Below are 54911 nucleotides of genomic sequence, written 5' to 3' on the forward strand. Positions count from 1 at the left end.
GTTCCGCGGCGGGGTGCGCCACCTGCGCTTTCTTCCCCTGCTGGCGACCGCACGCGAGGCCCAGAGCTACTTCGAGATCGGCACATCCAAAGGCAACTCGGTCGCCGGCATTGACTGCGCCGCGGTCTGCGTGGACCCCTCCTTCCGGGTCGAGCAGAATGTCATCGGACGCAAGCCCTACCTGCTCGCCTTCCAAATGACGAGCGACGATTTCTTCGCGCAGTACCGTCTGTCGGATTTGCTTCCAAAGCCTGGCCGACTCGACCTCGCCTTCCTTGACGGCATGCACCACTTCGAGTTCCTGCTTCGTGACTTCATGAACGTCGAAAAATACTGCGATGAGCGCACCATCGTCTGCCTGCATGACTGCCTGCCGATCCACCCGCACGCCGCCCGCCGTCTCGACCGGCGCAAGGCGGTTCGCCAGGAGACAACGCGGCCGGTCGATCCCGAAGCCCGCGGCTGGACAGGCGACGTCTGGAAGGTGCTTCGCATCCTTCAGCAGTACCGCCCCGATTTGCGCATCACGGTCTTCGACTGCCCGCCGAGCAGCCTCGTGGTCATCACCCAGTGCGACGCCTCCAACCGCGTGCTGGAAGGTGCCTTTGACGAGGCCGTTGCGCGTTGGGACAAGGCGGATGAGCGACCCGGCTGGTTTGACGACCTGCATGACAGCGTGAGGCTGGTTTCCAGCCGGGCTAACATGGAGCCGAAAGCGATACGGGCCTTGCTCGGCCTCTGACCAGTGCTTTCCACGGGCTGCGCTACTGCACGGCGCGACCGCGTCCAATGCCGGAATCTTCCGCCGACTGGCTCACGGTGCGAGGCTGAACGGAGGGGCACCACAGCCAGGATGAACGTGCCTTGAGGATTGCCGCGTTTACCATGGTCTACAACGAGCCGGTGATGCTGCCGCTTTGGGCGCGTCACTACGGCCGGGAGTTCGGGGCGGAGAACCTGTTCTGCCTCGACCACGGTTCGGACGACGGCAGCACGGCGGGCGTGGTCGCCAACACCATCCGCCTGCCCCGCGGTGAATTCCATGAGGCGAAGCGCGCGGCCGCCATCAGCGCCTTCCACACCAGCCTGCTGAGCTACTATGACGCCGTCGTCTTTTCCGACAGCGACGAGTTCCTGGTCGCCGATCCCGCGCGCCACGCCGGCCTCGCCCCCTTCATCGCCGCGCGCTGCCAGCGCACCGTCACCGCCTTCGGCTTCAACGTCCTGCCGGTGATCGCGCGCGACCCGCCGATGGATTGGCACCGCCCCGTGCTGGCGCAGCGCCGCTTTGCATGTTTCGATCGCAAGTACTGCAAGACACTGATCTCGCGCGTGCCGCTCAACTGGACGCCGGGCTTCCACAATTGCGACGTGCCGCCGAACCGCGACCGCGACCTCTACATGTTCCACCTCAAATTCGCCGACGACGCCACCTTTCGGACCGCGCAGGAGAAGCGGATGTCCGTGCGATGGGCGGCGGAGTCCGTCGCCAAAAACCACGGCGGCCATTGGCGGCGCGACGCCGCTGTGGTCAGCCGCCGTGCCTTCCTCCGGGCCGATCCCGCACACGCCCCGCCGCTGGACGACCCGCGCCTCGTCGAGCGCGAATTCGCCCCGACGCCGGAGAAGCGCCCCCCCGGAGGGCTCTACACGATCCCGGAGCGCTTCCGGAACGCCCTCCCGGGCATCCGGCCCGGCGCCGACGAGCCGGGGCCGGCGCCTCAGGCCGGGGTCAGCCCCGCCGCGTAGTCCCGCACCGGCATGTGCTCGGCCATCGCGTCCAGCCGTGCCTCATAGGCCTCGCCGGTCAGCACGTCGGTCGCCCGCGACAGGATCGAGCGGAAATGCTGCTCCGGCCAGGTGTTGGAGCCGTGGAAGACGTAGCAGTAGAGCGAGGGGTCATCGACCAGCTTGATCCGGTGACTCTCCCGGATGGTCCTGACCAGCGCGGAATCCTCCGCCCGCGACGCCACCGGGTAGGGCGGAAGCACCTCCCGACGGGCGAGCATCGAGCCTTCCCACACCCGCCGGCCTGCCAGCGCCAGCGTGGCCCGATTCGGCCACCAGAGCGTCCAGCGATGAAGGAACACCGCATCCGCCCGCGCGCGCGCCAGTTCCTCGAGCATCGCCTCGATCCGTCGCGGGTGGTACAGGTCGTCGTCGTCCCACTGGCAGATGAGTTCCCCCCGCGCCTCGGCGATGGAGAGGTTCCGCAGCGTGCCGAGGTCCGCCGGCGCAGCTTCGATGAAGCGCAGCAGCGGGGAGGCGAGGCCGGCGATGTAGCGCTTCAGCTCCGCGGCCTCGCGGTCGCAGACCACGACCAGCTCGCGGTCGGCGTGGGTCTGCCGCAGGAAGCAATCCACGGCGAGGCGCGTCGGGAACAGGTTCCCCTTGGTCACCATCACGCAGGAGACGGTCGGCATGCTGGCTGGTTGCTCCCTTCCTGCCGCTCAGGCCCGCGGCGGGCGGCCGGTGTTCCGTGCAACGGGGCCACGCGCGCCTTGCGCCACGCGCGGCCGCATCGCAAAACCCGCCCGGACCATCGAGCGCCCGCAGCGGAGGCCGAGTGCATGCAGATAAACCACCCCAACCTGCTTGGCTATCACGGGGAGGGCTTCTCCCGGGTCCAGGGCTGGTGCTCGGACAAGCTGTTCGCCGTGATCGACATGCTCGCCTCCTGCCGCATCAACAAGGCGGGCGGGGTCGCGGAGATCGGCATCCATCACGGCAAGCTGTTCCTGCTGCTGAACCAGTTGACCGGCGCCGAGGACTCGTCCTTCGCCATCGATCTCTTCGAACACCAGACCCTGAACATCGACAAGTCCGGTCGGGGCAACCTGGCGATCTTCCAGGAGAACCTGAGGAAATACGACGCACATCAGGGCCGCAACGTCCGGATCATCGCCGGCGATTCCACCGACCCCGCCCTGGACCTGGTCGCGACGATCGGCCGCGGGACGCTGCGCTTCTTCTCCGTCGATGGCGGGCACACCGTGCAGCACCTGCTGAACGACCTGGCCATCGCGCAGCAGACCATAACGAATGAAGGCGTCGTCATCGTGGACGACATGTTCCACTTCGAATGGCCGGGCGTCACCGAAGGCGTCGTCCGCTACATGCAGTCCTTCCCGACGCTCGTTCCCGTCGCGATGGGGCACAACAAGCTCTACATGTGCAAGATGTCGTACCACGGCTTCTACCTGTCGCTATTCGAGCGGTGCCCGCTCGCGGTCCGGCGGGTCAGCTTCTGCGGATGGAGCGTGATCGCCCTCTCGCATGACCGGCCCGCGGGCTGATGGCCGTGCTCGCCGTGGCTGGCAAAGGGACCATGCGCCGGAACCCGGAGGCGGCCGCTTGACCACATTCTCGATCCACGTCGGCGCCCACAAGACCGCGACGACATACCTGCAAAGCCGTCTGCAGCAAGGCTCCGCCCATCTTCGGACGCAGAACATCCTGTTCGAGCCGATGCCGAAATTCCGAGCCAGGTTCACGCGTCACCTGTGGCGCGCCTTCCGGAAGGTGCCGGAGGCGCCGACGCCGCAGGACCTGCAGGCGGCGTTCGGCTTCTACCTGCGCCAGGCGGAAGGCCACTTCGTCGCATCCGACGAGAACCTGGTCGGCACCTGCAATCTCAGCGGCCGCGTCTATGCGGACAGCAAGGCCCGCTTCGAATTCCTGAAAGCCTGCCTGCCGGGATCGCCGGATGTGGTGGTGCTGACCGTGCGGGAATACGCTGGCTGGCTTGCCTCCTACTACTCGGAGTCCATCCGGTGGCAGCCCTTCGTGAGCTTCGACACCTACAAGCGCCGCCTGAAGCTGGACGACGGATTATGGGTGCGTGTCGTCGAGGCGCTGGTTGAGACGTTCGGCGCCGGGACCGTGAAGGTCATGCGCTACGAGACGCTGCAGGACCGCCTTCCCGCATTGCTGTCCACCCTGTGCGGCGCCCCGATCGACGAGACGAAGCTTCCCGAATCCGACGACCGGCGCGAAGGCCTCTCCGCGGCAGCAATCGAGGCGGTGGGCAAGATCGCCGACCTGTCCGATGCGCACATCGCAAGCTCGGCAATCGATGCGGCGATGAAGCGGTTTCCGCGCTCGCCGGAGTTCCCCGCCTTCGCGCCCTGGTCTGCGGAGGAAATCCACAGGCTGAAGGCGCTCTACGCCGACCACATGTCGGACATCGGGCGTCGTCATCCCGGCATCTTCATCTGACCCGGCACCCCGGCGAGACGGAGCCGCCAGGGAGCGTGTTGCGCGGCACCAGAACCGCGCTAGCTTGAAGCCATGGGAACAATCCCGGAACCCTTCGCCGCCTGGTTCGCCGCCCGCGGCTGGGCGCCGCGGGCGCACCAGCTCGCGCTGCTCCGGGCGGCGCAACGCGGCGAGAGCGCGCTGCTCATCGCGCCCACCGGCGGCGGCAAGACGCTCGCCGGCTTCCTGCCGAGCCTCGCCGACCTGCACGCCAACCCGCGGGACGGCCTGCACACGCTCTACATCTCGCCGCTCAAGGCGCTGGCGGTGGATATCGCGCGCAACCTCACCACCCCCGTCGCCGAGATGGGCCTGCCCATCCGCATCGAGACCCGCACCGGCGACACGCCGGCCAACCGCCGCGCCCGCCAGCGCACCACACCCCCGCACCTGCTGCTGACCACGCCGGAATCCCTCGCCCTGCTGCTGACCCTGCCGGATGCGCCGGCGCTGTTCGGCGGGCTGCATGCGATCGTTGTGGATGAGATCCACGCGCTCGCCGGCACCAAGCGCGGCGACCAGCTGGCGCTCGGTCTGGCGCGGCTGGCGGGGCTGGCGCCGGCGGCGCGGCGCGTCGGCCTCTCGGCCACCGTCGCCCACCCCGATCCGCTGCGCGCCTTCCTCTCCCCCACCGCGCGGCCCGGGGATGTGCGCCTGGTGCTCGGCGCCGGGGGGGCGGAGCCGACGCTCGACATGCTGCTGCCGGAAGGCCGCCTGCCCTGGGGCGGGCATATGGGCCTGGCCTCGATGCCGGAGGTCTATCGCCGCATCCGCGAGGCCGCGGTCACCATCGTCTTCGTCAACACCCGCGCCCAGGCGGAGCTCTGCTTCCAGGCGCTGTGGAAGATCAACGACGACAACCTGCCGATCGGCCTGCATCACGGCAGCCTCACCGTCGAGCAGCGGCGCAAGGTGGAAGCGGCGATGGCCGAGGGCCGCCTGCGCGCAGTGGTCGCCACCGCCTCGCTCGACCTCGGCATAGACTGGGGCGCGGTGGACCAGGTGGTGCAGGTCGGCGCGCCGAAGGGTGTCTCCCGCCTGCTGCAGCGCATCGGGCGGGCCAACCACCGGCTGGACGAGCCCTCGCGCGCCGTGCTGGTGCCGGCCAACCGCTTCGAGGTGATCGAGTGCACCGCCGCGCGCCAGGCGATCGCGGCGCGGGAGCTGGATGGCGATCCGCCGCGGCCGGGCGGGCTCGACGTGCTGTGCCAGCACATCCTCGCCTGCGCCGTCGCCGGGCCGTTCCTGCCGGAGGAGCTCTATGCCGAGGTGATCCGCGCCGCGCCCTATGCCGCGCTGTCGCGGCAGGATTTCGACGACGCGCTGCGCTTCGTCGAGGATGGCGGCTATGCGCTGCGCAGCTATGACCGCTTCCGCCGCCTGTTCCGCGACGCCGAGGGGCGAATGCATGTGAAATCCGCCGCGGTGGCGCGGCAGTTGCGGATGAACCTCGGCACCATCGTGGAGACGCCGCTGCTGAAGGTGCGGCTGCGCGGCGGCCCCGTGCTGGGGGAGGTGGAGGAGTGGTTCATCTCCACCCTGGTGCCCGGCGACTGCTTCATCTTCGCCGGCCAGCTGCTGCGCTTCGAAGGGCTGGACGCGCTGGCCGCCATCGTCTCGCGCGGCGGCGAGGGCGAGCCGCGCGTGCCCGCCTATGCCGGCAGCCGCATGCCGCTGACCACCTATCTCGCGGCGCGGGTGCGCGCGATCCTGGCCGATCCGAAGGCGTGGAAGGCGCTGCCGGCGCCGGTGCAGGAATGGCTGCGCCTGCAACGCCACGCCTCGCAGCTGCCGCCGAAGGACGGGCTGCTGGTCGAGACCTTCCCGCGCGGCGGCAAGTGGTTCCTCGTCGCCTATTGCTTCGAGGGACGGCTGGCGCACCAGACGCTGGGGATGCTGGTGACGAAGCGGATGGAACGGCTCGGCATGGGCCCGCTCGGCTACCTCGCCACCGATTATGTGCTGGCGGCGTGGAGCGCCTTCGAGCCGACCGGCGTGGCGCGGCTGTTCGAGGAGGACATCCTCGGCGAGGAGTTGGAGGAGTGGATCGCCGAGAGCTCCATGCTCCGCCGCAGCTTCCGCAACATCGCGACGATCGCCGGGCTGATCGAGAAGAACCATCCGGGGCAGGAGAAGTCGGGCCGCCAGATGACGATGAACGCCGACCTGATCTACGACGTGCTGCGCAAGCATGAGCCCGACCACATCCTGCTGCGCGCGACCAGGCGGGAGGCGGCGACGGGCCTGACCGACGTGGCGCGCATCAGCCTGCTGCTGGCGCGCGCACGCGCCGGCGGGATCGTGCATCGTGCGCTGGACCGCGTCTCGCCGCTCGCCGTGCCGGCGCTGATCGAGGAAGGCCGCGAATGGGTCGCCGGCGGCGCCGAGGATGCGCTGCTCGCCGAGGCCGCGGCGATGGTCGAGGAGGTCACCGGCGGCGCCGAGCTGTTCGCCGAGACGCTCGCCGAGGTGACGGACGGCATCGCCCCGCGCGGTGATCGCGACCGCCCGCGCCGCCCCCGCGACAAGCCGCGCGAGGGCGGCGGCCGCTACAACCGGTTCGTGCGCCACGCGCCGAAAGGACTGACCACCAGCCGATGATCGCCGCGCCCATCCACCTCGCCGGCGAGCGCCTGATGCTCGACCCCGGCGGCTATGTCGTCTGGCCGGCCGAGCGCCTGCTGGCCGTCGCCGATCTGCACCTGGAGAAGGGCAGCGCCTTCGCCGCGCGCGGCCGCGGGCTGCTGCCGCCCTACGACACCAGGGAGACGCTGGAGCGCCTCGCGCTGGCGCTCCGGCGCTGGAAGCCGGCGCGGCTGGTGTTGCTTGGCGACAGCTTCCACGATGCGGCGGGCAGCGCGCGCCTGCCGCAGGGCGAGGCCGCGATGCTGGCGCGGCTGCTGGCCGGGATCGAGGTGGTCTGGGTGCTCGGCAACCACGATCCGGTCGCGCCCGCGGGGCTGCCGGGCGTGGCGGTGGAGGAATGGCGGCTGGGGCCGCTCGGCTTCCGCCACGTCGCCAGGCCCGGCGCGGGCGGCGGGCTCTCCGGCCATTTCCACCCCAAGGCGACGATGCAGACGCGTGCCGGCGGCGTGACGCGGCCCTGCTTCCTGGCCGATGCTAAACGCCTGCTGCTCCCCGCCTTCGGCGCCTACACCGGCGGGCTCGACATCCGCGACCCGGCGATCGCGGCGCTGTTCCCGCGCGGCGGGCGCGCCTTCCTGCGGGGTGGGGACCGGCTGTTCAGCTTCCCGACCGGCCCCCTGCGCGCATCCGTCCCGCGCCGGGAAGTGGCTACGGGAACAGCACCTGGCTGATCGGGTAGATCACGCCGTTGCTGGCCTGGATCGGCCCACCGACCACCTGCGCCGGTGCCGCCGAGACATTCGCGCCCGCAGCGCCGAAGCTGCCCAGCTGCTGCGCCGGCGCCGGATTGCGCAGCGTCATGCTCGCGCCGCTGCCGGAAACCAGGATGTCGCTGCCATTCACCGTGGTCAGCCGCCGCTCGCCGCTTCCCATCTGGTCCGGGCCGATGGCGCCGGGCACGATGTGGTAGTTGATCAGCGCCATCACCCGCCGCCGCTCCACTTCATTGGTGTTCTGCGGGCTGCCCTGGCTCTGGCCGAGCAGGTCCTGCAACAGCCCGGCGGGCGCGCCGCTGAACGCCTGGTCCACCGGCGCGAAGACGGTCATCGGCGCCGCCTGGCGGAAGGTCTCCACCGCGCCGGCGCGGGTGATGATGTCGAGGAAGCGCGAGAAGCGGGTATCGCCGGCCATGGTGTCCGCCAGCGTGCGGGTCGCCTGGGCACGCGGGAGCCCTGGCATGGCAAGGGTGCCGGCGGCCACCCCGCCAAGCGCGAGGAAGCCGCGTCGCAGCATCGGTGTCATTTCGAATAGTCCTTTCGTTGGCATCGGGCCTGTGGCGGCCCGCCGCTGCGTCACCGCGCGGTCGGGCTTCAAACGTGGCTTCCCCGAACGGGTTCGCGTGCGGCATCGGATGTTCGCGCAGCGGCGGCGGCGCCCTACATTGGGGCGATGACCGCACCCGTCCTGATCTGGTTCCGCCACGATCTGCGCCTGGCCGACCATGCCGCCCTGCATGCCGCGCTCGCCGGCGGGGGGAAGGTGCTGCCGCTCTTCGTGCTGGACGACGCGGCCGCCGGCGAGGCGCGCTACGGCGCGGCCGGGAGGTGGTGGCTGCGGCAGAGCCTCGCCGCGCTCGCCGAAAGCCTGGCTGCGCGCGGTGCCCCGCTGCTGCTGGCGCGCGGCCGGGCGGAGACGATCATCCCGGCGCTGGCCGCCGCCATCGGCGCGCCGGAGGTGCATGCCGGCCGCGCGATCGAACCCTGGGCGCGCGAGCAGTCGCGCCGCGTGGCCGAGGCGCTCGGCGATGCCGGCGGCGCGCTGCGGCTGCACACCACCGTGGTGCTGCGGGAGCCGCATGGCTTCGGCTCGGGGAGCGGCAAGCCCTATGCGGTCTACACGCCCTTCGCGAAGGCGATGCTCGCCGCCGGCGAGCCTGAGCCACCGCTGCCCGCGCCGGAGCGGATTCCCGGCGTGGAGCCGCCCGCCGGCGGCGAGACGCTGGACAGCTTCGGCCTCTATCCGGTGCCGGGCGAGCCGGACTGGGCCGCGGCCTTCCCGGCGCAGTGGCAACCCGGCGAGGCGGGCGCGCAGGCCCGGCTGGCGCGCTTTTTCGCCACCTCGATGGGCGCCTATGCGGAGGCGCGGAACCTGCCGGGGGTCGAGGGCTCCTCCGGGCTCTCGCCGCATCACCGCTGGGGTGAGATCTCGCCGCGGCAGGTCTGGCACGCGGTGCGCGGCGCAGCGCAGGGGCCGGGCGCCGAGACCTTCCTGAAGGAGGTGCTGTGGCGCGAATTCGCCTACCACCTGCTGTGGCACCGGCCGGAGATGCCGGAGCGCAACCTGCGGCGCGAATTCGATGCCTTTCCCTGGCAGCGCGACGAGGCGCTGCTGCGCGCCTGGCAGCGCGGGCGCACCGGCTACCCGATCGTGGATGCCGGCATGCGCCAGCTCTGGCAGCTGGGCTGGATGCACAACCGGGTGCGGATGGTGGCCGCCAGCCTGCTGGTGAAGCACCTGCTGCAGCCCTGGCAGGCGGGCGCGGCGTGGTTCTGGGACACGCTGGTGGATGCCGACCTCGCCTCCAACAGCGCGTCCTGGCAATGGGTGGCCGGCTGCGGCACCGACGCGGCGCCCTATTTCCGCGTGTTCAACCCGGTGCTGCAGGGCGAGAAGTTCGACGCCGATGGCGCCTATGTGCGCCGCTTCGTGCCGGAACTGGCGAAGCTGCCGGCGGCCTTCATCCACAAGCCATGGGAGGCGCCGGAGGCACGGCTCGCCGCCGCCGGCCTGCGGCTCGGCCGCGACTATCCGCGCCCGGTGGTGGACCCCGCCGCCGGCCGCGCCTGCGCGCTGGCCGCCTTCGCCGCGCTGAAGCAGCCGGGCGCGACAGGCGAGGCCGCGTGAGCTCGGCGCCGGCGGACAGTCACCTGCAGGGTCACCTGCCCTGGGGCCACCGCTGGCGCGGCTTCGCCGGGCTGCGCGTGGTGGCCGACGTGCATGGCGACGCCGCGGCCTTCATCGCCGCCATCGAGGGGGCGCTGGCGGAGGAGATGTTCGTCCTCCAGCTCGGCGACCTCACCGACTACGGGCCGGACAGCCCGGAGGTGCTGCGCCGGATGTTCGCGCTGATGGATGCCGGGCAGGGCCTGTTCCTGCTCGGCAACCACGACCACAAGCTGCGCCGCGCGCTGACCGGCATCCCGGTGCGGGTGCAGCCGGAAGGGCTCGGCCGCACGCTGGCGCAGCTGGAGGCGGCACCGGACGGGCCGGCGCTGCGCGCGCGCGCCATCGCCGAAATCGCCCGTGCCCCGGCCTGGATCCGCGATGGCGGGCGCCTGTTCGTCCATGGCGGCTTCCATCCCGGCATGCTGCACGCGCTGCCACCGCCCGATGCCGGCGAGGGCAAGGCAACCGGGCTGGTCACCCGCGCCATCTACGGCCAGGTCACCGGCCGGATGCGCGCCGATGGCTATCCGGACCGCGTGCATGACTGGGTGGACCGCATCCCGCGCGATATGCTGGTGGTCTGCGGCCATGACCGGCGCTCCACCGACGGCCGGCCCTATGTGGCGGAGGGGCTGCTGGGCGGGCGTTGCGTGTTCCTCGATTGCGGCGCCGGCAAGGGCGGGCATCTCGCCTGGCTCGACATGCCCGCCTGGGCGTGACCCGTGACATGATTGACAAAGATCATGATCCCGTCGGTCCGATTGCGGCAGGCTCGCCCGCGGCGCATCCCGCGCCGGGAGAAGAGCCCAGATGCCCGATGACGGGACCCCCATCGCCGCCGCTGCCGTCGACGAGCCGACGCCGGAGGCCGCGCGCAGCATCGCCGGCGCCGCCGCCGAGCTAGTACGCCCGCCCCGCCGTGCCGCGATGCGCCACGATCCGGACACCGTCCGCCACGCCTTCGAGAGCGGCGAGTATCCCTACGCGACGCGGCTGACCGAAAAGGAGTACCTCCAGCGCGTGAAGCCGCTGCAGGTGGAGCTGTTGAAGGCGCAGGCCTGGGTGAAGGACGCCGGCGAGCGGATCGTCATCCTGTTCGAGGGCCGCGACGCCGCCGGGAAGGGCGGCACCATCAAGCGCTTCATGGAGCACCTGAACCCACGCGGAGCGCGCGTCGTGGCACTGGAGAAGCCATCCGACCGCGAGCGCAGCCAGTGGTATTTCCAGCGCTACATCGAGCACCTGCCGGCTGGCGGCGAGATCGTGTTCTTCGACCGCTCCTGGTACAACCGCGCCGGCGTTGAGCGCGTGATGGGCTTCTGCTCGCCGGCCGAATACCTGGAGTTCATGCGCCAGGCACCGGATCTCGAGCGGATGCTGGCGCGTGCCGGCATCCGGCTGTTCAAGTTCTGGTTCAGCGTGACCCGCGACGAGCAGCTGCGCCGGTTCGAGGCACGCGAGACCGACCCGCTGAAGCAGTGGAAGCTCTCACCGATCGACAAGGCGAGCCTCGATAAATGGGATGACTACACCGAGGCGAAGGAGGCGATGTTCTTCTACACCGACACCGCCGATGCGCCCTGGACGATCGTGAAGTCGGACGACAAGCGCCGCGCCCGGCTAGAGGCGATGCGCCACTTCCTCAGCACCCTGCCCCATCCCGGCAAGGACCAGGCGGTGGTGCATGCACCTGATCCGCTGATCGTCGGCGGCGCGGCGCATGTGATCGGCCGGAGCGCGCACATCCTCGGCGCCGCGCTGCACCCGGAACAGCGGCGCACGCGGGGATAGCCCGCGGGCGCCCGCGCGTGCGCACCGAAGGCGGGCACGCCCATCAGGCGCCCGTGCCGTCGCCGTAGATCAGGCGCACCCGCTCGTCGAGACCCATCCGGTCCCAGGCGGTGGCGATCTCCGTGCGCAGCATCGGCGCGCGCCCGGCCTGCAGGCGCCGGGCAACGCGCTCCTGCTGCGCCCCGCTGAGCGCCGACCAGAAGCGCGTCAGCCAGGGATTGCTGCGCAGCAGCGCCGTGGTGCGCAGCGCCGGATCGGCCGAAGCCGCCTCGGTCGCGGCCGGCGGCGCCTCGCGCCCGGTCGCGGGAACAGGCTCGGCCGGCGGCAGGCTGGGCAGCGGTTCGGCGAGGATCGCCGGATCGGTCGCCGGATCGGGCGGCGGCAGCGCGGGCGCCGGCTGCGGCGGCAGGGAGGGCAGCGGCGGAGCGGGCGCCATCGGCGGGAAGCGGTCCGGCTCGAACAGCCGGTCCAGCACGTCCACCCGGCGCATCGCCTCGTCCACCTCGCGCACCGCCTCGCAGCCCGTCAACGCGAACAGCAGCGCCGCCGCCAGCCCGGCTGCACGGATGCGGCGGAGCGTTTCGGCTGCGCGCGGTCGGTTCGGGTTCCCTGTCATGCACGGTGGTAACGGCCTGGTGTCCGCCGGGATGCGCCGGTGGCGCGGGGTTGATCGCCGCTGGCCCGGATTTCTCACCAGACCGCGCGAACATCGCGCCGGGATCGGTGGTGACTGGCATTCCGCGGCGCGCAGCCAAGACAGGTTGTCTTGGTGAGCACCGCGGAATGCCAGTCACCACCGAGACCAAGCGAGGGCGCGCGTGGATGGTGAGAAAGACGGGCTAGACCAGGCTCGGCTGGTGCGGCGGCGCCACGGGCGCGCCCTGCTCCAGCGCTGCCAGGAAGTGGCCGGCCTGCGCCCGCATCGCCTGCACCTTCGCCGGACCCATGCGCGCCAGGGTGCGCAGCGGCATCGCCATCCGCGGATTGCGCGCCAGCCGCTCCGCATGGCGGGCGATGAAGTCCCAGTACAGGAAGTTGAAGGGGCAGGCGCGCGCCCCGGTCGCCGCCTTCACGTCGAAGGCGCAGCCGCGGCAATGGTCCGACATGCGGTTGATGTAGGCGCCCGACGCCGCATAGGGCTTGGAGGCCATCACGCCGCCATCGGCGAACAGCGCCATGCCATGGGTGTTGGGCAGTTCCACCCATTCATAGGCATCCGCGTACACCACCATGTACCACTCATTCACCTGCGCCGGATCGAGCCCGGCGAGCAGCGCGAAGTTCCCGGTCACCATCAGCCGCTGGATGTGATGGGCGTAGGCGAGGTCGCGCGTCTGCCCGATCGCCGCGCGCAGGCAGGCCATCTCCGTCTCGCCCGACCAGTAGAACCAGGGCAGCGGGCGCGTCGCCGCCAGGGCGTTGGTCTCTCGGTAGGCTGGCATGCGCAGCCAGTAGAGGCCGCGCACATATTCCCGCCAGCCGAGGATCTGCCGGATGAAGCCCTCCGCGGCGTTGAGCGGCGCATCGCCCGCGCGGTACGCCCGCTCGGCGGCCGTGCAGGCGGCGCGCGGATCGAGGATGCCGACATTCAGCGCGGCGGCGATCAGCGCATGGAACAGCGTCGGCTCGCCGTCCGCCATCGCGTCCTGGAAGCGGCCGAACTCCGGCAGCCGGTGGCGGATGAAGTCGTCGAGCGCCGCCTGCGCATCCTCGGCCGTCACCGGCCAGGCAAAGGCATCGAGCGTGCCGAAATGCCCGGGGAACTCGCGCGCGACCAGCGCCATCACCTCGCGCGTGACCGCATCGGGTGGGAAGCGCCGCGGCTGCGGCGGGCGGCGGTCGCGCGGCAGCGCCTCCCGGTTGTCCTGGTCGAAGTTCCACTTCCCGCCATCGGGCTGGTCGGGCGCCTGCATCAGAAGGCCGGTGGCGCGGCGCATCTCGCGATAGAAGAACTCCATCCGCAGCTGCTTGCGCGTGCCGGCCCAGGCGCGGAAGCGATCGAGCGAGCAGAGGAAGCGCGTATCCTCGCGGATCTCGACCGGGATGCCGGTGGCCTGCTGCCAGCCCTGCATGTCCTGCAGCACGCGCCACTCGCCGGGATGGGTGCAGATGATGCGCGCCGGCTTCAGCCGCGCCGCCGCGCGCAGCACCTCCCCGGCGAGGGTCTGCACGTTCGCCGGATCGTCGAGCATCACATACGCCACCCGCACGCCGCGCTCGCGCAGCCGCGCCGCGAAGTGGCGCATGGCGGAGAGCACCAGCACGATCTTCTGCTTGTGGTGGCGGACATAGGTGCATTCCGCGCGCACCTCCGCCATCAGCACCACGTCGCGCGCGGGATCCAGCCCCTCCAGCGCCGACAGCGCGTCGGAACACTGGTCGCCGAGGACGATGCGGAGTGTCGTCACGCTCTCGCGTAGGTCACGGCGCTGCCATCGTCGCCGGTGGTGGCAAAGCCGATCCAGTTGCCCGCCGCGTCGTAGAGCACCTCCGCGCCCTCGCCGCCGATCACCTTGATCCGCTGCACGCCGCCTTCGGCGCGGCGCTCCAGCCTTGGCGCCACCGGCAGCCCTTCCCGCACGTCGAACAGCGGCACGTCGCGGCGCAGCGTGGCCGCGCGCCACCAGGTCAGCGGCGCCGCGTCCGCAGGGATCAGCGCCTCGCCGGCGGTGCCGCGCAGGCGGATGCCCGCCGCTTCCGCCATCGCCCGGCACCCGCCGACCCGGCCGTTGCGGTCGCTGCGGCTTTCGAGTGCAGCCAGCCTGTCACCGCGCCAGGCTTCCTCGGTGTCCTGGTTGAAGCGGAAGACGGTGAAGCCCATCAGCTTCACCTCGATCCGCATCTCGCTGCGCGCGCGCAGCAGGTCGCCATCCTCGCGGAAGCGCACGGTGTGGGTGCCGACATCCCGCCCCTCCCGCCGGATGCGGAAAGCGATGTCGGTGGGCGCCGCGCGGGCGCGGTCTCCGAACAGCGGGACCAGCGCGAAGCCGAGCAGAAGGCGGCGGAACATCATGCGGTCATCCCTTGCCGGCGAGCGCACCTCGCCCGCCATCCACGCCGAGCACCTGGCCGGTGATCCAGCCCGCCGCGTCGGAGAGCAGGAAATCCGCGGCCGCCGCGGCATCCGCCGCCTCGCCGAGGCGCGGGATCGGATGCTGCTTCGCGATCGCCTCGGCCATCTGGGGGCTTCGCGTCAAGGGCTCGGCGAGTTGCGTCCTCGTCAGGCTCGGCGCCACCACGTTGACCCGCACATGCGGCGCGAGCTCCGCCGCCAGCGAGACCGCAAGCCCCTCCACCGCCGCCTTGGCCGCGCCGATCGCGGCGTGGTTGGCGAAGCCGCGCCGCGCGGCGACGGAGGAGAACAGCACCACGCTGCCTCTTCCGGCCACCAGAGCCGGCAGCGCCGCCTGCACCGCAAGCGCCGGCGCCAGCGCGTTCAGCCGGAAGGTCTCGGCGAAATCCGCCTCCGTCAGGCGCGCCAGCGGCTTCAGGAGGATGGAGCCGATGCAGAAGGCCAGCCCCGCCAGCCGCGAGCCTGCCGCCGCCACCGCCGCGCGCAACGCCGCCGGGTCGGTGACATCCGCCGCGTGCCAGCCAGCGCCGAGCTCGATGCCGAGTGCCGCCAGCCGCGCCTCGTCACGCGCCACCAGGAAGGGCGTCGCGCCGCGGGCGGCGAGGCGGCGCGCGAGCGCCCCGCCGATCCCGCCCGTCGCGCCGAACACGATCACCTGCTCCGCCATCCGCATCCCGTTCCCTTCAAGCTGCGGTCAGATGGGGCGCGCCGCCGGAGCGGAAACCCCGCCCAACGTCTCGGTTTGGCCGCCGGCGCCGTTTCCTGGTGCGGCGGTCAAGGCCGAACCGAGACACGACCAGACCTCGGCCGAGGCAGACAGCCGCGCCGAGCCGTGCTTAGGATGCCCGGCCATGCGACAGTTGCTGCTGCTGCGGCACGCCAAATCCTCCTGGGACGACCCGCGCCTGCCTGATCATGCGCGCCCCCTGAACGCGCGCGGGCGGCGCAGTGCGCTCGCTATGGGCGATGCGATGCGCGAGCTCGGCCTGGCGCCCGATGTGGTGCTGGTCTCCTCCGCGCGGCGCACGCTGCAGACGCTGGAAGCCCTGGCGCCGATCGAGGGCTCGCCGCTGGTCGAGCCGATGGACGCGCTCTACCTCGCCCCCTGGCAGAACCTGCTGGAGGTGCTGCGGGGCGTCCGCGAGACGGCGCGGAGCGTGCTGCTGATCGGCCACAATCCCGGCCTGCACGAACTCGCCATGGCGCTCGCCGGGCCGGGCGGCATGGCCGGTGGCGGGCGGATGGCCGAGCGGCTGGCACACGGCTACCCGACCGGGGCGCTCACCGAATTCTCGGTGGCTCTGCCTTGGCGCCTGCTGGAGCCGGGCGGCGGGCGGCTGCTGCGCTTCCTGCCCCCTGCAGACCTGCCCGCCGCCGAAGCCGGCGACCCGACGGAGGCCTCCGCCTGACCGACGTGCCTGCCCCCGCCCCCCCGTCCGAAACCCGGGCGGCAGCGCCCGAGACCACCCGACTGACGCTGGAGGCGGCGCTGCCGCCCGAGGCTGCGGAGGCGTTGTTCCGCGCCGGGCCGCTGGCGGGCCTGCGCGCCGGGCGCAGCCGCGGCAGCCCGTTCGGCGTCAGCTGGCTCGACACCGCCGATGGCGCGCTGGCCGAGGAGGGCCTGGCGCTGGAGCAGCCGCGCCGTGGCCCGCGCCGCCTGCTGCGCACCCTGCCCGCCCGCAGCACCCTCTGGCGCCCCGGCGCACCGCCCGAGACGCTCGGCACCCTGGCCGCCGGCGAAGCGCCGCCCGAGGCCGGCAAGTCGCCGCTGCTGCCGGTGGCGGGCTTCGCCGGCACCGCCACGCGCCTCGCCCTGGCGGGCGGGTTGGAGGCGCTGCTGCTGAAGGGCAGGCTGCGCGCAGTGACGGACGAGGCGCCGATCGCGCGCCTCACCCTCGCCGGCCCCGCCGCGGCGGTGCTGGAGGCGATGCGGGACCTCGCCGCCGAACTCCCGGCGCTGCCGCCGCGCGCCGCCCTGGCCGAGGAGGGCCGCGCCCTGGCGCGGGCCGAGGCTCCGCGGCCGCGCCGGCTCGGCCCGCCGCTGCTCGACCCGCAGCTCGGGGTGGAGGATGCGCTGGTGCTGGCGCTCGGGCACCTGACGGAGGTGATGCTCTGGCACGCCCCGGCCGCGCGCGCCGGGACCACGCCCGAAGGCGTCCACCAGATGCGGGTGGCGATCCGGCGGATGCGCTCGCTGCTCAAGGTGTTCCGCCCCGCCTGCGACGGCGCCGCGTTGCGTGGCTTCGACGCCAGGCTGAAGGGCTTGGCCGGGCTGCTCGGCCCGGCGCGGGATTGGGATGTCTGGCTCGGCGGGCTCGGCGCCGAGATCGCCGAGGCGCTGCCGGAGGAGCCGCGCATCGCCGCGCTGCTCCGCGCCGCCCGCGGCATGCGGGAGGCCGCCTATGCGGCGCTCCGCCCGGCGCTCGAAGGGCCGGAGCTGCGCGCGATCGCCTGGGACGCCCTCGCCCTTTCCGAGACACGGCCGTGGCGCGCCGAGGAGGACGAGGTGGCGGCGGAGCGGCGGGCCGGCACGCTGCCCGACTTCGCGGCCTGGGTGCTCGACAAGCGCTGGCGGCGGATCGAGGCGGCGGGGACGGACATCGCCGCCCTGCCGGACGCCGAGTTCCACGCGCTGCGGATCGAGGCGAAGCGGATGCGCTATGCCGCCGAGCTGTTCGCCCCGCTCTGGGGCCGCAAGCGCGCCCGCCGCTTCCTGGCGCGGCTGGCGGAGGTGCAGGACGCCTTCGGCCTGGCGAATGACGCGGTGGTGGCGCATGGCCTGATGACGGCACTGGCCAGCCGCGGCGATGGTGGCCTCGCCTGGGCGAGCGGCGTGGCGGAAGGCTGGGCGCTGGCGCGGGCCCGCCGGGCGCGCGGCAAGGCGAGGCGCGCCTGGGAAGAGCTGCTGGCAGGAGGAATCTACTGGAATCAAAGCTGAAGAAGAATGCTTTGGTGTCATTCTTCAGGCTGTGATTCCTCTTTTGGTTGAAAATGTAGTTGCATACGAATCCCGGCTCGGGTTAGGCGTGAGGCGTCTCCGCCGCCCTCACCCGCCGCTGTCCAAGGTCCCGTGCAGTCACCCCGCCGCATCTTCCGGCCCGCCCCGAAGCCGCTCCGCTGGCGCACCCCGTTGCTGGTTCTCGCGGTCACGGCACTGGCCGTGCTCGCCTCCGGCATTGGCCTGCCGCCCGACCTGATGGGCTCGGCGCCACGCGAGCAGGATTGGTCGGCGCTGGCGGCCGAGGTCCGGGTGGTGGACGGTGACACGCTGCGGCTCGGCGACCGGACGGTGCGGCTGGCCGGCGTGGATGCGCCGGATCGCGGCGAGGATTGCACCGATGGGGCCGGGCGCTGGTTCGACTGCGGCGCCGCTGCGGCGGAGGCGCTGTCTCGGCTGGTGAACGGCCGCTCGGTGGTCTGCCTGGTGTCCGGGCGGGACCGGTTCGGCCGGGGCCTGGGGGCCTGCCGGGCTGGCGGCGCGGAATTGAATGCCGGCCTGGTTGCCTCCGGCTGGGCGCTGGCCGATGAAGCGGAAACGCCGCTGCACAGGCTGGAAGCCGAGGCGCGGCAGGCAACCCGCGGCCTCTGGGCGGGCGGATTCACGCGGCCGGAGACGTGGCGCAGCCGCAACTGAGGGCACCGGCGCCACAGGCCACGACAATATGCACGCGCCGAGACGTCTGGGCGACGTTGCCAAGGCCGGGAAGCCGCCCCTATCTTGCGGCGCACCATAACGGTGCCGCGAGCAGCAGCGGCACTTCCCCTCGAGGAAGCAGATCATGGCCAGTACCCCGAACGGCACAGTCACCTTCACGCTCGACGGGTCGAACCGCAGCACGAGCCTGCCGGTCCTGAAGGGCGTCCTCGGACCGGACGTGGTGGACATCCGCAAGCTCTACGCCGACCTCGGCGTGTTCACCTACGACCCCGGCTATGGCGAGACCGCAAGCTGCGAGAGCCAGATCACCTACATCGACGGTGACGAGGGTGTGCTGCTCTACCGCGGCTATCCGATCGAGCAACTGGCCGAGCATTCCGACTTCATCGAGGTCTGCTACCTGCTGATGAACGGCGAGCTGCCGAACCCGAAGCAGCTGGCCGAATTCAAGAAGGGCGTCACCTACCACACGATGGTGCATGAGCAGCTGCGCCGCTTCTACGACGGGTTCCGCCGCGATGCGCACCCGATGGCGATCATGTGCGGCGTGGTCGGCGCGATGGCCGCCTTCTACCATGACAACCTCGACATCAACGACGCCGAGCAGCGCCGGATCGCCGCCTTCCGGCTGATCGCCAAGGTGCCGACCATCGCGGCGATGGCTTATAAGTACTCGCTCGGCCAGCCTTTCGTGTACCCGCGCAACGACCTCAGCTACGCGGCCAATTTCCTTTACATGCTGAACTCGGTCCCGGCCGAGCCGTACAACGTCTCGCCGACGCTGGCCAAGGCGATGGACCGGATCCTGGTCCTGCACGCCGACCACGAGCAGAACGCCTCGACTTCGACGGTGCGGCTGGCGGGCTCCACCGGGGCCAACCCCTTCGCCTGCATCGCCGCCGGCATTGCCGCGCTGTGGGGCCCGGCGCATGGCGGCGCCAACGAGGCGGTGCTGAAGATGCTCGCCGAGATCGGCCACGTGGACAACATCCCGGCCTTCATCGAGAAGGTGAAGGACAAGAACTCGGGCGTGAAGCTGATGGGCTTCGGCCACCGGGTCTACAAGAACTTCGACCCGCGCGCGAAGATCATGCAGCAATCCTGCCACGAGGTCCTGGCGGAGCTCGGCATCAAGGACGAGCCGCTGCTCGACATGGCCATGGCCCTGGAGAAGGTGGCGCTGGAGGACGACTATTTCGTCTCCCGGAAGCTGTATCCGAACGTGGATTTCTATTCGGGCATCATCCTGAAGGCGATGGGCATCCCGACCAGCATGTTCACCGTGATCTTCGCGGTGGCGCGCACCGTCGGATGGGTGAGCCAGTGGAAGGAGATGGTCGAGGACCCCTCCCAGCGCATCGGCCGCCCCCGGCAGATCTACACCGGCCCGGCCCAGCGCGACTACGTGCCCGCCGCCCAGCGCGGCTGACGCCCACCCCACCAGCCGTTCCGTCCGGCAAGGCCCTGCCCGCATCCGCGGGCAGGGCCTTTCTTTTTGGGCAAGCGCAGGATCTGCTCGCGTAGATCATCAAATATTGGCGGCAAGTGGCTGTAATAGAATGCCTCCGAAGGAAGCATGCAGTTGCCTTCGCAGGATGGAAAGCAGGCATCCGGGGCCAACGTCAGAAGCTTGCCGCCATTCGCATCACGCTCATCACAACCAACGCGCGCAGATTCCTACAGAAACTAAAAAAACCCTCTTGATAAGGAAGCGCTCACCTGGAATTGTTCTACCGAGAGTTGATTTCGCCAGAAAGGTTGAACCAAATGCGCGAGCGCGTCCTTCCTCATACTGCAAGGTCCGTTGACGAGCTCGTCCGCCGCCGGTTGCGCCAATGGCCCCAGCGCCCGCCGGGCGCCCCGCGGACGCAGCGGCAGTCGGGCATCTGGCTGCGCGCCAGACCGGGCGAGGCCAACATCCTCGGTCAGCCCTTCATCAAGCTGCCGGGCAGCAGCACCTTCCGCACCATCCCCGACGGGCTCTGGCTGCATTTCAGCCCGGACCCCGACGATCGCTGGGCCGACATCCTGTGCATCGAGGCCTGCGGCTCGGTTCCCAACCTGCAGGACAAGCGGGCACGCTTCGCGCCCTCCACCTCCTCCCTGCTGGTGGTCTGCCCGGTGCGCTGGCTGCTGGAGCAGGCCGAGCCGAACGATCCGACGCCCCGTTGGCACCTGATCCGGCTGCTGCGGGAGGAGCCGACCGAGCCGCTGGTGCTGCCGATCCGCGACATGCGGGTGCTCTACGGGCTGAAGGCGCGGCACTACCAGTCGGTCGCCAAGGGCCAGGTGCCGCACCCCCACGAGTATTTCTGTCCGATCGAGGCGCTGACCGCCGAGCGCGGGCATGAGGACCCGGCGCTGGCCGCGCTGATCGGGCGGGCCTCGGCGGCGGCGAACTTCATGACCTTTGCCTGACGCCGGCCGCCGGCCGCCGGCGGACTGAACATCGTATCTTCACAATCACCCCCTGCCCGAACGGCGCCGGCACGGCTAGATCGGGCCAGTTCGGCAACGGGGGGACTCAGATGCGGCGTCGTGCATTCGGGATGGCGGTGGCGAGCCTGGCGGCGGCGGCGATCCGCCCCGCCGCGGCGCAAGAGGTTTCCGGGCCTCTGGTGATCTACACCTCGCAGCTGGAACCCGACGCTGCCGCCACGGTGGAGGCCTTCCGCCGCCGCCACCCGAACGTGCAGGTCGAGTGGATCCGCGCCGGCACTGGCCAGATCATGACCCGGCTGCGCGCCGAGATTGCCGCCGGCAATCCGCGGCCGGACCTCCTGCTGGTCGCCGACAGCCTCACCTTCGAGGGGCTGAAGGCCGATGGCCGGCTGCGCCCGAGCCCGGAGGTGCAGGTCGCCGGCGTGCCGGCCGCGCATGTGGATCCCGGCCGCGCCTATTTCGGCACCAAGCTGATCACCACCGGCATCATGCACCATGTCCGCGCGCCCTTCGTGCCGCGCGGCTGGGCCGATCTGCTGGATGCCCGGGCCCGCAACCAGGTGGCAATGCCCTCGCCCGCCGTCTCCGGCGCAGCGGCCATCCATGTGCAGGCGCTGGTGCAGAACCCGGCACTCGGCTGGTCCTATGTGGAGCGGCTGGTGCAGAACGGCGTGCAGGCGCGCGGCGGCAATGGGCCGGTGATGCAGGCGGTGGCCGGGGCGGAGCGCGCCTTCGGCATCGTCATCGACTACCTGCCGATCCGCGAATCCGCGAAGGGCGCCCCGGTGCGCTTCATCTTCCCCGAGGATGGCGTCTCCGCCATCACCGAGCCCGCGGGCATTCTCTCCACCGCCCGCAACGTGCCGGCCGCGGTCGCCTTCCTCAACTTCCTCCTTTCCCCGGAGGGGCAGTTGCTCGCCGCCAGCCAAGGCTTCCTGCCGGCCGACCCCTCGGTGCCGCCGCCGGCCGGCTTCCCTGACCCGAAGACCATCAAGGTGATGCCCTTCGACAGCGCCCGCGCAGCGCGCGAGCAGCAGGAGACGCTCCGCCGCTTCGCCCAGCTCGTCGGGGGCTGAGCCACCGCACCTTGGCGGCCTCCCTCGGCCCTGCACGGCTGCTGGTCGCCGGCGTCACCGCCTGGCTGCTGATGGTCGGCGCGGCACCGCTGATCCGGCTGCTGGCCGAGGCACTCGGCCAGGGCGCGGTGGCGGCGGCCTTCGCCGACCCCGCGGTGTGGCGTGCTGCCGGCCGCAGCCTGCGCATCTCGCTCGGCGCCGCGGCGCTGGCGACGGTGATCGGCGGCGCGCTGGCCTGGGCGCTGCTGCTGCGCGGTCTGCCCCGGCGTGGCCTGCTGCTCTTCCTCGCGGTGCTGCCGGCGCTGGTGCCGGCACAGGTGATGGCGCTGGGCTGGATCCAGGCCAGCGGGCCGGCCTCGCCGCTGCTGCTGGCGCTTGGCTTCGCGCCGCCGATGGGCACGCCGAACCCGGTCTATGGGCCGGCGGGGATGACGGTGCTGCTGGCGGTGCAGGCGGCGCCGCTGGTGCTGCTCGCGGTGGCCGCCCTGCTGCGTCGCGTGCCCGGCGAGGTGCTGCTGGCCGCGCGGGGCCTGGGGGCGACGCCGGAGGCGGCGCTGCGGCGCGCGGTCTGGCCATTGCTGGCACCGGGCCTTCTGGCCGGGGCGGGCCTCGCCTATGTGGCGGCGCTCGGCAATTTCGGGGTCGGTGCGCTGCTCGGCATCCCGGCGCGCTACACGGTGCTGCCAGTGCTGATCTGGCAGATGCTGTCCGCGGGAGGGCCAGCCTCGCTGGAGCAGGCGGCGGCGCTGGCGGTGCTGCTGGCGGTGCTGGCCGCACCCGCGCTGCTGCTGCAGGCGCTGGCTGCACGATGGGCGCCGGCGGCGGGCCGGCAGCCCTTCGCCCCGGTGCCGCTGCCCCGGCCGATGCGCCTGGCGGTGCTAGCGCTGGTGGGGCTGTATTTCGGCCTGGTGCTGCTGGTGCCGCTGCTGGCGCTGCTGGCGGCGGCGCTGGTGCCGGCGCTGGGCATGGAACTCTCGGCGGCGACGGTGACCGGGCGGCATTTCGCCGCGGCGCTCTCGCCCGGCGCGCATACCGCCTGGGCCTTCGGCAATTCGCTGCTGCTCTCCATCGGTGCGGCGGCGCTGCTGGCGCTGGTGGCGCTGCCGACCGCGCTGGTGCTGCGGGCCCGGCCGGTGCGCGCGGCGAGCGCGGCGACCGACCTGCCCTATGCCCTGCCTGGCGCCTGCACCGGGGTTGCCGCCATCCTTGTGGTGCTGTCGCTGCCCGGCGGCGGCGCGCTGTATGGGACGCTGGGATTGATCCTGTTCGCCTATCTCACCCGCTTCCAGGCGCTGGCGCTGCGGCCGGCGGCGGCGGCGGCGGCGCGGCTCGACCCGGCGCTGGACGAGGCGGCGCGCGGCATGGGTGCCGGCGTGCTGCGCCGGATCTTCCGCATCCACCTGCCGCCGCTGGCCCCGGCGCTGGCGGCTGGCGGCATCCTGGTGGCACTGCAGGCGGTGAACGAGGTCACCGTCTCCTCGCTGCTCTACGGGCCGGGGACGCAGACGCTGGGGGTGCTGGTGTTCGGCCTGCAGGAGAGCGGCAATGCGCCGCTCGCGGCCGCCGTCTCCTGCCTGGCGCTGGCGCTGATGGCGGCCCTGATGGCGGCGGCGACGCTGGCGGCGCGGAAGCTGCCGCCCGGCACGCTGCCCTGGCGGCCATAGGAGGGCACGGCTGCCTCCGCGGCGCCCGGGCCGCAGGAAGCGATGGTCGGAGCGGCGGGATTTGAACCCACGACCCCCAGTCCCCCAGACTGATGCGCTACCAGGCTGCGCTACGCTCCGACTGTGGGCGGCATAGCACCACCCGGCGCGCTGCGCCAAGCCTTCCAGGGGGCTCTCGCACCCTGGCCCTGGCCCGGCCGTCGCCACGAACCACACCACTGCCCACCGCGGCGGGCTCACCCCACCTGGTCGAGACCCGCCCGCAGTCGCGCCACCTCGGCTTCCGTCAGGCCGGGGAGCAGGCCATGGCGCAGGAAGAAGTCGATCAGCACCAGGTTGACGTTGAACTTGACGCGGTTGGCGGTGGCCACCTCCTCCAGCACGGCTGCCGCCGGACGCAGCTCGAAGCGCTCCACCTCATCGTCCTGCGGCCGGGGCACGAAGCCCTCCGGCAGTTCGAGGTCATAGCAATGCAGCACGTCGCGCCGCAGCCCCTCCTCGTTCGCCATGACATAGGAGACGCGGCCGGCCGGCACCGCCTGCGTGGCGAGCTCGGCGGGAAGCGATGCCTCCTCCGCCGCCTCCTTCACCAGGGTCCGCTCGGCGTCGAGCCCGGCCGGGATCCCTCCAGCGACGATGTTGTCCATCTGCCCCGGCGCCACCGGCTTGTGCTTCGAACGCCAGCCGCACCAGAGGTGCAGCCCATCCTGCCGGCGGACGAAGCCGTTCACATGCACGCCCTGGGAGATCACGCCGAAGGGCGGCAGCGCGCCGCGGTCCATCCGCGCCAACACCGGCCCGTCGGCGGTCGCCCGCACGTCGAAGGGCTCGCCGCGCAGGGAGAAATGGCCGCGTCCGGCCAGCGAGGCGATGATCCGCTCCAGCGCCGCGGTCCGCGCCCCCTCCCCCCGCAGCTTGCCGGCCAGCGCCACGCCGTCGCGGTCGAAATGGATGTCGCGCGGGAAGAAGGCGAGCGCGCGGGCGAGATCGGCGCCGAGCCAGCCCACCTGCTGATCGCCCATGCGGAAGGCGATCAGATGGGACGGCGAGGCGATGTTGTTGCACGCCTCGACATGCCGCCAGAGACGAGGAAAAAGTCCATCCTGCTGGGTCATGCGGTCCTGTAACGCGCCGGGCGCATGGCCGGGAAGCACCGGGCGCCTTCCCTCGCGGCCCTGGTGACCACATTTTCCCCCGCACAGGCCTTCCGGAGCAACGCGTGCCCCCCCAAACCACCGACGAGCGCGGCCATCTCCGCACGCTGCTGACCCTTGCGCCGTATCTCTGGCCGCAGGGGGAGACCGGTCTGCGCCTGCGCGTGGTGGCCAGCCTGGTGCTGCTGGTCTTCGCCAAGGGCGCGAACGTGCTGGTGCCGATCGCCTTCGCCCGCGCGGTGGATGCGCTGGCGCCGCAAGCCGGGGCGGCGGGCGCGATCGCCGCGGTGCCGATCGCGCTGGTGCTGGGCTACGGGCTGATGCGGCTGACCGCCTCGGCCTTCAACGAGGCGCGGGACGCGATCTTCGCCAAGGTGCAGGGCCGCGCCATGCGGCGCATCGCGCTCAGCGTCTTCACCCACCTGCACCAGCTGAGCCTGCGCTTCCACCTGGACCGGCAGACCGGCGGCCTCTCGCGCGTGATCGAGCGCGGGACGCGCGGCATGACCTTCGTGCTGGATTTCCTGCTGTTCAACATCATCCCGACGATCTTCGAGATCCTGCTGGTCAGCCTGATCCTGTGGGGGATGTTCGACTTCTCCTTCACCGCGGTGATCCTGGTCACGGTGGGCATCTACATCGGCTTCACCCTGATGTTCACCGAGTGGCGCCTGCGCTTCCGCCGCACGATGAACGAGACCGACCAGGATGCGAACACCAAGGCGGTGGACAGCCTCCTGAACTTCGAGACGGTGAAGTATTTCGGCAACGAGGCGCATGAGGCGCGCCGCTACGATGCGGCGATGGAGCGTTACGAGCGCGCCTATGTGCGCAGCGAGATGTCGCTCAACGGCCTCAACTTCGGCCAGCAGGCGACCATCGCGACCGGGCTGACGGTGGTGATGCTGATGGCCGCCTTCCAGGTGGCCGACGGCACGATGAGCGTCGGCGACTTCGTGCTGGTCAACACCTACATGATCCAGCTGTTCCAGCCGCTGAACATCCTCGGCTTCGCCTACCGCGAGATCAAGCAGGGCTTGACCGACATGGAGGCGATGTTCCGCCTGATGCGCGAGGAGCGCGAGGTGGCGGACCGCCCGGACGCAAGGCCGCTGCGCGTGACCGAGGGCGAGGTGCGCTTCGATGCGGTGCGCTTCGGCTACCGGCCGGACCGCGAGATCCTGAAGGGCGTGAGCTTCACCGTGCCGCCGGGGCGGACGCTGGCCATCGTCGGGCCGACCGGGGCGGGCAAGTCCACCATCTCCCGCCTGCTGTTCCGCTTCTACGATGCCACCGCCGGCGCCGTGCTGGTGGACGGGCAGGATGTGCGCGCGGTGACGCAGGATTCCCTCCGCGCCCAGGTCGGCGTGGTGCCGCAGGACACCGTGCTGTTCAACGACACCATCCGCTACAACATCGCCTATGGCCGACCCGGTGCGAGCCAGGCGGAGATCGAGCAGGCGGCACGCCTCGCCCAGGTGCATGACTTCGTCCTGCGCCTGCCGGACGGCTACGACACCCGCGTGGGCGAACGCGGCCTGAAGCTCTCGGGCGGCGAGAAGCAGCGGGTGGCGATCGCCCGCACCCTGCTGAAGGACCCCCGCATCCTGATCCTGGACGAGGCGACGAGCGCGCTCGACACCCGCACCGAGCAGGAGATCCAGGCGGCGCTGCGCAATGCGGCGCAGGGGCGCACCACGCTGGTGATCGCGCATCGCCTCTCCACCGTGGTGGAGGCCGACGAGATCATCGTGCTGCAGGACGGCCGCATCGCGGAGCGCGGCAGCCACGCCGCGCTGATCGCGCGCGACGGTCTCTACGCCGAGATGTGGCGCCGCCAATCCGAGGCGGTGCAGGCCGCCGAGGCCGCTGCCGCGGCCGCCGCCGCCGCCGAGTCCTCCGAGGCGCGGGCTCCCGAATCGCACGCCGGCGCGCCCGCGTGACAGCGGTTTCACCTGGCGGGGGTTTCGCGATCCCCGCCCGGTCCCCATGTCGCGGCGAGCAAAGGAGGGCTGGTGCATGCAGCTGGATCCGCAGGGCGTGGCCCCCGAAGACCTGAGCCACGCCGGGGCGGTGGTGGACAAGGCCATCGAATACATGCTGGGGCAGAACATCGCGCCGATCTCGGTGGCTTCGGCCCTGCTGGGCGGGGCGCTCGGCATGCTGGCGCGGTCGCTCGACGACCGCGGGGTGGCGCAGGTGCTGCGCAATGCGCTGGACTCGGTGGAATCGGGCGAGCTGGCGGAGATGCGCGAGCCGCCGGGCGACGCGCCCACACCGCCGAAGCCTTGACGCGCGGGCCGCTTTCCGCGATACGGCCCCGCTCCGAACCACTCCGCCCGCACCGGCCGGCCCCCCGGGGAAGGTCGCTCGGGCGTTCAACGGGATAGTGTATCATGGCCCGCCGCTGCGCAGTGACCGGCAAGGGCGTGCTGACCGGCAACAACGTCAGCCACGCCAACAACAAGACCCGCCGGCGCTACCTGCCCAACCTGCAGGAGACGTCCTTCTTCTCCGACATCCTCGGTGCGCCGGTGCGCATGCGCCTGTCGGTGAACGGAATCCGCACGGTGGAGCACAATGGCGGGCTCGATGCCTTCCTGCTCGGCACCCCGGACCGCCGCCTGCCGACCGAGGCGATCGTGCTGAAGCGCCGGCTGGAGAAGGCGCAGGCCCGCAAGGCCGCGGCCTGATTCCGCCAGGCGGCGCCGCGCGACCCCGAGCCGGGTCGCACGGCACGCCGGGGCCGCGAACACGGCCCGCCGCACGACAGAGAAGATGATCAGCGCCGGCGCACGTCGTCCGGCGCTGATCTCTGCTTCCAGGATCCGTCACGACAGAGCCTGCACGACGCCGCGGCCAGGGCCGCCGGCGAAACGGTGTGCTGCCGGCCGGACATGACACCGCCTCGCGGAACCGTCATGCCAGCTTGTCACCTGCCCTCGCGGCGTTAAGCCTTCATCAATCGTTCCAACGACAGCATGGCACCAGTTGAGGGGGTGCCATGACGATTCTCCTTTCTTTCATCGCCATGACGGCGGTCCTGATCGCGATCAGGCTCGGGTTCCGGTTGCGTGCCGCACAGAATGTCGCCGGCGAGGCGGAGAGGCTCGCGGCAGGCCGCGGGCGCTGCCTTTCACTCGCCGCGCAGGAGTTGCGCGGCATCGCGGGCGCGATGGGCGGATGCCGGCGCACCCTGCTCGGACCCGGCGGCATGCTGCCGGGGCTTTGTGCCGGCAGCGGCGGCAAGGCGCTGGAAGGCCCGGCCCACCAGTTGCAGCGCCTGGCCGACGACCTCGCGGACGCCTCCGCGCGGCCCGACCTGCGCACCATGGAGGAAGCGCCGGCGCGCCTCGGCCCGATCGTCGATCAGGCGGTCGGCAAGGTGGGCACGCAGATCCTGCCAGGGCGGCGTTACTGGAAGGTGGATCCGTCGCTGCGGGCGCTGACGGTGAAAGCCGACCGCAGGGCGCTGGAGGGCGCGCTGGTCGCGCTGCTGCGCCGCGCCGCGAGCCATTCGCGCGACGGCGACCTGATCGCGCTGCGCTGGGTGGTGGCGAGCGAGACGGTCGCCATCGTGGTGGAGGACGAAGGCGACGGCCTTTACATGCCGGACCTCGTGCCGGAGCCGAGCGCCACGCCGGCCGCGGCGCGCGGCCTCGATCTCGGCCTCAGTCTCGCGCGCTCGCTGGCCGCGGCGCATGGCGGCGACATCCGGCTGGAAAGCGCGCCCGGCATCGGCGCCCGCGCCTGGCTGACCCTGCCGCGCACCCGCCTGCTGGAAGCGGCCTGAGCGCGGCGGGGAGAGCGGATCGCGGAGGGGCGAGAACGCCCCGAAGCGTGAATCTGCTCCACAAACCAACCACTGTCGTCAGCCGATCAGCTCGAACAGCAGCACCAGGCTGCGCTGCAGCCGGTTCTCGTTGTCGTCCGACACCAGGGCGACCAGGGTATGCCCGGCATGGCGGCTCACCGCCACGCCCTCGTAATTGTCCACCGGCAGCGGGGAGGCCAGGCGGAGGATCTCCTCGCCTTCCAGCACCGCGTCCGGCGCCGGCGCCGCCAGCGCGGCGGCGGGCAGCCGGACCAGCCGGCCGGAGAAGCCGCCGAACAACGAGAAGCCGCGCTCCAGCACCAGCGCCCCGCCCTCGGGCAGCGGCGCCGCATCGACCGGCACCATGCCCGGCGCCGGCCGGAAGCCGAGCGGCCGCCAGCCCTGAGGCCCACCGAGCCAGGCGGCGGTCACGCCCGGCGCATCCGGCAGGGCGAGGTCCTCGGCGATGGCGAGCCAGCGCCCATCCGCCAGCACGGCGAGCGATTCGAGACCGGCGTTGGCCGGTGCCCGCCCCAGCCCCGGCGGCGCGGCGACGTAGAGGCCGGGGCCGTCCAGATCGCGGTAGCGGCGGATGCGGTGCCAGCGCTCGAAGGCGACCAGCCAGCTGCCGTCCGGCAGGCGTGCCAGCGCCTCGGCATCGCCGGCATAGCCGCGCGGCAGGAACCGCCCGCCGCCATCGCGCAGCCGCCCCGCGCGGCGCGGCGTCAGCGTCATCGGCCGCAGCATGGCATCGAGCGTCAGCGCGAACTCTGCGAAATGGCCGAGATCGCTGACCGCCGAGAGCGTCAGGTCGGGCGCGAGATGCAGCCCCGACAGGCCGCCGAAGCCGAGGCCCTGGCGGTCGATCTCGAGGCCGCCGAGCGGGCGCAGCACGCCGTTGCCGGGCAGCGCCGGCAGCGCGAAGGGCTCTGCGATGCGCTCGCTCGGCCGCGCCGTCGCGCAAGCGGGAAGCGTGGCCAGCAGGCCAGTGAGGAAGGTCCGGCGCCGGATCGTCACCGGCGCCTCATGCGATTGTCGTCACAGGATCGCCGGTGCGCGGCCCGCAGGCTGCGTCACACGATCGCAGGTGCGCGTTCGGCGGCGGCGCGTTGCCACGCCAGCGCGGCGTCCTCGTCGAACAGCTCGGCGAGCTTCTTCATCATGGTGCCGCCGAGTTCCTCGGCATCCACGATCGTCACGGCGCGGCGATAATAGCGCGTGACGTCGTGGCCGATGCCGATGGCGATGAGCTCCACCAGTTCGCGCCCTTCGATCTCGTGGATCGCCTTGCGCAGGTGCCGCTCCAGGTAGTTGCCGGGGTTCACGGAGAGTGTCGAATCATCCACCGGCGCGCCGTCGCTGATCACCATCAGGATGCGGCGGTGCTCGGTGCGGGCGAGCAGGCGCTTGTAGGCCCATTCCAGCGCCTCGCCGTCGATGTTCTCCTTCAGGAGGCCCTCGCGCAGCATCAGCCCGAGATTCTTGCGCGCGCGCCGCCAGGGCGCATCGGCGCCCTTGTAGACCACGTGGCGCAGGTCGTTCAGGCGGCCAGGGTTGCGCGGCTTGCCTTCCTGCACCCAGCGCTCGCGCGATTGCCCGCCCTTCCAGGCGCGCGTGGTGAAGCCGAGGATCTCCACCTTCACGCCGCAGCGTTCCAGCGTGCGCGCCAGGATGTCGCAGCACATCGCCGCCACGGTGATCGGCCGCCCGCGCATCGAACCGGAATTGTCGATCAGCAGCGAGACCACAGTGTCGCGGAAATCCGCCTCGCGCTCCCGCTTGTAGGAGAGCGAGTGCATCGGGTTGGCGACCACGCGCGCCAGCCGCGCGACATCGAGCAGGCCCTCCTCCAGGTCGAACTCCCAGGCGCGCTGCTGCTGCGCGAGCAGGCGCCGCTGCAGCCGGTTCGCCAGCTTGGAGACGACGCCCTGAAGGTGGGAAAGCTGCTGGTCGAGCTGCTGGCGCAGCCGGTTCAGCTCGTCGGCGTCGCAGAGATCCTCCGCCTCCACCACCTCGTCGAACTGCCTGCTGAAGGCGCGGTAGGCGGAGGGGTCGTCCACCTGCGGCACCTCGCGCCGCTGCGTGGGGCCGCCGGGGCGGTCGTCGCCATCGGCGGCGGCACCTTCCTCCTCGCCCTCCTCGGTCTCGTCCTCGGCGGCATCGCCCTGCATGGTCTCGGGCTGCGCGCCGAGCATGGACTCCGTGTCCTGCGCCTGCGCCTCGCCTTCGCCGGACTGGTCCTGCTGCGGGCTGGTCTCGCCGCCCTCGCCTTCCTCCTCGTCCTGCTCGCTCTCGGATTCCACCTCGGCCTCGGCCAGGTCGAGCGCGGCGAGCAGCTTGCGGCTGGCGCGGGCATAGGCGTCCTGGTCAACTGCGGCGTTGGCCATCTCCGCCAGCGCGTTGTCGGCCTTGTCGCCGAGCGTGTCGCGCCAGAGGTCCAGCACGCGCCGCGCCGCCTCCGGCGCCGGCTCGCCCGAAAGCTTCTCGCGCGCCAGCAGGCCGAGTGCCACCGGCATCGGCAGCTGGTCCTTCCGCGTCATGCGGTCGTAGCCCTCCGCCTCGCACTGGTCGGCGAGGCGGGCACGCAGGTTGGCGGCGACGCCCGACATGTGCTGGCTGCCGATCACCTCGACGCGCACATCCTCCAGCGCGTCATAGACCTCGCGCGCCTCGCGCCGTGTCGGCAGGCGGGCGGCATGCACGCCCTCGTCGTGATGGCGCAGCTTGAGCGCGATGGCATCCGCCGCGCCGCGCAGCTTCGCCATTTCGGCCGCCGGCAGGGAGCGTGTGGGCAGCGGCAGCCGGGCGCGCTTGCCGGCCAGGCCCGAGGGCCCCGGCTGGAAGGCGACCTGCACCTCCGGCTGCTGCGCGATGGCGCGCAGCACGCCGGCGGTGGCGCGCTTGAATTCCTCCTGGCGGGTCTGGTCCTTGGAGCCCGACATCGGCGCGACCTATCCCGCCTTGCGCAGCAGGGTGCCGGTCGGCAGCTCCTCGTTGAAGCAGCGCTGGTAGTATTCGGCCACCGTCGAACGCTCCGCCTCGTCGCACTTGTTGAGGAAGGTCAGGCGGAAGGCGAAGCCCACATCACCGAAGATCCTCGCATTCTCGGCCCAGGTGATGACGGTGCGCGGCGACATGACGGTGGAGATGTCGCCGGCGATGAAGCCGGCGCGGGTCAGGTCGGCCAGCGCGACCATCGCCTCCACCTGGCGCTTCTGCCTGGCGTCCTTCTCGTCCATGCCGAGCTTGGACATGACGATCTGCGTCTCCTGCGCGTGCGGCAGGTAGTTCAGGGTCGCCACGATGTTCCAGCGGTCCATCTGGCCCTGGTTGATCTGCTGCGTGCCGTGATAGAGGCCCGTGGTGTCGCCGAGGCCCACCGTGTTGGCGGTGGCGAACAGGCGGAACATCGGATGCGGCCGGATCACCTTGTTCTGGTCGAGCAGCGTGAGCTTGCCCTCGACCTCCAGCACGCGCTGGATGACGAACATCACGTCGGGCCGGCCGGCATCGTATTCGTCGAACACCAGCGCGCAGGGGTGCTGCAGCGCCCAGGGCAGGATGCCCTCGCGGAATTCGGTGACCTGCTTGCCGTCCTTGAGGACGATGGCGTCCTTGCCGATCAGGTCGATGCGGCTGATGTGGCTGTCCAGGTTGATGCGGATGCAGGGCCAGTTCAGCCGCGCCGCCACCTGCTCGATATGGGTGGACTTGCCGGTGCCGTGATAGCCCTGGACCATGACGCGCCGGTTGAAGGCGAAGCCGGCCAGGATGGCCAGCGTGGTGTCGCGGTCGAAGCGGTAGCTCTGGTCGATCTCCGGCACATGCTCGGTGCGGACCGAGTAGGCGGGCACCACCATGTCGCTGTCGATGCCGAAGACCTCACGAACCGTCGCCTGCGTGTCAGGGAGGTCGATCGAGGCGGTGTTCCGGGTCTCGGCGAGGTTGGCGACCTTGGTCATGTGGCGGTCCGGCTGTGGCTAAGGGGCAATTCTAGGCCGGGTGGCCCTCGCGGGCTACCCGTGGGGAGGCTATCCGGCGGGCGCCGCGGCGGCGGCCTCGGCGGGGCGAGGTGCAAGGCGGCGGCGCAGCAGGCTGTAGGCGCGGTTGATGTCCTTCAGCCGCTCCTCCGCCTGGCGGTCGCCGCCATTGGCATCGGGGTGATGCCGCTTGGCGAGTTCCTTCCAGCGCGCCCGCAGCGTGTCGTTGTCAACCGGCCAGACGAGGCCAAGAACGTCCAGCGCGGCGCGCAGTTCGGCCGGTGGCTCGTCGCGCTTCGGGGTCCGCTCGCGGCGGGATTTGTGCAGCGGGGTGTCGCGCAGCACGCCGAGCGGGTCGCGGACATATTCGCTCTCAAAGGGATTGAAGCCGCCGAGCCGGCCGAGCGGCCAGGTGGGGCGCTGCCAGCCGGAATCGGAACGGAGCTCATGCTCGATCTCGGCCGGGCCCATGCCCTTGTAGTAGTCCCAGGCACGATTGTACTCGCGCACATGCTCCAGGCAGAACCAGCGGTACTGGTTCAGGTGGGCACGGTCGCGCGGCGCACGGAACTCGCCGGCATTGGCGCAGCCCGGATGCTCGCAGGGGCGCTGCGGCGCCGCCGGCTGCTCCGGGAACCCAAGGAATATGCGCTCGCTCCTGCGTGCCATCGGTCAGTTATGGGCGCGGGTGCAGGGGTGCGCAAGGCAGCCGGACGCGGCACCGCCATGCCCTGGCGCAGGGGGGAATTCAGGGGTTAGAACGACCATATGATAAATAATCGCCGCCGCGCGGACCGCATCGCCGAGGCGCTGCGCGCCGCCTTCCCCCCGGCCGAGGTGACGGTTTCCGACGACAGCCACCGCCATGCCGGCCATGCCGGCGCGAGGCCGGAGGGCGAGACGCATTACAGCGTGCGCGTCGTCTCCCCGGTCTTCGCCGGGATGACCCGCGTTGCGCGCTCCCGCGCGGCGCACGCAGCGCTGGCCGACGAGTTCGGCACCGGGCTGCACGCCCTGGCGCTGGAGCTGAAGACGCCGGAGGAGGCCGGGCGGTAGCAGGATCGCCCCGCCTCCTGCCGCCGCTACCGGCTGGCGACGCGGCGCTGCTCGGGCCGCTCGTCCACCGGCATCATGATGTGGGCATAGGGCGTGCCCTTCCACATCACATAGGGCCCGCCGCCCTCATGCGAGGCGGGAACGTTGTCCATCGTCGCCGGGTCCGGCGTGATGATCATGATGTGCGGCCCCTCGACCATCCAGTCGTTGTCGGCGGTCGGCTGCGAGGCGGCGGGGTCGATGTTGCTGGCACCCCCGTCGGGGCTGTCGCCGGCCATCATGTAGGCGAGGCCGATCCCCGTGATGTTCGGCTCCCGCTTGTTGGTCAGCGCATCCAGGAACTCCATCCATTGCGCGTCCAGGCACATCGGCCCGGCAAAGCCCTGCGGCGCGGGCAGGCAGGTGAAGGCGCCGTCGCCCTCGCGCAGCACATTGCCCTGGTGGTCCATCACCCGCACGCGGTCGCGCAGCGTCGGCGGCGCGGCGCTGAGGGCGCTCCTGATCATCGCATCCCGGTCGGGCGCCGGCTGGGCGTGCAATTGCGGCGCCCCCAGCAGGCAGGCGACACCGAGCGCCACGGCGACCGGCCCGAGCCTGGCCCGCCGCGTCCACGAAGGCATGTGCTTGTACCGCATGCAAGTCTCCTCCCTACTTGGTTCGGAAGGCGGAGACGCGCTGACCTGGGCGGTGCGGCGCCTTGGCGCCATGGCGTCGCTCGTCCGACCGCAGCCTCCGCCTTGGCGGCCCGGGATGAAGCACCCGGAGCCGCCAGCACGCCCGGACACGGCTGCATGCCGCGCAGGGGCATGCCGGAAGGTGCGTCGGCGGAGGGCGGGATCAACGCCTCGCCCGGGCACGTTTTCCGGAGGCCGAGCCTACTCCTCCGCCTGCGCCTGAGCCCGCTTCACCACCTCGCTGTCCGCCGCATAGGCCAGGCAGGAGCCGATCGGCAGGCTGCGGCGATAGGGCGGCGGGGTCTCGCCGCGCGCCACGGCCGCCTCGCGCTCGGCGCGCGCCTTGCGCCAGCGCATCGGGCCGATGGTCTGGAAGGCGACGGTGGCCATCTGCGCCAGCACCTCGCGCAGATGCGTGCAGCCGAGCACGCCGCCGACGCGCTCCTTCACGGCCCGGTTGAAGCCCGGCCCGATGGTCACGCCGGCCAGCGCGGCGAAGTTCGGTGCCGCCTGCGGGCAGATGGCGTAGGGCGTGGCGTCGGAGGCCGCCTCGCAGCTGCGGATCACCATGTCCTCGCCGACGGTCAGCCGCACCCACATGCCGTGCAGCGGCTGGCCGGGCTCGATGGTGCCGCGTTCCATGTTCTCGAAGGCGTAGCTCTTGGTGTCGGTGAGCTGTGCCTCGATGTCGTAGAGGCCGTCCTCGCGCTGATAGCCGCGCAGGACGATGTCGCGTTGGTGCAGCGGCTTGCGCTGTGCGGGGGCGGAAAGGGGCATGGCGCTCGGGCTATCACGCGCAGGCGGCGGCCGCCAAGCTCAGGGCGCGCAACCCTCGTCCCGCAGCAGCGCCTCGACCATCGCCTCCGGCACGTCGCCGGCGGTGAAGCACGCGCCCGGGGCGCGGAACAGCACGAAGCGCATGGCGCCCTCGCGCGCCTTCTTGTCCTTGCGCATCCGCTCGACCAGCAGCCGCGTCGAGAAGCCGCGCCCGAGGTCGCCAATCCGCGCCGGCAGCCCGACCGCCTGCAGATGCGCCATCACCCGGGTCGGCCATTCCTGCGCGCAATGGCCGAGCCGTGCCGACAGCGAGGCGGCAAGCCCAAGCCCCACCGCCACCGCCTCGCCATGCAGCAGCGCGCCGCCATAGCCGCACTCGGCCTCCAGCGCGTGGCCGAAGGTGTGGCCGAAATTGAGCAGGGCGCGGCCGCCCTCCTCGCTCTCCTCCCGCTCATCGGCGGCCACCACCGTGCCCTTCAGCCGGCAGGATTCCAGTACGGCATGCGCCAGCGCCTCCGCCTCGCCGGCGACCGCGCGCGGCCCGGCCGCCTCGCACCAGCCCCAAAGCTCCTCCCCGGCGATCAGCCCGTGCTTGGCAACCTCGGCCCAGCCGGCACGCAGCTCGCGCGGCGGCAGCGTGGCGAGCGTCGCCATGTCGGCCAGCACCAGCTTCGGCTGGTGGAAGGCGCCGGCGAGGTTCTTTCCGAGCGAGAGGTTGATGCCGGTCTTGCCGCCCACCGAGCTGTCCACCTGCGCCAGCAGCGTGGTCGGCACCTGCACGAAGGGCAGGCCGCGCAGTGCGATCGCCGCGACGAAGCCGGCGAGATCCCCCACCACCCCGCCGCCGAGCGCGATCACCGCGGTGCGCCGGTCCGCCCCGGCGCCCAGGATGCCTTCCAGCGCGCCCTGCACCGCGGCCAGGCACTTGGTCGCCTCGCCGGGCGGGACGAGATGCTCGGCCAGGATGGTGAAGCCGGCCGCCTGCAGCCCTTCGCGCAACGCCGGCAGGTGCAGCCTGGCGACATCCGAATCGCTGACGATCGCGACGCGGCGGGAGGGCAGCACCGGCGAGAGCAGCGTCCCGGCCCGCGCCAGCAGCCCCTCCCCCACGAGGATGTCATAGCCGCGCTCGCCGAGCCCGACACGCAGGCGCTGCGGCTCGCGATGCGCGCCGATCGCCTCCACCACCTTGCGGGTGGTGACCTCGGGGGGTTCGTCGGAGCAGTCCACGGTCACATCGGCCTCGGCAAACAGCGGGTGGCGTGCCACGACAAGGCGCTCGAGCACCTCGCGCGGGTCGGCGTTGAGGAACATCGGCCGGTGCTCGCGCCCGGCGACGCGGCGCAGCAGCGCCGCGAGCGGCACGCGCAGCCAGACGGAAACGGCGCCGGAGCGGCGCACCGCGGCCCGGGTCTGCGCATCGGCGAAGGCGCCGCCGCCGGTGGCCAGCACCAGCGGCGGCCCGGCCAGCAGGCGGGAGATCACGCGGCGCTCGCCATCGCGGAAATGCGGCTCGCCGTAGCGGGCAAAGATCTCGGTAATCGGCAGGCCGGCGGCGGCCTCGATCTCGGCATCGGCATCCACGAAGGGCAGGCCTAGGCGGGCGGCGAGGCGGCGGCCGATCGAGGATTTCCCGGCGCCGGGCATGCCGACCAGCACGATGGACCGGCGTTCCACCGCCACGCCCGGCAGCGCGGGCTCCTCATCCGGCAGGTCCGGCGGGACAGGAATGAGCGACGGCTCGTCCTCGTCCGTCAGGGCGGTGTTGCGTGTCACGATGGCCAAGGCTAGCACAGCAACGGCAAGACGAGGATCCGCCCCGCCGATGTTCCGCAATCCGGTCCTGCTGCTCGCCGTGATCCTGCTTGGCGCGCTGGCGGTCGGGCTGCTGGCGGTCGGCGCCTTCCCGCCCGCGGTGGCGCCGCAGCCGGTGGAGCGGCCGATCCCGGCCGAGCGCTTCACGCCCCGCTGATCCGCTTCCCGCCGCGTGGACCGCCATGTCGAATCCTTCCTCGAGATGCTGGCCGCGGAGCGTGGCGCGGCGCGCAACACCATCGCCGCCTATGCCGCCGACCTGGCGGATTTCGGTGCGCATGCGATCGGCCGCGGCATCGGCCCGGCCGAGGCGGGGCCGGAGCTGGTGCAATCCTACCTGCACGGGTTGAGTGCGGCCGGGTTCTCGGCGCGCACCGCGGCGCGGCGGCTCTCCGCCCTGCGGCAGTTCTTCCGGTTCCTGGCGCGCGAGGGCGTGCGCGCCGACGACCCGACGGAGCTCACCGAAAGCCCGCGCCTGCCGGCGAGCCTGCCCAAGGCGCTGTCGGAAGCCGAGGTGGCGGCGCTGATCGAAGGCGCCGCGCGGCTGCCCGGCAAGCGCGGCCCGCTCGCCGTGGCGCTGCTCGAACTGCTCTATGTCAGCGGCCTCCGCGTCAGCGAGCTGGTCGCGCTGCATGCCGGCGCGCTACGCGCGGATGCGCCGATGGTCGCGGTGCTGGGCAAGGGGGCGAAGGAGCGGCTGGTGCCGATCTCCGCCCGCGCGCGGCAGGCTGCGCTGGCCGCGCGCGGAGAACCGAAGAAACCCTCGCGCTGGCTGTTCCCCTCGCGCGCGGCGGGCGGCCACATCACCCGCCAGGCGGTCGGCGTGGTGCTCAAGGATGCGGCGATCGCGGCCGGGCTGGATCCGGAGCGCGTCAGCCCGCATGTGCTGCGCCATTCCTTCGCGACGCATCTGCTCGGGCGTGGCGCCGACCTGCGCAGCCTGCAGATGCTGCTCGGCCATGCCGACATCGCCACGACGCAGATCTATACCAAGGTGATGGAAGAGCACCTGCGCCGCACGGTGGAGGCGCACCACCCGTTGGCCGGCTGAGTTGATGCGGCAACGGCTTGCAGCCGGGCCGCCGGGTGGTATCAAGTCGCCTCGAAGCAATTGGGAGCAAGAGGCAATGCGCGCAGCGGTCCTGGCCAGCGTGGCCCTGCTCTGCACCGCGGGGCTCGCGGCGGCCCAGAAGGGCCAGGTCGCGCCCAGCGGGCCGAACCTGACGGCGGAGGCGCGCTACGCGACGGTGAGCCTCAATGCCGGCTTCATGCCCGACCCGCACGAGGTGCGCGTCGAGGCGGGCGGCGACATGGATGCCTCGGCTGCGCAGCTCGGCCCCGAATGCGTCGGCTGGATCGACCCGTCGCGGGCCGATGTGACGCTTACCTACACGGCCGGGCAGTTCCCGCTCTACATCTCCGCCGCCTCGCAGGCCGACACCACCCTGGTGGTGCGCGATCCCTCCGGGCAGTGGCACTGCAACGACGACATGACCGGGGTGGACCCGGGCCTGGTTCTGCAGCGGCCCGCCTCCGGCGAGTACCGCATCTGGGTCGGCACGCTGGATCGCGGCCAGCCGCAGCAGGCGACCCTGCGCATCTCGGAGGAGCTGCCGCGGGCCGCCCGCGCCACCGCGCAGCCGCCGAACATCACGGAGCCGGCGCGCTATGCGACGGTGAGCCTCAACGCCGGCTTCATGCCCGACCCGCATCAGGTGGGCGTCGAGGCCGGCGGCGAGCTCGATGTGAGCAATGCCGGCCTCGGCGCCGACTGCGTCGGCTGGATCGACCCGTCGCGGGCCGATGTGACGCTGAACTACACGGCGGGGGAGTTCCCGCTGTATTTCTCCGCCACCTCCTCCGCCGACACGACCCTGGTGGTGCGCGACCCCTCCGGCGCCTGGCACTGCAACGACGACCTGGCCGGGCTCGATCCCGGCGTGATCCTGCAGCGGCCGCCATCGGGCGAGTACCGCATCTGGATCGGCACGGTGGAGCAAGGGCGCGCGCAGAAGGCCACGCTGCGCATCTCCGAGGAGCCGCCGCGGCGCTGAGGCATCGCCGCGCGTGGGCGGATCAGCCCACGCGCAGCAGCGCCGGGCCCTCCACGCGCAGCCACTCCACGGCGCCGTCGCGGTGCGGCGTCAGTTCCGCCACCAGCGCCCAGAAGCGCGGCGAGTGGTTCAGCTCGCGCAGATGCGCGACCTCATGCGCGACGACGTAATCGGTCACCCATTCCGGCGCCATCACCAGCCGCCAGGAAAAGGCCAGCGTGCCATCCGGCGCGCAGCTTCCCCAACGGCTGCGCGTGTCCTTCACGCGGATCGCCCGCGGCTTCACGCCGAGCGCGGCCGCATGCGGCAGGGTGAGCACGCCGATGCGCCGCCGCGCCTCGACCCGCAGGAAATCCGTGACGCGGCGGCGGAGGAATTCGCGCGCGCCGGTGACCACTATCGCCTTGCCGTCCAGGAAGGCGCCGCCGCGCGCGCGCGGCTCATGGCGGATCACATGCGCCTCGCCGCCCAGCAGCAACTCGGTGTCCGGCGCGAATTCCACCGCGGGCGAGAGCGCGGCAAGCCGCTCGCGGATCCAGGTTTCGTGCTCGCGGATCAGTGCCAGGCCGGCGCGGCGCCCGCTGCGTGGCGGCAGCGTCACCACCACCGTGCCGCTGCGCGGGCAGACCATCAGGCTGACGCGGCGCGCGCGCGTGGAGGCACGCCAGCGCACGGGAATCGCCACCGCAGGCGCCAGCGCGCCGCGTGGCGTCGGCAGCTTCACGGTCTCCGAATCGGGGAAGGGCATAGCGCCTAACATGGCGCGGCGCACCCACCTCAGGCAACGGCTTGACAGTCGCCGCGCCCTGACAGCGTGTGCCGCGATGCCGCGCCTGCTGCGCAACCTCGCCATGATGATCGCCGTCGGCACGCTGTGGGGGCTCACGCCGGCCATGGGCAAGCTGGCCTTGGCAGAGGGCATGCGGCCACTCGGCGTTGCCTCCATCTCCGCCGCCGTCGCCGCTTCCGTGCTGTTCGGCGTTGCATTCGTCCGCGGCCAGGCGCCGCCGATGGACCGCGCGCATATCCGCCAATACGTCGCCGGCGGCGTGGTGGGCCTGGCCTTCGCGCATCTCTTCGCCTTCACCGGCCTGCAGCGCGTGCCGGCGGGCCTCTTCGCACTGATGGTGCCGCTCTCCGGCCTGTTCACCATGCTGTTCTTCGCGCTGGCCGGGATCGAGCGCGCGACAGCGGTGCGGCTGATCGGCAGCGCGGTCGGCATGGCGGGCGTGGCGCTGGCGATGGCGCCGGGGGCGGCCCTGCCGGATCCTGCCCTGCTGCCCTGGGCGGCGATCATGCTGCTGACGCCGGTGTGCTACGCGGCGTCCAACCTGTTCTCGGTGAAGTTCGCGGTGCGCGGCACGCCGCCGCTGGCGCAGGCTTCCGGCACGGTGATCTTCGCCGCCCTCGGCGCCGCGGTGATCGCCTGGCCGCTCGGCCATATCGGCCTGCCGCCGCGCGCCGGCATCGCCCTGCTGCTGCTGGGGCAGGGCATCGCGACGGCGGTCGCATACATGCTGTATTTCCGACTGCTGGTGAATGCGGGCGGCGTGTTCACCAGCCAGGCCGCTTATGTCATCACGCTGGCCGGGCTGTTCTGGGGCTTCCTGCTGTTCGACGAGGTGCCGGGATGGCTGACCATCCCGGCGGCGTCGCTGATCTTCGGCGGCGTCGCGCTGGTGACGCTGGCGCCGCGTCCCGCGCGCTGACGCGCCCAACCGGCCGCCGGCAGCGGCGCAACCCCGCATCGCGCCGCGCGTCCAGACCGCATGAAGGCGTGGAGGACAGCATGCGAGGCATGACGAGGCTGGCCATCGTCGCCGCGCTGATGGCCGGACCGGCGCTCGCGCAGATCGGTGGCGCCACCGGCACGGCAACCTCGCCCGGCATGGGCGGGGCGCAGAGCGGCATGGGCGGCGGCAACCTGGCCGGCGGCGGTGTCGGCGCGCAGCAGCAGGGCACAAGGCTGCCGAGCGAGACCACCACCCTGGGCGGCCGCACCACCGTGCCGCGGCGCGACGCGGACGGCGTTTCGCCGTCTGACCCCACCCTGGCGCCGCCGCCGAGCCCGGCCGACCGCAGCCCCGCTGGCGGCAGCGCCGTGGGGGGCAGCGGCGTGCCGGGCACCGCGACAGGCGCGATCACCCCGCGCTGACAGCGCCGGGCATCAGCCCGGCAGGTGCTTCATCTCGATCTCGACGAAGGAGAGAAGCGCCGTGCCGGCATTCACGACGTTGTGCTCCACCCCGGCGGGCCGCGCGTAGCTGACGCCCGCCTTCAGCTCCGCCGTCATCGTGTCGCCGCCGGGCAGTTCGAGCAGCAGCGTCCCGTCGGTGACGGGCACGACGACATAGGCCATGCCATGCCGATGCCAGCCGGTCTCCGCGCCGGGAGCGAAGTCCCAGCGCGTGACCTTCACATGCGCATCGTCGAGCTGCACCGTGCCCGTCGCAGGCTCCCGGCAGCGGAGCGGCTCGTTCATTCCGCGGCCTTCGCCATGCCGAGCCCCGGCAGCGGCAGCGCGCCGGCGGCCTGCATCGCGTCCCACGCCTTCTGGCCCTGCTCGGCCGAGAGCGGCAGATGCGGCGGGCGGATCACGCGCCAGTTCGCGTCACCCGTGCTGCGCGCGATGATCTCGCGCAGGCCCGGGATCAGCGGCACCGCGGTCGCGGCCTTGCGGGTCGCGTTCAGCACCGCCTGCGCCGCGTCCGCCTCCGCGCCCGTGCGCTTCTGGTAGACGACCTGGCCGAAGCGCGCATTGACGTTCGAGGCCGCGGTGATGCAACCCGCGCCGCCATCGGCCAGGATGCGCTGCACGAACTCGTCGGAGCCGGAATAGACCTCGAACCCGTCCTTGGCGAAGTTGTCGATCATCGCCTTCATGTTGGCATAGTCGCCGGAGCTGTCCTTCACGCCCTTGATCACGCCGGGGAAGGCCTTCAGCAGCCGACCGATCAGGTCCAGGCTGAACGGCACCGCGCTCTGCTGCGGGAAGTGGTAGAGATACAGCGCGATGCCGCCGCCGACGCGGTTCACCACCTCCGAGAAATACGCGAACAGCCCGTCGTCGCTCGGGCCCTTGTAGTAGAAGGGCGGCAGCACGAGCACGCCGCGGCAGCCCTGCGCCTTGGCGTGCTTCGTCAGCTCCACCGTGTCGGTCAGGGACGCCGTTCCGGTGCCCGGCATCAGCGCCGTGGCGGGCACGCCGCGCGCCAGGATGCCCTCCAGGATCTGCTTGCGCTCGTCGAAGCCGAAGCTGTTCGCCTCGCCGGTGGTGCCGAGGATGCCCAGCCCGTTGCAGCCGTTCGCCAGCAGCCACTTGCAGTGGCCGGCGAAGCGGTCGAGGTCGGGCGAGAAATCCGGCTTCATCGCCGTGAGCGCGGCGGCGTTGACGCCACCGAACAGCGCATCCTTCATGGTGTCGAGGTCCTTCCGTCTGGATCGGGCTTGCGGGGCCTGGCGGCGCGCGGCGTGCGGCCGGGCCAGGGGACGATGTGGTCTGCGAGCGACCCTGCCTCGCGCTCGCGGATCGCCTTGCCGCGCACGGAGACGCCAGCCTGGGCGACCGTCTCCGGATCGCCGGAGACCAGCGGGTGCCACCAGGGCAGGTCCTGCCCCTCGGCCAGCAGGCGATAGGCGCAGGTGGGCGGCAGCCAGTCGATCCCGGCGACCTTCTTCGGCGTGAGCTTCACGCAATCCGGCACGCGGGCCTTGCGATTGGCGTAGTCGGTGCAGCGGCAGCTCTGGGTATCGAGCAGGCGGCAGGCGACATTGGTCCAGGCGAGTTCGCCGGTCTCCTCGTCGCGCAGCTTGTGCAGGCAGCAGCGCCCGCAGCCGTCACAGAGGGACTCCCACTCCGCGCGGCTCATCTCCGCGAGCGTCTTGCGGCGCCAGAAGGGCTGCGTGGCCGTCATGGGGCTTCCTTAGAGCCTCCAGGCGCCACTGACCAGAATGTCCCCGCCTCGCCGCTTGACGATACGGCCAGCTTCGCACATCGGGTCCCCTTACCATGCATGGCCGCAACAATCCCTGGGCGCCGCGCCCTGCGGCCCCGTCGCCGCCGCCGGCCGGGACGCACCGAGCCCTGCGCGCGTTCTGGTGGCTCTGTGCCGGGTGGGTGGCTCTCGCGACGCCACTGTCGATAGCTGAGGATGCGCGTCTGCTCGCGACGACAGAGCAGGTGACGGGGATCGTGCTGGCTCATGACGAGCCGGGCGGCGCACCCGAAGCTATTCATGCACGGCCGCCACTCGCGCCAGGAGACATCAGGCTGCGTCGGCAGGCTCTCAGGTTCACCACTGCCGCCGGACAGGACGTGACAGTCGCCGTCGCTGTGTCTCCACTTCCGTGGCGAACCGTTACGCCGGGCAGCGCCATCACGATCCGCTACGATCCCGAGTCACCTGCGACGCGCCCGATTCTTCGCAGCGGCGGCGAGATTCTGGGCAGCCTGATTCTCGATGCGCTCGGTGCGTGGATTATGATCCCCGCCTTCATCCGTGTTGCTCGCGGCGCCACCTTGCACCTGAGGACACTCTGGCCACCATGGCCGTGGCGCGGGCTAAACTAGGAATTTGTCTTCTCAGGCAAGGCGCTTCAGCGCCGCCAGGAAGCGTGAGGCGGCGGTCTCCGGTGGCCAGGGCTCCCAGGGCGTGCCGCCGAACTCGGCCGCGAGCGGATCGGTTTCCATTACCGCGGCGCGGATGCCGAGGGTGGCGCGCACCTCCGCCCGCGACCAGCCCGCGACATGCACCGCCTCCGCCGCGGCCATGGCGATGTCGAGCTTCTTGTGAAGCTTCCGCTCCTCATCGCCCCAGGGCGGCAGCGCGTAGCGGGCCGCGATCACCGCCGCCAGGCGCTGCTGCAGCTCGAGGAAGCCGGCGCCCAGGAACGGCTTGAGCGGCGAGATGCAATCGAAATTGGTCAGCCCCTCCTCCGCGTCGTGCAGCAGCTCGCGGCGCAGGGCGATGCGCGTGGCGGCGGGTTTCGCGGCACGCCGCAGCGCGAGGACCGCCAGCGAATGCTGCGCCACCGAAAGCGGCGCCGGCCACACCGAATGCCCGCCCCAGCGGAAGGTCCGCGACAGGCCGGTGGCCAGATCCTCGTCGGTCCAGTCGAAGGGCGTCGGCGCCAGCAGGTCGAGCCGCCGGCCGGAGGGCAGCCGCACCCAGGCCCTCGCCGGCTTCGCCCCGGCCATCGTTCCGCCCGTCATCGCGGCCTGATGCAACCGCTGGCAAGCGGCGTAAAGGGGGCCGGCCATTGCGCCGCGCCGGAGCAGCCCGCATCGTAGCGGCGATGAAGTTCCTGCACGCTGCCGACATCCATCTGGACAGCCCGCTCGCCGGCCTCCAGGCGCGGGCGGACCTGCCGCCCGGCCTGCTGCGCGACTGCACCCGCCGCGCCTTCGCCGCGATGGTGGACCTGGCGCTGGCCGAGGATGTCGCCTTCGTCGTCATCGCCGGCGATCTCTACGATGGCGACTGGAAGGACTTCTCCACCGGCCTGTTCTTCGCCGAGCAGATGAAGCGCCTCGGCCGCCCCTGCTTCCTGCTGCGCGGCAACCATGATGCGCATTCGGTCATCTCCCGGGATCTGCGCCTGCCGCCCAATGTGCGCGAGTTCTCCGTCCGGACCTGCCAGACGCATAGCCTGCCCGAGCTCGGCGTCGCGCTGCACGGCCATTCCTTCCCGAAGCGCGCAGTGCCGGAGGATCTCTCCGAGAGCTACTGCGAGCCGCTGCGCGACATGCTCAACATCGGCGTGCTGCACACCTCCGGCGAGGATCCCGGCGAGCACGAGACCTATGCGCCGTGCAGCCCGGGGCGGCTGGCGCTGAAGGGCTACGAATACTGGGCGCTCGGCCACATCCATTCCCGCCGCGTGCTGCATGAGCGCCCCTGGATCGTCTTCCCCGGCAACACCCAGGGCCGCCATGCGCGCGAGACCGGCGCCAAGGGCTGCACGCTGGTGACGGTGGAGGACCGCCGCGTCGTCGCCATCGAGCACCGCACGCTGGACACGTTGCGCTGGGCGGTGCTGGAGGTGGATGCGGAGGGCGCCGATGTCGCGACCCTCACCGGCCGCATCGCGACGGCGGTGCAGGCGGCGCTTGCCGGCGCCGAGGACCGCCCCCTGCTCGCCCGGCTGGAGCTGCGCGGCGAGACGCCGCTTCACGCCGCCCTTGCGACCGATGCCGAACGCCTCGCCGCGGAATGCCGCAACGCCGCGATCGAGGCGGGCGGCGATCTCTGGGTGGAGGCGGTGCGCGTGCGCACACAGCCGCTGCGCCTGCAGGCCGCGGATACGCTGGAGCCGCTGCGCGCCGCCTTCGCCGCCGGCCTCTCCGATCCCGGCCGCGTCGAGGCCCTGCTGGCGGAGATCGCTGCGCTGCGCGGCAAGGTGCCGCTTCCCGCCCGCGAGGGGCTCTCGCTGCCCAGCGACGCCGCGGGCCTGACGCAGCTCGCCCGGGAGGCGTGGCAGATCGCCGAGGCCGTGATCCTCGCCGAGGGCCGTGGATGAGGCTGCTCCGTCTCGATCTGCTGCGCTACGGCCATCTCGCCGATGTCGCGCTCGACTTCCCGCGCGAGGCGGCGCTGCATGTGGTGCTCGGCGCCAACGAGGCGGGGAAGTCCACCGCGCTGGCTGCGATCGGCGATGCGCTGTTCGGCTTCCCGCACCTCACCCCGTTCGCCTTCCGCTTCGATACTGCGCAGCTTCGGCTCGGCTTCACCGTGACAGCCGCGGACGGCACGGAAGCCGCCTTCCTGCGCCGCAAGGGACGGCAGAACACCCTGCTCGACACGGCGGAGACACCGCTGCCGGAGACATCGCTGGCGCGCCTGCTCGGCGGCGCCGGCCGCGACCTGTTCGAGACCACCTACGGCCTGAACGGCGAGACGCTGCGACGCGGCGCGCTGTCCCTGCTGCAGAGCGGCGGCGAAGCCGGCGAGAGCCTGCTCGCCGGCATGGGCCTGCCCAATCTGCGCAAGGCGCTCGACCATCTCGACGAGCAGGCGAAGGCGCTGCACGGCGATGGCCGCGGCCGGCGCCGCCTGGCCAGCGCGACGGAGGCCTGGCGCGAGGCGCATCGCGCCGCCGAGGAAGCGGCGATCAAGCCGCGCGAATGGCTCGATGCCCTGGAGGACCAGCGCCGCATCACCGCCGAGCTGGAGAACGCCACGCGCGAAGCCGGCGCGCTGAGCCGGGAGCGCGGGCGGCTGGAACGCACGCGCCGCGTGCTGCCGCTGCTCGCACAGCTCGATGCGCGGCGGCGCGAGCTTGCCGAGGTGGCGGACGCCCCCAGCCTGCCGCCCGGCGCCGCCGCGACGCTGCGCCGCCTGACCGAGGCGCTGCGCCAGGCCCAGGAGGATATGCGCCGCGAAGCCGCCGAGGCCGCGCGGCTCGAAGCCGAACGCGACGCCCTGCCGCAGGATGCGCCGGTGCTCGCCGTGCAGGACGAGATCGACGCCTTGGCCGAGCAGCGCAGCGCCGCCGCCAATGCGCAGCGCGACCTGCCCGAGGTGCAGCGCAAGGTCGCCGAATGCCGCGCAACGGTGGAGGAGGCCGCGCTGCAGCTCGGCCTCAGCGAACCGGCCGAGGCGATCCGCGAGGCGGTGCCGAAGCCGGCCGAGCGGCAGAAGGCGCAGGCGCTGATCCGCCGCCGCACCGAGCTCCTCACCCGTCTGGCAACGGAGGCGCAGGCGCTGCGCGAGGCGGAGCGCAGGCTGGAGCAGGCGAAGGCGCGGCTTGCGGAAGCGGCGCCGCCGCCCGCCGCCGCGCCGCTGCGCCGCGCCGTTGAGGCGGCACGCGGCGAGGGCCCGCTGGACCGTGAGCTCGCCGCCGCGGAGCGCGCGCTCGCAGAGGCGGAGCAGCGTGCCGCCGCGGCGCTCGCCGCCCTGCCGCTCTGGTCGGGCGATGCGGCGGCGCTCGCCGCCTGCCCGGTGCCGCTGCAGCCCGCAACCGAGGCCGCCGCGCAACGCCTCGCACAGGCACGCGCCGAGGCCGAAGCCGCCCGCGATGCCGCCGCGACGCTCGTCGCGGAGACCGCCGCGCTGGAGGAAGCGCTCGCGCATCTCGCCCGTGGCGAGACGGTGCCGACGCGCGAGGTGATCGCCGCCGAACGCGCGCGCCGCGATGCCGCCTGGCGCCTGATCCGTCGTGCGATCGAGAGCGGCGCGCCGCCGCCGGAGGACCGCGCCGGCCTGCCCGAGGGCCCGCTGCCCGATGCCTTCGAAGCGCTGCGCGATGCCGCCGACCGGCTCGCAGATGCGCGTGCCGACGATGCGCAGCGCGTCAACGACTACGCCGCGAAATCGGCACGCCTCGCGCTGCTGCGCGCGAGGCAGGCGGAGGCCGCTTCGGCAGTCGCCGCGACCGGCCAGGCCGCCGCGATCGCCGAGGACGCGTGGATTGCGCTCTGGGCACCGGCCGGCATCACGCCACAGGGCGGCGAGGCCATGGCGGCATGGCGCCGCCAGCGCGACGAGATCCTGCGCCTCGCCGAGCTGGCGACCGAGGCACGGCAGCGGCGCGACGGCATTGCCGGGCGGCGCGCGGAGGCGCGCACGGCACTGCTTGCGCTGGCGCCGGACGCGGCGGCGACGCCGACGCTCGCCGCATTGCTGGCGCAGGCCGAGGAACGTTGCGCCGCGGCGGAGGCGGCCGAGGCGGCGCATCGCAGCCTGGCCGAACGCGTGGAGCAGGAGCGCGCGCGCGCCGTGGAAGCGCGTGGCCGCCACGACGATGCGACGGCGGAACTCGGCGCCTTCGAGGCCGAATGGCGCCCCGCCGCCGCCGCGCTCGGGCTTGCGCCCGGCGCGACCGCGGAGGATCTGGAAGCCGCGCTCGCCGCCTGGACGCGCATCGCCGAAGCCGCGCGCGCCTGGCGCGGCGATGCGGCGCGCGTCGCCGCCATGCAGGACGCGGCCGACAGCTTCGCCGCAGCGACCTGCGCGCTGCTCACACGGCTCGGGGCCGAAGATCCGGCGGAGCCCGCAGCGCCGGCGGTGGCCCGCCTCGCCCGGCGCCTCGCCGAAGCCCGCAACGCGCAGCGCGACGCGCAGGCGCTGTCGAAGCAGATCCAGGACCGCCGCAACGCCGCCGAGGCGGCGCAGCGCAGCCAGGCCGCCGCCGAGCGCGAGATCGCGGCGCTGCGCGAGGCCGCCGGGGCTGCCGACCTCGTCGCGCTCGAGGAGGCGATCCGCCGTGCCGAGCGGCGCGATGCGCTGCGCGGCGAGATCGCCGGGCTGGAAGGCGAACTGCTGCGCCAGGGCGCCGGGCTGGACGAAGCCGCGCTCCGCACCGAGGCCGACGGCGTGGACCATGATCTTGCTGAGGCGCGGCTCGCCGAGATCGAGGCCGGCCAGACGGAGCGCGACCGCGCGCTGACCAAGCTCGGCGCCGACCGGCAGGCGGTCGAGACGCGACTTGCCGCGTTGCAGGCCGGCCGCGACGCCGCCGCGCATGCGCAGGAGGCGCGGCACCATCTCGCCGAGGCGCAGTCCGCGGCCGAACGCTATGCGCGGCTGCACCTCGCGCGCACGCTGCTGCAGGCGGCGATCGAGCGCATCCGGCAGGACCAGCAGGGGCCGCTGCTGCGCGCCGCGGGCGCGCATCTCGCCCTGCTCACCGCGGGCCGCTACCTCCGGGTCGTCACCGACCAGGACGAGGCGAGCCGCACCGTCTTGCGCGCCGTGCGCGAAGATCGCACCGAATGCCCCGTGGAGGCACTGAGCGAAGGCACCCGTGACCAGCTCTATCTGGCGCTGCGCGTCGCCGCGGTGGAGGCGCATGCCGCCGGCGCCGAGCCGCTGCCCTTCATCGCCGACGACCTGCTGGCAACCTTCGACGACACCCGCGCCGCGGCCGCCATCGCGCTGCTGGCGGAACTCGGCCAGCGGGTGCAGGCGATCCTGTTCACCCACCACGCGCATATCGCCGATCTGGCGCGCCGGCAGCCCGGGGTGCATGTGCAGGAACTGCCCGCCGCCTGAGGCTTGGCGGGAGCGGCGGCCGGCGTAAGCTGCCGCGCGACGAGGGAAGGAACGCCACCATGGATGCCACCACGCTGCCGCCCGTGATCCGCCTGTCGCCGGAGGACGGCGTGGTGATCGCGCGCATCGGGCTGCCGCCGGGCACGCCGGTGGCCGAGGGCGTCGCGGTCGGCGCGCGGCGCATTCCGCCCGGGCACAAGGTGGCGGTGCGGCCGCACGCCACGGGAGAAGCGATCCGCCGTTACGGCCAGATCATCGGCTTCGCCACCGAGGCGATCGCGCCGGGCGACTGGGTGCACACCCACAACTGCGCGATGGGCGATTTCAGCAAGGACTACGCCTGGGGCGTGGATGCGAAACCCACGCTGTTCGTGCCGCAGCCCGCCACCTTCATGGGCATCCGCCGCGCCGATGGCCGCGTGGCGACGCGCAACTACATCGGTATCGTCACCAGCGTGAACTGCTCGGCGCATGTCGCCGACCTCATCGCCGACGCCTTCAAGCGCAACCCCATCGCCGGCCACGACCCGCTGGCGGAATTCCCGAACGTGGACGGGGTGGTGGCGCTGACCCACAAGACGGGCTGCGGCATGACGATGGGCGAGCCGCTGCGCCTGCTGCGACGCACCCTGGCCGGCTTCGCGCGGCACGTGAACTTCAGCCATGTGATCGCCATCGGCCTCGGCTGCGAGGTCAACCAGCTCGGCCCGATGCTGGAGGAGCAGAAGCTCGCCGGCCGCCTGCGCAACATGGACATCCAGGAGATGGGCGGCACGCGGAAGACCGTGGAAGCCGGCATCGCCTTCGTGCGGGAGGTGCTGGCCGAATCCAACCGCGTGCAGCGCGAGCCGGTGCCGGCGTCCGAGCTGATCGTGGCGCTGCAATGCGGCGGCTCGGACGGCTATTCGGGCATCACCGCCAACCCGGCGCTGGGTGCGGCGAGCGACCTGGTGGTGCGCCATGGCGGCACGGTGATCCTCTCCGAGACGCCGGAGACCTATGGCGCCGAGCATCTGCTGACGCGCCGCGCCACCTCGCGCGAGGTGGGCGAGAAGCTGGTGGCGAAGATGCGCTGGTGGGAGGAGTACACGGCGCGCGAAGGGGCGGAGATGAACGCCAACCCCTCGCCCGGCAACAAGGCGGGCGGGCTGACCACCATCCTGGAGAAGTCGCTCGGCGCCATGGCGAAGGGTGGCACCACCAACCTGACGGCCGTGTACGACTATGCCGAGCCCGTCACGGCGAAGGGCTTCGTCTTCATGGACACGCCCGGCTACGACCCCGTGGGCGCGACCGGCCAGGTGGCGGGCGGGGCCAACCTGCTGTGCTTCACCACGGGCCGCGGCAGCGTGTTCGGCATGAAGCCCACGCCCTCGATCAAGCTCGCCACCAACTCGGCGATGTATGAGCGGATGAGCGAGGACATGGACGTGAACTGCGGCACCATCCTCACCGGCGAGGAGAGCGTGGCGGAGTGCGGTGAGCGGATCTTCGAGATGATGCTGCGGGTTGCGGGCGGCGAGCGGACGAAGAGCGAGAGCTACGATTTCGGCAGCAGCGAATTCGCGCCCTGGGTGCTCGGCGCGACGATGTGAGGCTCAGCGCCCGCTCACCGTCCCTGGGCCAGGCGCGCGATCAGCTCCCGCACGTGGAAGCATTGCGCGACCTGGTGGCCGGCATCGGGGCGCAGGGCCATGGCCGGGGTGGTGATGCGGTTGGCCCATTCCTGGCAGGCCGCGGCGGTTTCGAAGTAGCGAGTCTCCAGGGTGGCGGGACCGCCCGACACCGCCAGTACCAGAGCAACCCAGGCTCCCATGCCCGCCTCCCGCCAAGGTCCGCCAGAACAACGCGGGGGCGCGCCACCGGTTACGGGATGGGGGCGCGGTCGATGCGGCTCAGCCCCTCGTTGACGCCGCGATAGATGGCCTCGATCCCCGTGATGCCGCGCGCGGCGAGGCGCTTCGCGTGCATCGCGTGATAGGCCTCCGCGGCCGCGCGGCTTTCGAACAGATACACCCCGCCGGCGCGGCCCCGCGCGGGCTCCTCGGTCCAGATCTTCCAAAGCAGCCCGTGCTGGCCGGCAATGTCCTCGGCCAGCGGCTTCAGCGCCTCGGTCCGGTCGGGACCGAAGGCGTCGTTCGGGAAATCGAAGATCAGGACGGTGACGTCGCCCATCTCAGCCCCCGTAGGCGACGGTCCGCTGGACCTGCTCGCCGAGGCCCTGGATCGAGAGCTTCATCGTCTGCCCGGCCTTGAGGAACATCGGCGGCTTCTGGCCGAGCCCCACGCCTGGCGGCGTGCCGGTGGAGATCACGTCGCCCGGATGGAGCGTGATGAAGTGCGAGACGTAGGAAACCAAGTGGCGCACGCCGAAGATCATGGTGCGGGTCGAACCGTCCTGCTTGCGCACGCCGTCCACATCTAGGGTCATCGCCAAGTCCTGCGGATCGGCGATCTCGTCCTTCGTCACCAGCCAGGGGCCGAGCGGGCCGAAGGTGTCGCAGCCCTTGCCCTTGTCCCAGGAGCCGCCGCGCTCGATCTGCCATTCGCGCTCGGAGACGTCGTTGCAGACGGCGTAGCCGGCGACGTGGTCCATGGCCTTCTCTTCCGGCACGCATTTCGCCGTGCTACCGATGATGACCGCAAGTTCCACTTCCCAGTCGGTCTTCACCGAGTCCTTCGGGATGATGACGTCATCGTTCGGCCCGCACAGCGCACCGAGCGACTTCAGGAAGACGATCGGCTCCTTCGGGATGGCGGCACCCGTCTCCGCCGCATGGTCCGCGTAGTTCAGGCCGATGCAGACGAAGTTGGTCAGCCCGGTGACCGGCGGGCCGAGGCGCGGATTGCCCTGCACCGCCGGCAGGCTGGCCGGGTCGAGTGCCGCAATCCTCGCCAGGCTCGCGGGCGAAAGGGCATCGCCGCGCAGGTCGGCGATCACGCCGGACAGGTCGCGGATGGTGCCCGACGCATCGAGCATGCCGGGCTTCTCGGCGCCGGCGGGACCGTATCGAAGGAGCTTCATGGCGTGATCCCTAACCTGTGCAACGTTCCCGGGCTAGTCCCGCTCCGGGCGGCCCGCCGTACGAACCCTACAACATCCAGCCGCCGTCGATGACGATCGCCTGGCCGGTGACGAAGGCGCTCTCGTCGCTGGCGAGATAAACCGCGAGCGCCGCCATCTCCTCGGCCGTCGCCAGCCTTCCCATCGCCTGGCGCGCCACGAAGGCGGCGCGCGCCGCATCCAGTCCGCCTGCCTCGCCGGCATTCGCGGCGATGCGTTCGCCGAGGCTCGGCGTGTCCACCGTGCCCGGGCAGATCGCGTTGCAGCGGATGCCGTCGCGCACGTATTCGGTGGCGACCGACTTGGTCAGTCCGATCACCGCCGCCTTGGTGGTGCCGTAGACGAAGCGGTTCGGCGCCCCCTTCAGCGAGGAGCAGGCGGAGCTCATGTTCACGATGGCGCCGCGCCTGCGTTCGATCATCCCGGGCAGCACCGCGCGCGTCATCCGCCACATCGAGCGGACGTTGAGATCGAAGGCGAAGTCCCACTCCGCCTCCGTCGCGGTGAGGATGGTGTTCTGGTGCACGAAGCCGGCGCAGTTGAACAGGATGTCGAGCGCGCCGGCCTGCTTCGCCGCCGCCTCGATCGCCGCGGGGTCGAGCATGTCGAGCACATGCGTGGTGATCCCGGGCGCACGGAGTTCGGCGAGCTTCGCCGCATCCTTGTCGGTGGCGATCACCTCGGCGCCCTCGGCAGCGAAGGCGAGCGCCGTGGCGCGGCCGATGCCTTGCGCTGCGGCGGTGATCAGGGCGCGTTTGCCGGAAAGGCGGGCGGGCATGTGTGTGGTTCCCCCGATGGCTTGCAAGGCAGGGCGATGCCCCCACCCCGACCCCCCCGCTTCGTAGGGGAGGGAGATGGCATCAGTGATTGTGCCGGCTCTCGCCGCGCGTCTCCAGGATGTTCAGGTACAGCGTTGCCGGCTCCAGGCAGGCGCCGGTGCCGAGCTGGCCGACATGGGTGCGGTAGATCTCCTCCCAAGGCGTCTTGTTCACCAGCTGCGGCGGCGCCCAGGCGGCGCGGCGCGCATCCAGTTCCTCCTGCGGGATCAGCACGTCCACGCGCCGCGTGTTCAGGTCGATGCGGATGCGGTCGCCGTTCCGCAGCAGCGCCAGCCCGCCGCCGACCGCCGCTTCCGGCGTGACGTTGAGGATGGATGGCGAGCCGGAGGTGCCGCTCTGCCGCCCGTCGCCCATCGTCGGCAGCGCGTTGATGCCGCGTTTGATCAGCGCCGCCGGCGGCTGCATGTTCACCACCTCGGCCGAGCCCGGGTAGCCGACCGGGCCGCAATTGCGGATCACCAGCACGGTCTTCTCGTCGATGCCGAGCGCGGGATCCTCGATGCGGGCGTGATAGTCCTCCGGCCCCTCGAAGACCGCGGCCTTGCCTTCGAACACGTCCGGCGTCTCGGAGAGGAAGCGCTTGCGGAACTCCTCGTCGATGACGCTGATCTTGATCACCGCGCTGTCGAACAGGTTGCCGGTCAGCACGAGGAAGCCGGCCTTCTCCTTCATCGGCTTCGCATAGGCGCGGATCACCTCGCGGTCGCGCGACAGCGGGATCTCGGCCAGGTTCTCCGCCACCGTCTTCCCGGTGACCGTCATCACGTCGCCATGCAGGCGGCCGGCTTCCAGCAATTCCTTCATCACCGCCGGTATGCCGCCGGCGCGGTGGAAGCCCTCGCCGAGGAAGCGGCCGGCGGGCTGGCAATCCACCAGCAGCGGGATGTCGGCGCCGACGCGCTGCCAGTCCTCCAGCGTGTGCTCCACGCCCATGTGCCGCGCGATGGCGATCATGTGCGGCGGGCAGTTGGAGGAGGCACCGATTGCGGAGGCCACCGCCACCGCGTTCTCGAACGCCTTGCGCGTCATGATGTCGGAGGGGCGAAGGTTCTGCTGCACCATCTCCACGATGCGCCGCCCGGTGTAGTAGGCCATCTGCGCGCGTTCGCGGTGGGGCCCGGGGATGGCGGCGCAGCCGGTCATGCTCATGCCGACCGCCTCCACCAGGCTGTTCATGGACAGCGCCGTGCCCATGGTGGAGCAATGGCCCCAGGAGGTGGAGCTGGCGGCGACCGCTTCCATGAACTGGCGATTGTTGATCTCGCCGGCGGCGAGCCGACGCCGCGCTTCCCACACCACAGTGCCGGAGCCGACCAGGCGGCCATTGTACCAGCCATCGAGCATCGGCCCGCCGGAGAGCGCGATGGCCGGGATGTTCACCGTCGCGGCCGCCATCAGCGCAGCGCCCGGCGTCTTGTCGCAGCCGATGGTCAGCACCACGCCATCCAGCGGGTAGCCGTGCAGGATCTCGACGAGGGAGAGGTATTGCAGGTTGCGGTCCAGCGCCGCGGTCGGGCGCTTCAGCGTCTCCTGGATCTGGTGCACCGGGAATTCCAGCGGCACGCCGCCGGCGTCGCGGATGCCCTCCCTGACGCGCTGCGCCAGGATGGTGTGATGGCGGTTGCAGGGGGCGATGTCGCTGCCGGTCTGGCTGATGCCGATGATCGGGCGGCCGGATTGCAATTCGTCGAAGGTCATGCCGAAATTCAGCTGGCGCTCGCAGTAGAGCGAGGTCATGCCGGGGTCGGCGGGGTCGTCGAACCAGCGCTGGCTGCGCAGCTTGAACTGCTTCTTGGTCTGGTCGTGGTCGTCGGCCATGGCGCCCTCCCGCTCAGTCTTTACCCGCGGGGGGAGTGAGGCGCCCGGCCGGCCGCCTGTCAACGCCCGGCGCGGTGCCGGATCGGCAGCCCCGCCATGCGCGCATCGCCGCGAGAGGCCCCGGCCCGCGGCGACAGGGGAGAGGCTGCGAAGCACGGGAAAGCATGTCCGGAGTTGCATGCCGCTTCCCGACATGTTGCAAGGGTCATCCGCCGGCGGCGCCCGATGGCCCGGTGCGAGTCGGCAGCCGAGGGAGAATGAGGAGGGTCCCATGGCGGAAACCGCCGCCATCATCGTCTGCGACGACGAGCCCGATCTGCGCGACGCCGTGGCCGAGTACCTCGCCCGCCGCGGCCTCGACGTGCGCCGCGCGGAGGACGC

Annotated in this window: 55 protein-coding genes and 1 tRNA gene (2 of these 56 only partly in view); 31 read left to right on the plus strand and 25 right to left on the minus strand. The window is 71.9% G+C overall.

Annotated features, from left to right (window positions below):
- Positions 1-742: the 3' portion of a class I SAM-dependent methyltransferase gene (locus ACESM1_RS13835; protein ID WP_372620945.1), read on the plus strand. Its footprint begins 65 nt before the window's first position; only the last 742 of its 807 coding nucleotides appear in the window; its start codon lies beyond the left edge, outside the window; it ends in the stop codon at positions 740-742.
- 122 nt (positions 743-864) lie between these two features.
- Positions 865-1749 carry a glycosyltransferase family 2 protein gene (locus tag ACESM1_RS13840; RefSeq protein ID WP_372620947.1) on the plus strand — a complete coding sequence of 295 codons (885 nt, stop codon included), beginning with the start codon at positions 865-867 and terminating at the stop codon, positions 1747-1749.
- Here ACESM1_RS13840 and ACESM1_RS13845 read toward each other — a convergent pair.
- Positions 1722-2423, minus strand: a complete 702-nt coding sequence (locus ACESM1_RS13845; protein ID WP_372620948.1) for a glycosyltransferase family 2 protein — start codon at positions 2421-2423, stop codon at positions 1722-1724. The two genes, ACESM1_RS13840 and ACESM1_RS13845, sit on opposite strands and share 28 nt — an antisense overlap.
- 78 nt (positions 2424-2501) lie before the next feature.
- Here ACESM1_RS13845 and ACESM1_RS13850 point away from each other — a divergent pair, with 78 nt between their 5' ends.
- The 4 genes from ACESM1_RS13850 to pdeM all read left to right on the plus strand — a co-directional run bounded on the left by ACESM1_RS13850 (position 2502) and on the right by pdeM (position 7574).
- Entirely contained in the window at positions 2502-3296 is a 795-nt protein-coding gene (locus ACESM1_RS13850; RefSeq protein ID WP_372620949.1) for a class I SAM-dependent methyltransferase, read from the plus strand.
- On the plus strand, positions 3277-4218 hold the full coding sequence (locus tag ACESM1_RS13855) for a hypothetical protein (RefSeq protein WP_372620951.1): 942 nt from the start codon (positions 3277-3279) through the stop codon (positions 4216-4218). Before ACESM1_RS13850 ends, ACESM1_RS13855 begins: the two co-directional genes overlap by 20 nt.
- Positions 4219-4290: 72 nt before the next feature.
- On the plus strand, positions 4291-6858 hold the full coding sequence (locus ACESM1_RS13860; RefSeq protein ID WP_372620952.1) for a ligase-associated DNA damage response DEXH box helicase: 2568 nt from the start codon (positions 4291-4293) through the stop codon (positions 6856-6858).
- Positions 6855-7574 (plus strand): ligase-associated DNA damage response endonuclease PdeM, encoded by a 720-nt coding sequence (gene pdeM / locus ACESM1_RS13865; RefSeq protein WP_372620954.1) that lies wholly within the window; start codon positions 6855-6857, stop codon positions 7572-7574. The genes ACESM1_RS13860 and pdeM overlap by 4 nt, the downstream gene beginning before the upstream one ends.
- On the opposite strand, the gene ACESM1_RS13870 is transcribed toward pdeM, so the two are convergent.
- On the minus strand, positions 7552-8145 hold the full coding sequence (locus ACESM1_RS13870) for a fasciclin domain-containing protein (protein WP_372620956.1): 594 nt from the start codon (positions 8143-8145) through the stop codon (positions 7552-7554). The two genes, pdeM and ACESM1_RS13870, sit on opposite strands and share 23 nt — an antisense overlap.
- A gap of 147 nt (positions 8146-8292) precedes the next feature.
- Here ACESM1_RS13870 and ACESM1_RS13875 point away from each other — a divergent pair, with 147 nt between their 5' ends.
- From ACESM1_RS13875 to ppk2, 3 genes are all read left to right on the plus strand, one after another.
- Positions 8293-9747 (plus strand): cryptochrome/photolyase family protein, encoded by a 1455-nt coding sequence (locus ACESM1_RS13875; protein WP_372620958.1) that lies wholly within the window; start codon positions 8293-8295, stop codon positions 9745-9747.
- Positions 9744-10508, plus strand: coding sequence for a metallophosphoesterase (locus tag ACESM1_RS13880; protein ID WP_372620960.1), 765 nt, complete (start codon positions 9744-9746; stop codon positions 10506-10508). The genes ACESM1_RS13875 and ACESM1_RS13880 overlap by 4 nt, the downstream gene beginning before the upstream one ends.
- Before the next feature lie 91 nt (positions 10509-10599).
- Complete coding sequence (ppk2, locus tag ACESM1_RS13885; RefSeq protein WP_372620961.1) at positions 10600-11580, plus strand: polyphosphate kinase 2; 981 nt, start codon at positions 10600-10602, stop codon at positions 11578-11580.
- Between the two features lie 43 nt (positions 11581-11623).
- Here ppk2 and ACESM1_RS13890 read toward each other — a convergent pair whose 3' ends face one another.
- The 4 genes from ACESM1_RS13890 to ACESM1_RS13905 form a co-directional block, all read right to left on the minus strand.
- A complete protein-coding gene (locus ACESM1_RS13890) occupies positions 11624-12196 on the minus strand; it encodes a hypothetical protein (RefSeq protein ID WP_372620962.1) in 573 nt (190 codons plus the stop codon).
- Between the two features lie 223 nt (positions 12197-12419).
- Positions 12420-13988 (minus strand): cryptochrome/photolyase family protein, encoded by a 1569-nt coding sequence (locus tag ACESM1_RS13895; RefSeq protein ID WP_372620963.1) that lies wholly within the window; start codon positions 13986-13988, stop codon positions 12420-12422.
- On the minus strand, positions 13985-14593 hold the full coding sequence (locus tag ACESM1_RS13900; RefSeq protein ID WP_372620965.1) for a DUF6134 family protein: 609 nt from the start codon (positions 14591-14593) through the stop codon (positions 13985-13987). Before ACESM1_RS13900 ends, ACESM1_RS13895 begins: the two co-directional genes overlap by 4 nt.
- 4 nt (positions 14594-14597) lie before the next feature.
- Positions 14598-15320 carry an SDR family NAD(P)-dependent oxidoreductase gene (locus tag ACESM1_RS13905; RefSeq protein WP_372620967.1) on the minus strand — a complete coding sequence of 241 codons (723 nt, stop codon included), beginning with the start codon at positions 15318-15320 and terminating at the stop codon, positions 14598-14600.
- A 184-nt stretch (positions 15321-15504) separates the two neighbouring features.
- On the opposite strand from ACESM1_RS13905, the gene ACESM1_RS13910 reads away from it, so the two are divergent.
- From ACESM1_RS13910 to ACESM1_RS13940, 7 genes are all read left to right on the plus strand, one after another.
- The gene (locus ACESM1_RS13910) at positions 15505-16062 is read left to right on the plus strand and encodes a SixA phosphatase family protein (protein ID WP_372620969.1); all 558 of its coding nucleotides are present in this window, start codon (positions 15505-15507) and stop codon (positions 16060-16062) included.
- Positions 16063-16067: 5 nt separating this feature from the next.
- Complete coding sequence (locus ACESM1_RS13915) at positions 16068-17591, plus strand: CHAD domain-containing protein (RefSeq protein ID WP_372620970.1); 1524 nt, start codon at positions 16068-16070, stop codon at positions 17589-17591.
- A gap of 192 nt (positions 17592-17783) precedes the next feature.
- Positions 17784-18287, plus strand: a complete 504-nt coding sequence (locus ACESM1_RS13920; RefSeq protein WP_372620972.1) for a thermonuclease family protein — start codon at positions 17784-17786, stop codon at positions 18285-18287.
- A 145-nt stretch (positions 18288-18432) separates the two neighbouring features.
- On the plus strand, positions 18433-19740 hold the full coding sequence (gene gltA, locus ACESM1_RS13925; protein WP_372620974.1) for a citrate synthase: 1308 nt from the start codon (positions 18433-18435) through the stop codon (positions 19738-19740).
- A gap of 398 nt (positions 19741-20138) precedes the next feature.
- The gene (locus ACESM1_RS13930) at positions 20139-20729 is read left to right on the plus strand and encodes a hypothetical protein (RefSeq protein ID WP_372620976.1); all 591 of its coding nucleotides are present in this window, start codon (positions 20139-20141) and stop codon (positions 20727-20729) included.
- A gap of 110 nt (positions 20730-20839) precedes the next feature.
- Positions 20840-21829: an ABC transporter substrate-binding protein gene (locus ACESM1_RS13935; RefSeq protein ID WP_372620977.1), complete on the plus strand. Its 990-nt coding sequence runs from the start codon at positions 20840-20842 to the stop codon at positions 21827-21829.
- 11 nt (positions 21830-21840) lie between these two features.
- Positions 21841-23493, plus strand: coding sequence for an ABC transporter permease (locus tag ACESM1_RS13940; protein WP_372620978.1), 1653 nt, complete (start codon positions 21841-21843; stop codon positions 23491-23493).
- Positions 23494-23536: 43 nt separating this feature from the next.
- Here ACESM1_RS13940 and ACESM1_RS13945 read toward each other — a convergent pair.
- Both ACESM1_RS13945 and ACESM1_RS13950 read right to left on the minus strand, forming a co-directional pair.
- Positions 23537-23613: transfer RNA gene (locus tag ACESM1_RS13945), tRNA-Pro, on the minus strand.
- A 116-nt stretch (positions 23614-23729) separates the two neighbouring features.
- On the minus strand, positions 23730-24608 hold the full coding sequence (locus ACESM1_RS13950; protein WP_372620979.1) for an NUDIX hydrolase: 879 nt from the start codon (positions 24606-24608) through the stop codon (positions 23730-23732).
- A gap of 104 nt (positions 24609-24712) precedes the next feature.
- Between ACESM1_RS13950 and ACESM1_RS13955 the strand changes: the two genes are divergently transcribed.
- From ACESM1_RS13955 to ACESM1_RS13970, 4 genes are all read left to right on the plus strand, one after another.
- Entirely contained in the window at positions 24713-26590 is a 1878-nt protein-coding gene (locus tag ACESM1_RS13955; RefSeq protein WP_372620981.1) for an ABCB family ABC transporter ATP-binding protein/permease, read from the plus strand.
- Between the two features lie 76 nt (positions 26591-26666).
- A complete protein-coding gene (locus tag ACESM1_RS13960; protein WP_372620983.1) occupies positions 26667-26939 on the plus strand; it encodes a hypothetical protein in 273 nt (90 codons plus the stop codon).
- A 104-nt stretch (positions 26940-27043) separates the two neighbouring features.
- Positions 27044-27340, plus strand: a complete 297-nt coding sequence (gene rpmB, locus ACESM1_RS13965; protein WP_372620985.1) for a 50S ribosomal protein L28 — start codon at positions 27044-27046, stop codon at positions 27338-27340.
- Between the two features lie 311 nt (positions 27341-27651).
- Positions 27652-28440 (plus strand): sensor histidine kinase, encoded by a 789-nt coding sequence (locus ACESM1_RS13970; protein WP_372620987.1) that lies wholly within the window; start codon positions 27652-27654, stop codon positions 28438-28440.
- 78 nt (positions 28441-28518) lie between these two features.
- Here ACESM1_RS13970 and ACESM1_RS13975 read toward each other — a convergent pair whose 3' ends face one another.
- From ACESM1_RS13975 to ACESM1_RS13990, 4 genes are all read right to left on the minus strand, one after another.
- Positions 28519-29478 carry an esterase-like activity of phytase family protein gene (locus ACESM1_RS13975; RefSeq protein WP_372620989.1) on the minus strand — a complete coding sequence of 320 codons (960 nt, stop codon included), beginning with the start codon at positions 29476-29478 and terminating at the stop codon, positions 28519-28521.
- A 56-nt stretch (positions 29479-29534) separates the two neighbouring features.
- Positions 29535-31403, minus strand: coding sequence for a cobaltochelatase subunit CobT (gene cobT / locus ACESM1_RS13980; protein ID WP_372620991.1), 1869 nt, complete (start codon positions 31401-31403; stop codon positions 29535-29537).
- Positions 31404-31412: 9 nt separating this feature from the next.
- Positions 31413-32423, minus strand: a complete 1011-nt coding sequence (cobS, locus tag ACESM1_RS13985; protein WP_372620993.1) for a cobaltochelatase subunit CobS — start codon at positions 32421-32423, stop codon at positions 31413-31415.
- 69 nt (positions 32424-32492) lie between these two features.
- A complete protein-coding gene (locus ACESM1_RS13990) occupies positions 32493-33110 on the minus strand; it encodes a J domain-containing protein (RefSeq protein WP_372620995.1) in 618 nt (205 codons plus the stop codon).
- Between the two features lie 99 nt (positions 33111-33209).
- Between ACESM1_RS13990 and ACESM1_RS13995 the strand changes: the two genes are divergently transcribed.
- Positions 33210-33497 (plus strand): BolA family protein, encoded by a 288-nt coding sequence (locus ACESM1_RS13995; protein ID WP_372620997.1) that lies wholly within the window; start codon positions 33210-33212, stop codon positions 33495-33497.
- A 26-nt stretch (positions 33498-33523) separates the two neighbouring features.
- Here the strand turns inward: ACESM1_RS13995 and ACESM1_RS14000 are convergent, their stop codons facing one another.
- The 3 genes from ACESM1_RS14000 to aroB form a co-directional block, all read right to left on the minus strand.
- The gene (locus ACESM1_RS14000; protein WP_372620999.1) at positions 33524-34132 is read right to left on the minus strand and encodes a hypothetical protein; all 609 of its coding nucleotides are present in this window, start codon (positions 34130-34132) and stop codon (positions 33524-33526) included.
- Between the two features lie 240 nt (positions 34133-34372).
- On the minus strand, positions 34373-34948 hold the full coding sequence (locus ACESM1_RS14005) for a DUF2889 domain-containing protein (protein WP_372621001.1): 576 nt from the start codon (positions 34946-34948) through the stop codon (positions 34373-34375).
- Positions 34949-34987: 39 nt separating this feature from the next.
- Positions 34988-36724 (minus strand): 3-dehydroquinate synthase, encoded by a 1737-nt coding sequence (aroB, locus tag ACESM1_RS14010; RefSeq protein WP_372621003.1) that lies wholly within the window; start codon positions 36722-36724, stop codon positions 34988-34990.
- A gap of 49 nt (positions 36725-36773) precedes the next feature.
- Between aroB and ACESM1_RS14015 the strand changes: the two genes are divergently transcribed.
- The 3 genes from ACESM1_RS14015 to ACESM1_RS14025 all read left to right on the plus strand — a co-directional run bounded on the left by ACESM1_RS14015 (position 36774) and on the right by ACESM1_RS14025 (position 38817).
- Positions 36774-36920: a hypothetical protein gene (locus tag ACESM1_RS14015; RefSeq protein WP_372621005.1), complete on the plus strand. Its 147-nt coding sequence runs from the start codon at positions 36774-36776 to the stop codon at positions 36918-36920.
- Between the two features lie 15 nt (positions 36921-36935).
- A complete protein-coding gene (locus tag ACESM1_RS14020) occupies positions 36936-37814 on the plus strand; it encodes a site-specific tyrosine recombinase XerD (RefSeq protein WP_372621007.1) in 879 nt (292 codons plus the stop codon).
- Positions 37815-37890: 76 nt separating this feature from the next.
- Positions 37891-38817 carry a hypothetical protein gene (locus tag ACESM1_RS14025; RefSeq protein ID WP_372621009.1) on the plus strand — a complete coding sequence of 309 codons (927 nt, stop codon included), beginning with the start codon at positions 37891-37893 and terminating at the stop codon, positions 38815-38817.
- Between the two features lie 22 nt (positions 38818-38839).
- On the opposite strand, the gene ACESM1_RS14030 is transcribed toward ACESM1_RS14025, so the two are convergent.
- On the minus strand, positions 38840-39565 hold the full coding sequence (locus tag ACESM1_RS14030) for a M48 family metallopeptidase (RefSeq protein ID WP_372621011.1): 726 nt from the start codon (positions 39563-39565) through the stop codon (positions 38840-38842).
- Between the two features lie 76 nt (positions 39566-39641).
- Here ACESM1_RS14030 and ACESM1_RS14035 point away from each other — a divergent pair, with 76 nt between their 5' ends.
- Both ACESM1_RS14035 and ACESM1_RS14040 read left to right on the plus strand, forming a co-directional pair.
- A complete protein-coding gene (locus ACESM1_RS14035) occupies positions 39642-40526 on the plus strand; it encodes a DMT family transporter (RefSeq protein ID WP_372621013.1) in 885 nt (294 codons plus the stop codon).
- Between the two features lie 89 nt (positions 40527-40615).
- A complete protein-coding gene (locus ACESM1_RS14040; protein ID WP_372621015.1) occupies positions 40616-40972 on the plus strand; it encodes a hypothetical protein in 357 nt (118 codons plus the stop codon).
- Positions 40973-40984: 12 nt separating this feature from the next.
- Here ACESM1_RS14040 and ACESM1_RS14045 read toward each other — a convergent pair whose 3' ends face one another.
- From ACESM1_RS14045 to ACESM1_RS14055, 3 genes are read right to left on the minus strand one after another with little or no spacing between them, the layout of a single operon-like run.
- Positions 40985-41299: a cupin domain-containing protein gene (locus tag ACESM1_RS14045; RefSeq protein WP_372621017.1), complete on the minus strand. Its 315-nt coding sequence runs from the start codon at positions 41297-41299 to the stop codon at positions 40985-40987.
- Entirely contained in the window at positions 41296-42234 is a 939-nt protein-coding gene (locus tag ACESM1_RS14050; protein WP_372621019.1) for a dihydrodipicolinate synthase family protein, read from the minus strand. The genes ACESM1_RS14045 and ACESM1_RS14050 overlap by 4 nt, the downstream gene beginning before the upstream one ends.
- Complete coding sequence (locus ACESM1_RS14055) at positions 42231-42731, minus strand: YcgN family cysteine cluster protein (protein ID WP_372621021.1); 501 nt, start codon at positions 42729-42731, stop codon at positions 42231-42233. The genes ACESM1_RS14050 and ACESM1_RS14055 overlap by 4 nt, the downstream gene beginning before the upstream one ends.
- A 95-nt stretch (positions 42732-42826) precedes the next feature.
- On the opposite strand from ACESM1_RS14055, the gene ACESM1_RS14060 reads away from it, so the two are divergent.
- On the plus strand, positions 42827-43387 hold the full coding sequence (locus tag ACESM1_RS14060; protein WP_372621023.1) for a DUF3592 domain-containing protein: 561 nt from the start codon (positions 42827-42829) through the stop codon (positions 43385-43387).
- Positions 43388-43399: 12 nt separating this feature from the next.
- On the opposite strand, the gene ACESM1_RS14065 is transcribed toward ACESM1_RS14060, so the two are convergent.
- Positions 43400-44029 (minus strand): phosphohydrolase, encoded by a 630-nt coding sequence (locus ACESM1_RS14065; RefSeq protein ID WP_372621025.1) that lies wholly within the window; start codon positions 44027-44029, stop codon positions 43400-43402.
- A gap of 83 nt (positions 44030-44112) precedes the next feature.
- Between ACESM1_RS14065 and ACESM1_RS14070 the strand changes: the two genes are divergently transcribed.
- Genes ACESM1_RS14070 through ACESM1_RS14080 form a run of 3 tightly spaced genes read left to right on the plus strand, consistent with a single transcriptional unit; the run spans position 44113 to position 50404 of the window.
- Positions 44113-45336 (plus strand): exonuclease SbcCD subunit D, encoded by a 1224-nt coding sequence (locus ACESM1_RS14070; protein ID WP_372621026.1) that lies wholly within the window; start codon positions 44113-44115, stop codon positions 45334-45336.
- Positions 45333-48809, plus strand: a complete 3477-nt coding sequence (locus tag ACESM1_RS14075; RefSeq protein ID WP_372621028.1) for an AAA family ATPase — start codon at positions 45333-45335, stop codon at positions 48807-48809. Before ACESM1_RS14070 ends, ACESM1_RS14075 begins: the two co-directional genes overlap by 4 nt.
- Positions 48810-48868: 59 nt before the next feature.
- A complete protein-coding gene (locus ACESM1_RS14080) occupies positions 48869-50404 on the plus strand; it encodes a UxaA family hydrolase (protein WP_372621030.1) in 1536 nt (511 codons plus the stop codon).
- A gap of 14 nt (positions 50405-50418) precedes the next feature.
- Here the strand turns inward: ACESM1_RS14080 and ACESM1_RS14085 are convergent, their stop codons facing one another.
- The 5 genes from ACESM1_RS14085 to ACESM1_RS14105 all read right to left on the minus strand — a co-directional run bounded on the left by ACESM1_RS14085 (position 50419) and on the right by ACESM1_RS14105 (position 54530).
- Positions 50419-50625 (minus strand): hypothetical protein, encoded by a 207-nt coding sequence (locus ACESM1_RS14085; RefSeq protein WP_372621032.1) that lies wholly within the window; start codon positions 50623-50625, stop codon positions 50419-50421.
- A 50-nt stretch (positions 50626-50675) separates the two neighbouring features.
- The gene (locus tag ACESM1_RS14090) at positions 50676-50984 is read right to left on the minus strand and encodes a YdhR family protein (protein ID WP_372621034.1); all 309 of its coding nucleotides are present in this window, start codon (positions 50982-50984) and stop codon (positions 50676-50678) included.
- Position 50985: 1 nt separating this feature from the next.
- Entirely contained in the window at positions 50986-51834 is an 849-nt protein-coding gene (locus tag ACESM1_RS14095) for a fumarylacetoacetate hydrolase family protein (RefSeq protein ID WP_372621036.1), read from the minus strand.
- A gap of 67 nt (positions 51835-51901) precedes the next feature.
- The gene (locus tag ACESM1_RS14100; protein WP_372621038.1) at positions 51902-52651 is read right to left on the minus strand and encodes an SDR family oxidoreductase; all 750 of its coding nucleotides are present in this window, start codon (positions 52649-52651) and stop codon (positions 51902-51904) included.
- An 82-nt stretch (positions 52652-52733) separates the two neighbouring features.
- Entirely contained in the window at positions 52734-54530 is a 1797-nt protein-coding gene (locus ACESM1_RS14105) for an IlvD/Edd family dehydratase (protein ID WP_372621040.1), read from the minus strand.
- Positions 54531-54801: 271 nt separating this feature from the next.
- Here ACESM1_RS14105 and ACESM1_RS14110 point away from each other — a divergent pair, with 271 nt between their 5' ends.
- Positions 54802-54911, plus strand: partial view of a response regulator gene (locus ACESM1_RS14110; protein ID WP_372621041.1) — the 5' end (the start) only. The gene runs 664 nt beyond the window's last position; 110 of the gene's 774 nt are visible here — the first part of the coding sequence; its start codon is at positions 54802-54804; the stop codon falls past the right edge of the window.

The organism is Falsiroseomonas sp. (genome assembly GCF_041690465.1).
In the GTDB taxonomy this organism is placed as follows: domain Bacteria; phylum Pseudomonadota; class Alphaproteobacteria; order Acetobacterales; family Acetobacteraceae; genus Falsiroseomonas.

Excerpts from the sequence above, each read along its gene's own strand:
- ACESM1_RS13845 (WP_372620948.1), bottom strand. The coding sequence starts at position 2,423 with ATGCCGACCGTCTCCTGCGTGATGGTGACCAAGGGGAACCTGTTCCCG.
- ACESM1_RS13855 (WP_372620951.1), top strand. The coding sequence starts at position 3,277 with ATGACCGGCCCGCGGGCTGATGGCCGTGCTCGCCGTGGCTGGCAAAGG.
- ACESM1_RS13860 (WP_372620952.1), top strand. The coding sequence starts at position 4,291 with ATGGGAACAATCCCGGAACCCTTCGCCGCCTGGTTCGCCGCCCGCGGC.
- pdeM (WP_372620954.1), top strand. The coding sequence starts at position 6,855 with ATGATCGCCGCGCCCATCCACCTCGCCGGCGAGCGCCTGATGCTCGAC.
- ACESM1_RS13870 (WP_372620956.1), bottom strand. The coding sequence starts at position 8,145 with ATGACACCGATGCTGCGACGCGGCTTCCTCGCGCTTGGCGGGGTGGCC.
- ACESM1_RS13875 (WP_372620958.1), top strand. The coding sequence starts at position 8,293 with ATGACCGCACCCGTCCTGATCTGGTTCCGCCACGATCTGCGCCTGGCC.
- ppk2 (WP_372620961.1), top strand. The coding sequence starts at position 10,600 with ATGCCCGATGACGGGACCCCCATCGCCGCCGCTGCCGTCGACGAGCCG.
- ACESM1_RS13890 (WP_372620962.1), bottom strand. The coding sequence starts at position 12,196 with ATGACAGGGAACCCGAACCGACCGCGCGCAGCCGAAACGCTCCGCCGC.
- ACESM1_RS13900 (WP_372620965.1), bottom strand. The coding sequence starts at position 14,593 with ATGATGTTCCGCCGCCTTCTGCTCGGCTTCGCGCTGGTCCCGCTGTTC.
- ACESM1_RS13905 (WP_372620967.1), bottom strand. The coding sequence starts at position 15,320 with ATGGCGGAGCAGGTGATCGTGTTCGGCGCGACGGGCGGGATCGGCGGG.
- ACESM1_RS13910 (WP_372620969.1), top strand. The coding sequence starts at position 15,505 with ATGCGACAGTTGCTGCTGCTGCGGCACGCCAAATCCTCCTGGGACGAC.
- gltA (WP_372620974.1), top strand. The coding sequence starts at position 18,433 with ATGGCCAGTACCCCGAACGGCACAGTCACCTTCACGCTCGACGGGTCG.
- ACESM1_RS13935 (WP_372620977.1), top strand. The coding sequence starts at position 20,840 with ATGCGGCGTCGTGCATTCGGGATGGCGGTGGCGAGCCTGGCGGCGGCG.
- ACESM1_RS13950 (WP_372620979.1), bottom strand. The coding sequence starts at position 24,608 with ATGACCCAGCAGGATGGACTTTTTCCTCGTCTCTGGCGGCATGTCGAG.
- ACESM1_RS13960 (WP_372620983.1), top strand. The coding sequence starts at position 26,667 with ATGCAGCTGGATCCGCAGGGCGTGGCCCCCGAAGACCTGAGCCACGCC.
- rpmB (WP_372620985.1), top strand. The coding sequence starts at position 27,044 with ATGGCCCGCCGCTGCGCAGTGACCGGCAAGGGCGTGCTGACCGGCAAC.
- ACESM1_RS13970 (WP_372620987.1), top strand. The coding sequence starts at position 27,652 with ATGACGATTCTCCTTTCTTTCATCGCCATGACGGCGGTCCTGATCGCG.
- cobT (WP_372620991.1), bottom strand. The coding sequence starts at position 31,403 with ATGTCGGGCTCCAAGGACCAGACCCGCCAGGAGGAATTCAAGCGCGCC.
- cobS (WP_372620993.1), bottom strand. The coding sequence starts at position 32,423 with ATGACCAAGGTCGCCAACCTCGCCGAGACCCGGAACACCGCCTCGATC.
- ACESM1_RS13990 (WP_372620995.1), bottom strand. The coding sequence starts at position 33,110 with ATGGCACGCAGGAGCGAGCGCATATTCCTTGGGTTCCCGGAGCAGCCG.
- ACESM1_RS13995 (WP_372620997.1), top strand. The coding sequence starts at position 33,210 with ATGATAAATAATCGCCGCCGCGCGGACCGCATCGCCGAGGCGCTGCGC.
- ACESM1_RS14000 (WP_372620999.1), bottom strand. The coding sequence starts at position 34,132 with ATGCGGTACAAGCACATGCCTTCGTGGACGCGGCGGGCCAGGCTCGGG.
- ACESM1_RS14005 (WP_372621001.1), bottom strand. The coding sequence starts at position 34,948 with ATGCCCCTTTCCGCCCCCGCACAGCGCAAGCCGCTGCACCAACGCGAC.
- ACESM1_RS14015 (WP_372621005.1), top strand. The coding sequence starts at position 36,774 with ATGTTCCGCAATCCGGTCCTGCTGCTCGCCGTGATCCTGCTTGGCGCG.
- ACESM1_RS14025 (WP_372621009.1), top strand. The coding sequence starts at position 37,891 with ATGCGCGCAGCGGTCCTGGCCAGCGTGGCCCTGCTCTGCACCGCGGGG.
- ACESM1_RS14030 (WP_372621011.1), bottom strand. The coding sequence starts at position 39,565 with ATGCCCTTCCCCGATTCGGAGACCGTGAAGCTGCCGACGCCACGCGGC.
- ACESM1_RS14035 (WP_372621013.1), top strand. The coding sequence starts at position 39,642 with ATGCCGCGCCTGCTGCGCAACCTCGCCATGATGATCGCCGTCGGCACG.
- ACESM1_RS14040 (WP_372621015.1), top strand. The coding sequence starts at position 40,616 with ATGACGAGGCTGGCCATCGTCGCCGCGCTGATGGCCGGACCGGCGCTC.
- ACESM1_RS14045 (WP_372621017.1), bottom strand. The coding sequence starts at position 41,299 with ATGAACGAGCCGCTCCGCTGCCGGGAGCCTGCGACGGGCACGGTGCAG.
- ACESM1_RS14050 (WP_372621019.1), bottom strand. The coding sequence starts at position 42,234 with ATGAAGGATGCGCTGTTCGGTGGCGTCAACGCCGCCGCGCTCACGGCG.
- ACESM1_RS14055 (WP_372621021.1), bottom strand. The coding sequence starts at position 42,731 with ATGACGGCCACGCAGCCCTTCTGGCGCCGCAAGACGCTCGCGGAGATG.
- ACESM1_RS14060 (WP_372621023.1), top strand. The coding sequence starts at position 42,827 with ATGCATGGCCGCAACAATCCCTGGGCGCCGCGCCCTGCGGCCCCGTCG.
- ACESM1_RS14065 (WP_372621025.1), bottom strand. The coding sequence starts at position 44,029 with ATGACGGGCGGAACGATGGCCGGGGCGAAGCCGGCGAGGGCCTGGGTG.
- ACESM1_RS14070 (WP_372621026.1), top strand. The coding sequence starts at position 44,113 with ATGAAGTTCCTGCACGCTGCCGACATCCATCTGGACAGCCCGCTCGCC.
- ACESM1_RS14075 (WP_372621028.1), top strand. The coding sequence starts at position 45,333 with ATGAGGCTGCTCCGTCTCGATCTGCTGCGCTACGGCCATCTCGCCGAT.
- ACESM1_RS14080 (WP_372621030.1), top strand. The coding sequence starts at position 48,869 with ATGGATGCCACCACGCTGCCGCCCGTGATCCGCCTGTCGCCGGAGGAC.
- ACESM1_RS14085 (WP_372621032.1), bottom strand. The coding sequence starts at position 50,625 with ATGGGAGCCTGGGTTGCTCTGGTACTGGCGGTGTCGGGCGGTCCCGCC.
- ACESM1_RS14090 (WP_372621034.1), bottom strand. The coding sequence starts at position 50,984 with ATGGGCGACGTCACCGTCCTGATCTTCGATTTCCCGAACGACGCCTTC.
- ACESM1_RS14095 (WP_372621036.1), bottom strand. The coding sequence starts at position 51,834 with ATGAAGCTCCTTCGATACGGTCCCGCCGGCGCCGAGAAGCCCGGCATG.
- ACESM1_RS14100 (WP_372621038.1), bottom strand. The coding sequence starts at position 52,651 with ATGCCCGCCCGCCTTTCCGGCAAACGCGCCCTGATCACCGCCGCAGCG.
- ACESM1_RS14105 (WP_372621040.1), bottom strand. The coding sequence starts at position 54,530 with ATGGCCGACGACCACGACCAGACCAAGAAGCAGTTCAAGCTGCGCAGC.